The 55,464-nt window shown below is 64.5% G+C and carries 53 protein-coding genes; 32 read left to right on the top strand and 21 right to left on the bottom strand.

Translation table 11 applies throughout. The features are described 5' to 3' along the window. The 3 genes from VF34_RS15260 to VF34_RS15270 form a co-directional block, all read left to right on the top strand. On the top strand, window positions 1-333 hold a 333-nt coding region (locus VF34_RS15260), incomplete at its 5' end, for a zinc-binding dehydrogenase (RefSeq protein ID WP_045841623.1). Then, entirely contained in the window at window positions 330-962 is a 633-nt protein-coding gene (locus tag VF34_RS15265; RefSeq protein ID WP_045841624.1) for an MBL fold metallo-hydrolase, read from the top strand. The genes VF34_RS15260 and VF34_RS15265, both read left to right, overlap by 4 nt. Window positions 963-1,075: 113 nt before the next feature. After that, complete coding sequence (locus VF34_RS15270; RefSeq protein WP_032367901.1) at window positions 1,076-1,621, top strand: ribonuclease H family protein; 546 nt, start codon at window positions 1,076-1,078, stop codon at window positions 1,619-1,621. Between the two features lie 26 nt (window positions 1,622-1,647). Here VF34_RS15270 and VF34_RS15275 read toward each other — a convergent pair whose 3' ends face one another. From VF34_RS15275 to VF34_RS15290, 4 genes are all read right to left on the bottom strand, one after another. Further along, window positions 1,648-2,532, bottom strand: coding sequence for a pirin family protein (locus VF34_RS15275; RefSeq protein WP_094643620.1), 885 nt, complete (start codon window positions 2,530-2,532; stop codon window positions 1,648-1,650). Beyond that, the gene (locus VF34_RS15280; RefSeq protein ID WP_032369579.1) at window positions 2,532-2,987 is read right to left on the bottom strand and encodes a MarR family winged helix-turn-helix transcriptional regulator; all 456 of its coding nucleotides are present in this window, start codon (window positions 2,985-2,987) and stop codon (window positions 2,532-2,534) included. Before VF34_RS15280 ends, VF34_RS15275 begins: the two co-directional genes overlap by 1 nt. Then, window positions 2,977-4,086, bottom strand: coding sequence for an LLM class flavin-dependent oxidoreductase (locus VF34_RS15285; protein ID WP_045841625.1), 1,110 nt, complete (start codon window positions 4,084-4,086; stop codon window positions 2,977-2,979). The genes VF34_RS15280 and VF34_RS15285 overlap by 11 nt, the downstream gene beginning before the upstream one ends. Window positions 4,087-4,174: 88 nt before the next feature. Continuing rightward, on the bottom strand, window positions 4,175-4,549 hold the full coding sequence (locus VF34_RS15290; protein WP_145916547.1) for a hypothetical protein: 375 nt from the start codon (window positions 4,547-4,549) through the stop codon (window positions 4,175-4,177). A gap of 229 nt (window positions 4,550-4,778) precedes the next feature. Between VF34_RS15290 and VF34_RS15295 the strand changes: the two genes are divergently transcribed. Further along, window positions 4,779-5,279, top strand: a complete 501-nt coding sequence (locus tag VF34_RS15295) for a GNAT family N-acetyltransferase (protein WP_032372551.1) — start codon at window positions 4,779-4,781, stop codon at window positions 5,277-5,279. A gap of 71 nt (window positions 5,280-5,350) precedes the next feature. Here the strand turns inward: VF34_RS15295 and VF34_RS15300 are convergent, their stop codons facing one another. Beyond that, window positions 5,351-6,238: an oxidoreductase gene (locus VF34_RS15300; RefSeq protein ID WP_027495223.1), complete on the bottom strand. Its 888-nt coding sequence runs from the start codon at window positions 6,236-6,238 to the stop codon at window positions 5,351-5,353. 35 nt (window positions 6,239-6,273) lie between these two features. Between VF34_RS15300 and VF34_RS24995 the strand changes: the two genes are divergently transcribed. Beyond that, on the top strand, window positions 6,274-6,471 hold the full coding sequence (locus tag VF34_RS24995; protein ID WP_032372550.1) for a helix-hairpin-helix domain-containing protein: 198 nt from the start codon (window positions 6,274-6,276) through the stop codon (window positions 6,469-6,471). 4 nt (window positions 6,472-6,475) lie between these two features. Here the strand turns inward: VF34_RS24995 and VF34_RS15310 are convergent, their stop codons facing one another. Next, the gene (locus VF34_RS15310) at window positions 6,476-7,282 is read right to left on the bottom strand and encodes a pentapeptide repeat-containing protein (protein WP_045841626.1); all 807 of its coding nucleotides are present in this window, start codon (window positions 7,280-7,282) and stop codon (window positions 6,476-6,478) included. 46 nt (window positions 7,283-7,328) lie between these two features. Further along, window positions 7,329-7,712, bottom strand: a complete 384-nt coding sequence (locus VF34_RS15315) for an MmcQ/YjbR family DNA-binding protein (protein WP_027495226.1) — start codon at window positions 7,710-7,712, stop codon at window positions 7,329-7,331. Window positions 7,713-7,793: 81 nt separating this feature from the next. Here VF34_RS15315 and VF34_RS15320 point away from each other — a divergent pair, with 81 nt between their 5' ends. The 4 genes from VF34_RS15320 (at window position 7,794) to VF34_RS15335 (ending at window position 13,722) form a co-directional block, all read left to right on the top strand. Next, window positions 7,794-8,555, top strand: coding sequence for a putative protein N(5)-glutamine methyltransferase (locus tag VF34_RS15320; RefSeq protein WP_032372548.1), 762 nt, complete (start codon window positions 7,794-7,796; stop codon window positions 8,553-8,555). 101 nt (window positions 8,556-8,656) lie between these two features. Next, window positions 8,657-9,358 (top strand): type 1 glutamine amidotransferase domain-containing protein, encoded by a 702-nt coding sequence (locus tag VF34_RS15325; RefSeq protein ID WP_027495228.1) that lies wholly within the window; start codon window positions 8,657-8,659, stop codon window positions 9,356-9,358. Between the two features lie 108 nt (window positions 9,359-9,466). Further along, the gene (lon, locus tag VF34_RS15330) at window positions 9,467-11,782 is read left to right on the top strand and encodes an endopeptidase La (RefSeq protein ID WP_032372547.1); all 2,316 of its coding nucleotides are present in this window, start codon (window positions 9,467-9,469) and stop codon (window positions 11,780-11,782) included. A 65-nt stretch (window positions 11,783-11,847) separates the two neighbouring features. After that, window positions 11,848-13,722 (top strand): ABC transporter ATP-binding protein, encoded by a 1,875-nt coding sequence (locus VF34_RS15335; protein ID WP_032372546.1) that lies wholly within the window; start codon window positions 11,848-11,850, stop codon window positions 13,720-13,722. A gap of 137 nt (window positions 13,723-13,859) precedes the next feature. Here the strand turns inward: VF34_RS15335 and VF34_RS15340 are convergent, their stop codons facing one another. From VF34_RS15340 to VF34_RS15350, 3 genes are all read right to left on the bottom strand, one after another. Continuing rightward, the gene (locus tag VF34_RS15340; protein ID WP_032372545.1) at window positions 13,860-14,855 is read right to left on the bottom strand and encodes an iron-siderophore ABC transporter substrate-binding protein; all 996 of its coding nucleotides are present in this window, start codon (window positions 14,853-14,855) and stop codon (window positions 13,860-13,862) included. Window positions 14,856-14,938: 83 nt separating this feature from the next. Further along, window positions 14,939-16,153, bottom strand: coding sequence for a lipase family protein (locus VF34_RS15345; RefSeq protein WP_027495232.1), 1,215 nt, complete (start codon window positions 16,151-16,153; stop codon window positions 14,939-14,941). Between the two features lie 231 nt (window positions 16,154-16,384). Beyond that, entirely contained in the window at window positions 16,385-18,691 is a 2,307-nt protein-coding gene (locus VF34_RS15350) for an ATP-dependent DNA ligase (protein WP_045841627.1), read from the bottom strand. A 59-nt stretch (window positions 18,692-18,750) separates the two neighbouring features. On the opposite strand from VF34_RS15350, the gene VF34_RS15355 reads away from it, so the two are divergent. After that, window positions 18,751-19,179 (top strand): type II toxin-antitoxin system Rv0910 family toxin, encoded by a 429-nt coding sequence (locus VF34_RS15355; RefSeq protein ID WP_032372543.1) that lies wholly within the window; start codon window positions 18,751-18,753, stop codon window positions 19,177-19,179. A gap of 92 nt (window positions 19,180-19,271) precedes the next feature. Here VF34_RS15355 and VF34_RS15360 read toward each other — a convergent pair whose 3' ends face one another. The 3 genes from VF34_RS15360 to VF34_RS15370 form a co-directional block, all read right to left on the bottom strand. Then, entirely contained in the window at window positions 19,272-20,639 is a 1,368-nt protein-coding gene (locus tag VF34_RS15360; RefSeq protein ID WP_045841628.1) for an HNH endonuclease signature motif containing protein, read from the bottom strand. Window positions 20,640-20,861: 222 nt separating this feature from the next. Continuing rightward, a complete protein-coding gene (locus VF34_RS15365; RefSeq protein WP_027495236.1) occupies window positions 20,862-21,266 on the bottom strand; it encodes a hypothetical protein in 405 nt (134 codons plus the stop codon). Further along, entirely contained in the window at window positions 21,259-21,654 is a 396-nt protein-coding gene (locus tag VF34_RS15370) for a hypothetical protein (RefSeq protein WP_230074147.1), read from the bottom strand. The genes VF34_RS15365 and VF34_RS15370 overlap by 8 nt, the downstream gene beginning before the upstream one ends. Window positions 21,655-21,886: 232 nt before the next feature. Between VF34_RS15370 and VF34_RS15375 the strand changes: the two genes are divergently transcribed. The 8 genes from VF34_RS15375 to VF34_RS15410 are packed head-to-tail and all read left to right on the top strand — an operon-like array spanning window position 21,887 to window position 29,296. Then, the gene (locus VF34_RS15375) at window positions 21,887-22,411 is read left to right on the top strand and encodes an MSMEG_0572/Sll0783 family nitrogen starvation response protein (RefSeq protein WP_027495238.1); all 525 of its coding nucleotides are present in this window, start codon (window positions 21,887-21,889) and stop codon (window positions 22,409-22,411) included. Window positions 22,412-22,420: 9 nt separating this feature from the next. Beyond that, on the top strand, window positions 22,421-23,476 hold the full coding sequence (locus tag VF34_RS15380) for an MSMEG_0568 family radical SAM protein (protein WP_032372542.1): 1,056 nt from the start codon (window positions 22,421-22,423) through the stop codon (window positions 23,474-23,476). 1 nt (window position 23,477) lies between these two features. Next, window positions 23,478-24,893: an MSMEG_0567/sll0787 family protein gene (locus tag VF34_RS15385; RefSeq protein ID WP_032372541.1), complete on the top strand. Its 1,416-nt coding sequence runs from the start codon at window positions 23,478-23,480 to the stop codon at window positions 24,891-24,893. Further along, window positions 24,890-25,771: a carbon-nitrogen hydrolase family protein gene (locus VF34_RS15390; protein WP_032372540.1), complete on the top strand. Its 882-nt coding sequence runs from the start codon at window positions 24,890-24,892 to the stop codon at window positions 25,769-25,771. Before VF34_RS15385 ends, VF34_RS15390 begins: the two co-directional genes overlap by 4 nt. After that, window positions 25,764-26,054, top strand: coding sequence for an MSMEG_0570 family nitrogen starvation response protein (locus VF34_RS15395; RefSeq protein WP_027495242.1), 291 nt, complete (start codon window positions 25,764-25,766; stop codon window positions 26,052-26,054). Before VF34_RS15390 ends, VF34_RS15395 begins: the two co-directional genes overlap by 8 nt. Then, entirely contained in the window at window positions 26,051-27,379 is a 1,329-nt protein-coding gene (locus VF34_RS15400) for an MSMEG_0569 family flavin-dependent oxidoreductase (RefSeq protein ID WP_231578229.1), read from the top strand. Before VF34_RS15395 ends, VF34_RS15400 begins: the two co-directional genes overlap by 4 nt. A 7-nt stretch (window positions 27,380-27,386) precedes the next feature. Continuing rightward, the gene (locus VF34_RS15405; RefSeq protein ID WP_027495243.1) at window positions 27,387-28,238 is read left to right on the top strand and encodes a carbon-nitrogen hydrolase family protein; all 852 of its coding nucleotides are present in this window, start codon (window positions 27,387-27,389) and stop codon (window positions 28,236-28,238) included. Beyond that, on the top strand, window positions 28,235-29,296 hold the full coding sequence (locus VF34_RS15410; protein WP_032372539.1) for an MSMEG_0565 family glycosyltransferase: 1,062 nt from the start codon (window positions 28,235-28,237) through the stop codon (window positions 29,294-29,296). Before VF34_RS15405 ends, VF34_RS15410 begins: the two co-directional genes overlap by 4 nt. Here VF34_RS15410 and VF34_RS15415 read toward each other — a convergent pair. The 3 genes from VF34_RS15415 to VF34_RS15425 are packed head-to-tail and all read right to left on the bottom strand — an operon-like array spanning window position 29,278 to window position 34,023. Further along, window positions 29,278-30,309 (bottom strand): adenylate/guanylate cyclase domain-containing protein, encoded by a 1,032-nt coding sequence (locus tag VF34_RS15415; protein WP_027495245.1) that lies wholly within the window; start codon window positions 30,307-30,309, stop codon window positions 29,278-29,280. The genes VF34_RS15410 and VF34_RS15415 overlap by 19 nt on opposite strands. Next, window positions 30,302-31,729, bottom strand: coding sequence for an HAD-IB family hydrolase (locus VF34_RS15420; RefSeq protein ID WP_032372538.1), 1,428 nt, complete (start codon window positions 31,727-31,729; stop codon window positions 30,302-30,304). The genes VF34_RS15415 and VF34_RS15420 overlap by 8 nt, the downstream gene beginning before the upstream one ends. Continuing rightward, complete coding sequence (locus VF34_RS15425; protein ID WP_032372537.1) at window positions 31,726-34,023, bottom strand: glycerol-3-phosphate 1-O-acyltransferase; 2,298 nt, start codon at window positions 34,021-34,023, stop codon at window positions 31,726-31,728. The genes VF34_RS15420 and VF34_RS15425 overlap by 4 nt, the downstream gene beginning before the upstream one ends. Before the next feature lie 326 nt (window positions 34,024-34,349). Here VF34_RS15425 and VF34_RS15430 point away from each other — a divergent pair, with 326 nt between their 5' ends. Together VF34_RS15430 and VF34_RS15435 are read left to right on the top strand one after the other, a co-directional pair. Then, window positions 34,350-35,135: a DUF6319 family protein gene (locus VF34_RS15430; RefSeq protein WP_032372536.1), complete on the top strand. Its 786-nt coding sequence runs from the start codon at window positions 34,350-34,352 to the stop codon at window positions 35,133-35,135. A 66-nt stretch (window positions 35,136-35,201) separates the two neighbouring features. Next, a complete protein-coding gene (locus tag VF34_RS15435; RefSeq protein ID WP_027495249.1) occupies window positions 35,202-35,858 on the top strand; it encodes a chymotrypsin family serine protease in 657 nt (218 codons plus the stop codon). A gap of 64 nt (window positions 35,859-35,922) precedes the next feature. Here the strand turns inward: VF34_RS15435 and VF34_RS15440 are convergent, their stop codons facing one another. Beyond that, on the bottom strand, window positions 35,923-36,543 hold the full coding sequence (locus VF34_RS15440) for a TetR/AcrR family transcriptional regulator (protein WP_032372816.1): 621 nt from the start codon (window positions 36,541-36,543) through the stop codon (window positions 35,923-35,925). 183 nt (window positions 36,544-36,726) lie between these two features. Between VF34_RS15440 and VF34_RS15445 the strand changes: the two genes are divergently transcribed. After that, the gene (locus tag VF34_RS15445) at window positions 36,727-38,700 is read left to right on the top strand and encodes an MFS transporter (protein ID WP_032372535.1); all 1,974 of its coding nucleotides are present in this window, start codon (window positions 36,727-36,729) and stop codon (window positions 38,698-38,700) included. Between the two features lie 150 nt (window positions 38,701-38,850). On the opposite strand, the gene ilvD is transcribed toward VF34_RS15445, so the two are convergent. After that, on the bottom strand, window positions 38,851-40,563 hold the full coding sequence (gene ilvD / locus VF34_RS15450) for a dihydroxy-acid dehydratase (protein ID WP_027495252.1): 1,713 nt from the start codon (window positions 40,561-40,563) through the stop codon (window positions 38,851-38,853). Window positions 40,564-40,783: 220 nt separating this feature from the next. Here ilvD and VF34_RS15455 point away from each other — a divergent pair, with 220 nt between their 5' ends. The 6 genes from VF34_RS15455 to VF34_RS15480 all read left to right on the top strand — a co-directional run bounded on the left by VF34_RS15455 (window position 40,784) and on the right by VF34_RS15480 (window position 44,893). Further along, a complete protein-coding gene (locus tag VF34_RS15455; RefSeq protein ID WP_045841630.1) occupies window positions 40,784-41,785 on the top strand; it encodes an Acg family FMN-binding oxidoreductase in 1,002 nt (333 codons plus the stop codon). Continuing rightward, window positions 41,782-42,663 (top strand): universal stress protein, encoded by an 882-nt coding sequence (locus tag VF34_RS15460; RefSeq protein WP_045841631.1) that lies wholly within the window; start codon window positions 41,782-41,784, stop codon window positions 42,661-42,663. Before VF34_RS15455 ends, VF34_RS15460 begins: the two co-directional genes overlap by 4 nt. Continuing rightward, window positions 42,660-43,127 carry a pyridoxamine 5'-phosphate oxidase family protein gene (locus tag VF34_RS15465; RefSeq protein WP_045841632.1) on the top strand — a complete coding sequence of 156 codons (468 nt, stop codon included), beginning with the start codon at window positions 42,660-42,662 and terminating at the stop codon, window positions 43,125-43,127. The genes VF34_RS15460 and VF34_RS15465 overlap by 4 nt, the downstream gene beginning before the upstream one ends. 105 nt (window positions 43,128-43,232) lie before the next feature. Next, a complete protein-coding gene (locus VF34_RS15470) occupies window positions 43,233-43,505 on the top strand; it encodes a hypothetical protein (protein WP_139278565.1) in 273 nt (90 codons plus the stop codon). A gap of 83 nt (window positions 43,506-43,588) precedes the next feature. Further along, a complete protein-coding gene (locus tag VF34_RS15475) occupies window positions 43,589-43,918 on the top strand; it encodes a hypothetical protein (protein ID WP_155288740.1) in 330 nt (109 codons plus the stop codon). Between the two features lie 96 nt (window positions 43,919-44,014). Continuing rightward, window positions 44,015-44,893: a universal stress protein gene (locus tag VF34_RS15480; protein WP_045841735.1), complete on the top strand. Its 879-nt coding sequence runs from the start codon at window positions 44,015-44,017 to the stop codon at window positions 44,891-44,893. 4 nt (window positions 44,894-44,897) lie between these two features. Here the strand turns inward: VF34_RS15480 and VF34_RS15485 are convergent, their stop codons facing one another. Both VF34_RS15485 and lppU read right to left on the bottom strand, forming a co-directional pair. After that, window positions 44,898-46,250: an MFS transporter gene (locus tag VF34_RS15485; RefSeq protein ID WP_231578237.1), complete on the bottom strand. Its 1,353-nt coding sequence runs from the start codon at window positions 46,248-46,250 to the stop codon at window positions 44,898-44,900. A gap of 98 nt (window positions 46,251-46,348) precedes the next feature. Next, window positions 46,349-46,951 (bottom strand): LppU family putative lipoprotein, encoded by a 603-nt coding sequence (lppU, locus tag VF34_RS15490; RefSeq protein ID WP_032367160.1) that lies wholly within the window; start codon window positions 46,949-46,951, stop codon window positions 46,349-46,351. Window positions 46,952-47,055: 104 nt separating this feature from the next. Here lppU and VF34_RS15495 point away from each other — a divergent pair, with 104 nt between their 5' ends. Together VF34_RS15495 and VF34_RS15500 are read left to right on the top strand one after the other, a co-directional pair. Then, window positions 47,056-48,105: an ATP-dependent DNA ligase gene (locus VF34_RS15495; RefSeq protein WP_032401058.1), complete on the top strand. Its 1,050-nt coding sequence runs from the start codon at window positions 47,056-47,058 to the stop codon at window positions 48,103-48,105. 2 nt (window positions 48,106-48,107) lie between these two features. After that, the gene (locus tag VF34_RS15500; RefSeq protein ID WP_032372529.1) at window positions 48,108-49,193 is read left to right on the top strand and encodes a DNA polymerase domain-containing protein; all 1,086 of its coding nucleotides are present in this window, start codon (window positions 48,108-48,110) and stop codon (window positions 49,191-49,193) included. Between the two features lie 91 nt (window positions 49,194-49,284). Here the strand turns inward: VF34_RS15500 and nhaA are convergent, their stop codons facing one another. Then, window positions 49,285-51,141: a Na+/H+ antiporter NhaA gene (nhaA, locus tag VF34_RS15505; protein ID WP_032372528.1), complete on the bottom strand. Its 1,857-nt coding sequence runs from the start codon at window positions 51,139-51,141 to the stop codon at window positions 49,285-49,287. A gap of 333 nt (window positions 51,142-51,474) precedes the next feature. On the opposite strand from nhaA, the gene VF34_RS15510 reads away from it, so the two are divergent. The 3 genes from VF34_RS15510 to VF34_RS15520 are packed head-to-tail and all read left to right on the top strand — an operon-like array spanning window position 51,475 to window position 55,331. Beyond that, a complete protein-coding gene (locus VF34_RS15510; RefSeq protein WP_032372527.1) occupies window positions 51,475-53,154 on the top strand; it encodes a Mu transposase C-terminal domain-containing protein in 1,680 nt (559 codons plus the stop codon). Window positions 53,155-53,159: 5 nt separating this feature from the next. After that, entirely contained in the window at window positions 53,160-54,098 is a 939-nt protein-coding gene (locus VF34_RS15515) for a TniB family NTP-binding protein (RefSeq protein ID WP_045841633.1), read from the top strand. Between the two features lie 27 nt (window positions 54,099-54,125). Further along, window positions 54,126-55,331, top strand: coding sequence for a TniQ family protein (locus VF34_RS15520; protein WP_231578238.1), 1,206 nt, complete (start codon window positions 54,126-54,128; stop codon window positions 55,329-55,331). Window positions 55,332-55,464: the final 133 nt, after the last annotated feature.

The following is a 55,464-nucleotide window of genomic DNA, read 5'->3' on the forward strand; positions in this document are numbered from 1 at the left end:
GTCATCGATGCCGTCGGGCGTCCGGAAACCTGGAAGCAGGCGTTCTACGCCCGCGATCTCGCCGGGACCGTCGTCCTCGTCGGGGTGCCGACGCCGGAGATGACGGTGGAGATGCCGTTGATCGATTTCTTTTCCCGGGGTGGGTCGTTGAAGTCGTCGTGGTACGGCGATTGTCTGCCGGAGCGGGATTTTCCGATGTTGGTCGATCTGTACGAGCAGGGTCGGTTGCCGCTCGAGAAGTTCGTGACCGAACGGATCGGTCTCGGTGATATCGAGGCGGCGTTCGAGAAGATGCATCAGGGCACGGTGCTGCGTTCGGTGGTGGTCCTGTGAGCGGGCAGTTCCGGGTCGAGAAGGTTGTCACGTCGGGGACGTTCGCGCTCGATGGTGGCGAGTGGGAGGTCGACAACAACATCTGGTTGGTCGGTGACGACGACGAGGTGGTGATCGTCGATGCTGCGCATACGGCCGGTCCGATCGTCGATGCGGTCGCCGGTCGTGCTGTGCGGGCGATCGTGTGTACGCATGGTCACAACGATCATGTGACGGTCGCTCCGCAGTTGTCGGGGGAGTTGGATGCGCCGATTCTGTTGCATCCGGCCGATGATGTGTTGTGGGAGCAGACGCATCCGGGCATCGGGCATTCGGTGCTCGAGGACGGTCAGCGGATCACCGTCGCGGGGACGGAGATCGTGGCGTTGCACACTCCCGGTCATTCGCCGGGGTCGAGTTGTCTGTATCTGCCCGAGGCGGGTCAGTTGTTCTCGGGGGACACGTTGTTCTCCGGTGGGCCAGGGGCGACGGGTCGGTCGTATTCGGATTTCCCGACGATCATCGGCTCGATCCGGGATCGATTGTTCGCGTTGCCCGCCGAGACCCGGGTCAACACCGGGCACGGAGACGGAACGAGTATCGGGGACGAGTCCCCGCACCTCGAAGAATGGATCGCCCGCGGGAATTGAGGTTCGATGTTTCGCAGCACAGTGTCAGCGATGCCCAGCTTGGGAGAAGTCTCTCCCGGCTGCCGGGGCGAGTCAGCCGGGGTTTGTCGGTGGCCCGAAGTAGGGTCCTGTCCGTGATCATCGTGAGTACGGACGGCTCTTGTCTGCGTAACCCCGGCGGAGCAATCGGGTGGGCGTGGGTCAATCACACGGGTCCGAGCAACTCCGGCGGCGAGCCCTCGGGCACCAACCAGGTAGCCGAGCTCCGCGCCTTGCTCGAGGCAGTGTTGGCCCACCCCGGCCCGGAGCCGTTGCTGATCGAATCGGACTCTCAGTACGCCATCAAGTGCGCGTCGGAGTGGCTGGCAGGCTGGAAGCGCAAGGGGTGGAAGACTGCGGGCGGCACCCCCGTGCGCAACCTCGATCTGGTGCAGAGCATCGAGCGAGCCATCACCGAACGCGAAGGGCCGGTGCGATTCCGGTGGGTTCGCGGCCACGTCGGCAATCACTTCAACGAAGCAGCCGACGCGCTGGCGGGCGAAGCCGCCCGTGCCATCGCGGCCGCCGGAGCGAACGCGGTGCCTGCACCGACCGAGGCTCGCAGCGGACCCGTTGCACAGAAGGAATCCGTTCCCGCTGCGCCGCGCCCGTCCGAACCGGAGATCGCCACCCTGTTCTGACGGCCGAGCCGCGCGCATGTTCCGGATCAGCCGCGGGGTCTCATCCGCGCGTTGGGTAGTTCCGGTGCGTGCAACCTGGGCCCGGGGTAGCCCTCCACGGTGCCGAACTGACCGTTCTCGGCCTCGTACGCGGCCCGATACTCCACCACGTCCTCGTGGCTGCGGCCGACGAAGTTCCACCACATGACTATCTGTTCACCGAACGGCGGACCGCCCAACAGGAGGAATCGAACCGGTTCGCGGGCGGGATTGTGGAGCTGCATCGACCGGTGCCCGGGTTCGAGGTAGCCGAGTTCGGCTGCGGCCAGATCGGTCTCGTTCAGCGTCACCGATCCTTGGTCGACGACAACTCCGTGTTCGTAGGACTCGTCGATCTCGACGCTGACCCGCGCCCCGGCGTCGAGCACGATCTCCGCTCCGAGCAGTGGCGTGTACGTCGACACCGGCGAGGTCTCGCCCAGAAGCGATCCGAGAAACACCCGAGCGGTCAGGCCGGGCCGGGAGATCGAATCGGGAACGTAGTGCTCGAAAGTCGGTGCCACGAAACGGGATACGGCGGGCAGTGCCACCCACAGCTGCATCCCGTGCAGGATGTCGGTGTCGGGTGTCGACACCTCGGAGTGGCTGATGCCCTGCCCGGCCGTCATCAGGTTGAGCTCCCCGGGCCGCACCATCGCATGAGATCCGACGCTGTCGCGATGCTCGATCTCACCGGAGAACAGCCAGCTGACGGTCTGTAGGCCGGTGTGCGGGTGCGGTGCGACGTCCATGCGCGAGTGCTCGGGCCCGTAGTGGTCTGCGAAACACCATGCGCCGATGAGGGATCGGTCCTTGTGCGGCAGGGTGCGGCGCACCTTCATGGCACGAGGGCCGCCGAGTGGAACCTCGCGTGGGGTGAGGACCTGGATCATCAGTGCTCCCGGATGTCGGTCTGGGCGAGTCTGAGCTTGGTGCACAGACTGTCGAGTGTCCTGAGTTCGTCGGTGTCCAATGCATCGCCGACGTAGCGCCTGATGCGGGCGGCGTGTTTGCGTCCGATCGAGGCCTGCAGGTCTGATCCCGCGTCCGTCAGGCAGATCACGGTCCCGCGTTTGTCCGACGGATCATGCTCTCGGACAACGTAACCCATCGCCTCGAGTCGGTCGCACATCCGGCTCAGCGACGGTTGGCTGAGCAGGATCTCGTCGTTGAGTCGACGCAGTCGGAGTCTGCGGTCCGGGCTGGTGCTCAGGGTGAACAGCACGTCGTATTCGCGCATGCCGATCGGATCCCAGATGTCGTCGGCGGCGAACCGGCGCATCAGGGAAACCTGGGAGCGAAACAGCGACTCCCAGGCGTTCACCGCCACCTCCGTGTCAGACGGCAACTGCTGGTTCCTTCGCAGCGGCCGCGGCCTTCTCTGCCAGCATCGAGGCGTCGGTCGGAGGATTCTCCGGAACGCCGGCCGGGCGTCGGGCAGCGAATTCCTTGCGCAATACCGGTACGACGTCCTCGCCCAGGATGTCGAGTTGCTCGAGCACTGTCTTCAGCGGCAGGCCGGCGTGGTCCATCAGGAACAGCTGACGCTGGTAATCGCCGAAGTAGTCTGCGAATGCGAGCGTCTTCTCGATGACCTGCTGCGGAGATCCGACGGTCAGCGGGGTCTGCTCGGTGAACTCCTCCATCGTGGGGCCGTGGCCGTAGACGGGTGCGTTGTCGAAGTACGGTCGGAATTCGTTCACCGCGTCCTGGCTGTTCTTGCGCATGAACACCTGACCGCCGAGACCGACGATGGCCTGGTCGGCGCGGCCGTGGCCGTAGTGCTCGTAGCGCTCCCGGTAGAGATCGATGAGCTGGATGTAGTGCTCTTTCGGCCAGAAGATGTTGTTCGCGAAGAAGCCGTCACCGTGGTAGGCGGCGATTTCTGCGATCTCCGGGCTGCGGATCGACCCGTGCCAGACGAACGGCGCAATGTCGTCGAGCGGACGGGGAGTGGACGTGAACCGGTCGAGTGGCGTCCGGAAGTTTCCCTCCCACGTGACGACGTCCTCGGTCCACAGGCGTCGCAGCAGCTGGTAGTTCTCCAGAGCCAATGGGATGCCCTGACGGATGTCCTGTCCGAACCACGGGTAGACCGGGCCGGTGTTGCCGCGACCCATGATGAGGTCGACGCGTCCCTCGGACAGATGCTGGAGCATCGCGTAGTCCTCGGCGATCTTGACCGGGTCGTTCGTCGTGATCAGCGTGGTCGACGTCGACAGGATCAACTTCTCGGTGGTGGCCGCGATGTAGCCGAGCATGGTCGTCGGTGACGAGGGTACGAACGGCGGATTGTGATGCTCGCCGGTCGCGAAAACATCCAGACCAACGTCCTCGGCATGCTTGGCGATGGTGACCATCGATCGAATGCGCTCGTGCTCGGAGGGCGTCGTCCCGGTGGTGGGGTCGGTGGTGACATCTCCGACGGTGAAGATTCCGAACTGCATGGCGTGCTCCTACCCGAACGACAAGTTCATGCGTTTGCATTGACTATGCCGTACAACCGGGGTGCGGTCCGGGTTATTTCCGCGGCGGTCACTGCACGAGCGACGCGGTTCCGGTGAGCAACCGCACGTCGTACGACTCGGTCGGGCCGTGCTGCTCGGTGGTTCCGCCGTGCACGGTGTACAGCACTGCGTACGAGGTGAACGTGACGTCCTGGCCGTCGTCCGTATCGATGTTGACGCGGGGCAGAACGACGAGCAGGTGGGTCCGGTTACCGTCCGAGAGGGTCTCGACGACGGTCCGCACCTCGAATCCCAGATCGGATCGGGTGACGTCGGTGGATTCCAGCGTCTCTCCACTGAGGACGAGCTGCGCCGCCCACACTCCGGCGGAGCGATGGGCGTCGACGGTTCCGGTGAGGTCGTCACCGCTGAAGTCGTAGTGGTTCGCTGCTGTGAAAGGCATGGTCACAGGCTATGCCTCGGTCGGTGAAAAAACTTCGAAAGAATTTCCCATCCGCTACCCATCCACCCGGTGACGGGCCCCGAATGGTCAATGAGACACCCGCTACTGCTGTCGCCCCCGACCGCCGTCAGTAGTGGGTGTCTCCCTTTGTTTTGCAGTGGCTCCGTCTTGGACGCCATAGGTGGGCCGTGAGCCCGTATCGGCCTTCCGATTCCCTAGCATCGACTTCATGGCGTTTCGTATCGTTCCTGTCACGGCCGAGTCGTGGCGGTCGTTCCGTGCGCTTCGCCTCGAGATGTTGGCAGATTCGCCGAAGGCCTTCGGCGAGACTCTCGATGCTGCGTCGCGGCAATCGGACGACGACTGGCTGCGGCGAGCCGCCGAAACCAGTTCTGCGCTGTCGTGTGGATTCGCCGCGGTGGACGACGCCGGTCGATGGGTAGGGATCATGCGGGCTCGGGTCGAGGACGGCAGGACATTTCTGCTGGGCGTCTACGTGACGCCGCTCCTGCGGGGCGAAGGCTTGGCCGAAGCCTTGCTGCTCGAAATCGAGCGGTGGGCCGGCAAACGTGGGCACGACCAGCTGACGCTGGAGGTGCACGAGCACAATCAACGCGCCCAGGCGTTCTATCGGCGCATGGGATTCAACGACACCGGTGACAGAGTCCCTTACCCCCTTGCTCCCCAGGAGCACGAAGTTGTGATGACGAAACCTTCTGTCGTGACGTAGTTCTCGTCGAAGAGGAAAGATGTTGCGAAACCCCGGCTTCCGATATCGGTCTATCTCGCCGGGATTCCGTCTCAGAACGGGTAGCCGACTCCAGTGAGTTTCTCGCTGGCGTCCCACAGCTGGGCTGCGAGTGCGGGATCCTGAGCCATCTTGGTCATGCTCGCCGGGCCCGGCTTGCCGCGGGACTCGAACAGCGATGTGGGACCGCTGTAGGTACCGCCGCCTGCGACGTCGACCGCATAGAGTGTGGGAAGCGCTCCGGCACGGGCGGACTGAGAGATGAACTTCAGTCCGATCGGTGCCAGGGTCGCCAGGATCTTGTTGCTGCCCAAGCCGTCCGGGCTCGAGTAGAGCTCGGTCGACGAGATGCCGGGGTGTGCCGCATTGCTGGTGACCTTGGATCCGGCCTTGTCGATCCGACGCTGCAGTTCCAGCGCGAACAGGATGTTCGCGAGCTTGGAGTTCGCGTATCCACGTTGCGCGTTGTAGCCACGCTCGAGCTGGAGGTCGTCGAAGTCGAGCTTGGGGCGCTGACGGTGCGCGACCGAGGCGACGGTCGTGATCTTCGCGTCGGCGGCGAGCTTGGGGAACAGCAAACCGGTCAGCGCGAAGTGGCCGAGGTGGTTGGTGCCGATCTGGAGCTCGAACCCATCCTTGGTTTCGGTTCGCTTCGCCGGCATCATGACGCCAGCATTGTTGATCAGAATGTCGATCGATTCGGGAGCCGACTCGGCGTACTTGCGGACCGAACCGAGATCGGCCAGGTCGAGGGTGGCCGTGTCGACAGTTCCGTTCGGGGCCTCCGCGCGGATCTTCGCCGCTGCGGCGTCGGCCTTGTCCTGGTTGCGGCAGGCGAGCGTCACGTGATCGCCGCGCTTGGCCAGCTCCAAAGCTGTGTAGTAGCCGATACCGGTATTCGCTCCGGTGATGACAACGCGTTTCTGCTTGGTTTCGGGCACGGCAACAGGCTACCGGTCTGTTTTAGAATGCGCCGGTGAGTACAGCAGAACCCCTTTTTCCGACAGGGATCGGAAACCCCGCGATGCGGGCATTGCGAGCTGCGGGATATACCTGTCTCGACGACCTGGCCGGGGTGCCCGCTGCTGAGCTCGCGTCACTGCACGGAGTCGGACCGAAGGCAGTGAGGATCGTTCAGGAAGCGCTCGAGCGCACCGGCAGGTCACTGAGCTGAACGGTCACGTCCAATGTCCGGGACGGGTCAACGCCTCGGGTAGCTGTGTCGATCTGTCACCGAGCGCCGCATTGATCTGGAATTGCGTCGCGAAGATCGTCTCGCGCAGATTCGCACCGCGGAGATCGGCACCGCGAAAATCGGCCCCGATCAGGTCGGCCCAGCGCAAGTCGGCACCGCGCAGATTCGCCCCGATCAGGTACGTGCCCCGCAAGCTCGCACCGCGGAGGTCCGCACCGGCCAGCTTGGCCCCGATCATGTCGCGTCCGCGGTAGTTCTTCTTCTTGCCCGACACCTCTGCGCGCACCAGATCGCTTGCATCGAGCAGCGCCTCGTTGACCCGCGAGCGCACTGAGAAGACGTCGACCGACAACAGGACCTCGGGAGTCTCCGACGTGAGAGCGTCCAGCTCCTCGTACTCGTGGGTAAGCCGGCTGTGCAGGGATGCGGTCGATGTCCGGCCACGTGCATCTGCCAGGTACCAGAGCAACTCGTGCAGATCCCGCATGATCGGGAACACCGCGAACATCTCCGACGAGTTCGACGGCGTTTCTCGCCAGTCCCGTCCCGCGAACGTCGATTGCGACACTTTCTGCCCAGCACCGAAACAGTCGTACACCGTGCATCCGGGAAAGCCCTTCTCCCGAAGCGACGAGTGGATGCCGCAGCGCGAGTCCTTCTGAAGGTTGCGGCACGGTTCCCCGGCGGCTTTGTCGACGGCGAAATCCGACGACTTGGCGAAGGGCAGAGCAACGCAACAGAGTCCGAAGCAGCTGCCGCAATCGGCGAGCAGATTCTCGGGTGGGCTCATGTGTTCACTCTGTCCTTCGGGCAGCCGCAGCGTCAAACGAGAATCGTCACTCCGGACGTCGGAGGAGTGCGACGAGCTTCTTCGGGGCCCGGGTGCAGTAGCTCTCCGTGATCAGCTCGCCGAGTTCCGTTCGATCCACCGACTCGTCGAGCAGCATGCCGATGATCTCGGGTCCCCAGCCGGGGGCGAAGAAGCCGTCCTGCCTCGACAATGCGTCGAGTTCTATTCCTCGGGAACGGAATACGAGGACGTGAGCCGGTCCGTCGGTCCCCGCTGCTGTTGCGAATGCCGGAGGAGTGCCGTCGACAATGTCGAGGACGTGGGCGAAGGTGCGGCCACGTACCCGCCATCGGGTACCGACCCACGCCTGCTCCTCGTAGGTCTCGGGCAACGCCAGACACATCTGTCGGACCTCGGGTTCCCAGTTCATTCGACTCCCTGTGACACATGCCGGGCTACAGTATTTCAGCGCGGGGCAGTTGGGCGCAGGCACTTGGAGGAGGCTCCATCCATGGTGAGACCCGAGTACGACGAGGTCGTGTCCGGTCTGCGCGGGGCCGGCTGCGTGTTCGCGGAAGAAGAAGCCGACATTCTGGTCGAATCCGCATCGGACAGCGACGATCTCGCCGCCCTGCTCGCTCGCCGTATCGCCGGGGAACCGCTCGAACACATCGTCGGCTGGGTGTGGTTCTGTGGTCGACGCGTCGCCGTCGAACCGGGGGTATTCGTACCCCGTCGGAGAACTGAATTCCTGGTGAATTGCGCTGCAGCACTGCAGCCGTCGCGATTATTGGACATGTGCTGCGGATCAGGTGCGGTAGGACTGTCGGTCGGTGGCGTCACCGAATTACATGCCGCCGATCTCGACGCGGCGGCCGTGGAATGCGCCACGCGCAACCTGGCTGCCGTCGGGGGTACGGTGCACCGCGGCGATCTGTACGACGCCTTGCCGCCGGAGTTGCTCGGATCCTTCGATGCGATAGTGGTCAACGCGCCGTACGTCCCGACGGCCCACATCGAACTGATGCCGCGAGAAGCGCGATTGCACGAGCCGCGGATCGCGCTCGACGGCGGCGAAGACGGTGCCCGATTCCACCGTCTCGTGGCCGAGGGGGCACCTGCATGGTTGTCCCCCGGCGGTCACTTGCTGATCGAAAGCAGTGCTGCACTGGCTGATTCGACTCTGCGGGCAGTGCGCGACTGCGGATTCCACGCGCGGGTGAGCGCATCGGACGAATTCGACGCGGTGGTCGTGATCGCTTCGCGTACGTGACGAGACGAGTGCCACACCGCCGGTTTCGGCGGCGCGTTTCGACCGAGGCGTTTCGTGGCATACCCCAACGGATCCCGATAGAGAAAAGAGGCTGTTCGACCATGACTACTTTGCTGTTCGCGGTAACCGCTGCCGACCATTGGACCCTGAACGACGGAAGCAAGCACCCCACCGGGTACTGGGCCGAGGAGCTCGTCGAGTCCCATCGCACATTCGTCGAGGCCGGGTGGGACATCACGGTGGCGACGCCGGGTGGCAAGGCTCCGGTCGTCGACGAGGGCAGCCTGGCCGTCGACGCGAACGGTGGCGACGAGCAGAAGGTGGCGGACCAGAAGAGCTACCTGGCCTCGATCGAGTCGATCCTGTCCTCGCCCGCGAAGCTGGAAGACCAGAAGGCCTCCGACTTCGACGTCGTGTTCGTCCCCGGTGGCCACGGGCCCATGGAGGACCTCGCCGTCTCGACGAGCTTCGGTGCCCTCGTGGTCGACTTCCTCGATGCGAACAAGGTGGTCTCGGCGGTGTGCCACGCACCGGCGGCCCTGCTGCCTGCCGTCCGTACCGACGGCTCCTGGGCTTTCGACGGGTACGAGCTCACCGGCTTCACCGACGAGGAAGAGACCCAGGCCGGGCTCGCAGACAAGGCCCCATGGCTCCTCGAGACCCGGCTGCGCGAGAACGGCGCCAAGTTCGAGAACGCCGACGCCTGGTCGCCACATGTGGTCGTCGACCGCAACCTCTACACGGGCCAGAACCCCGCATCGACGCGTCCTCTCGCGGAGAAGCTGGTCAGCGCCCTGAAGTAGGACGCCGTGGACGGTCGGTGTTCTGCCCACGGAGAACATCGACCGCTCGGGGAACATCACTACTCCTTTCGAAGTTGAGCCCCTATAGCTCAACCCTTTGGAGGAGAAGTGACCGAAACCGTTCGTGTCCCCGTACTGTTCCTGACCGACCCGATCGTCCTGCCCGGAATGGTGGTGCCCGTCGAACTCGACGAGGCCGCACGCGCCGCCGTCGACGCAGCGAAGGCAAGCAACGACGGCACGCTGCTCGTCGCTCCCCGACTCGAAGATCGGTACGCCGCTTATGGCGTTCTCGCCACCATCGTGCAGATGGGACGGTTGGCCGACGGTCGCCCGGCCGCCGTCATCAAGGCAACTCGTCGTGCGCACATCGGCCACGGGGTCAGTGGCCCCGGGGCGGCCCTGTGGGTCGAGGCCGAGCCCGTCGCCGATACAACCCCGAACGACGACCTCAAAGCGCTTGCAGCCGAATACAAGCAACTCGTCGTGGCGATGCTGCAACGCCGCGACGCGTGGCAGGTGATCGACTCGGTCAACAAGCTCACCGACCCCGGCGCGATCGCCGATACCGCGGGCTACGCGTCGTACCTGACTGACGTCCAGAAGCGGGATCTGCTCGAAACACCTGACGTGGCAACGCGTCTGACATCGCTGATCGAGTGGACCAAGGCTCACTTGGCCGAGGTCGAGGTCAACGACAAGATTTCCGGTGACGTCCGAGAGGGCATGGAGAAGACACAGAAGGAGTTCCTCCTGCGTCAGCAGCTCGCCGCTATCCGAAAAGAACTGGGCGAGGACGAACCCGACGGTGCGGACGACTACCGCGGCCGCGTGGAGGCTGCGGACCTGCCAGAGAAGGTGCGCGAACAAGCGCTCCGTGAAGTGGGCAAGTTGGAGCGGGCCAGTGATCAGAGCCCCGAGTCGGGGTGGATTCGCACCTGGCTCGACACCGTGCTGGACCTGCCGTGGAACAACACCACGACCGACAACACCGACATCGATTCGGCGCGAGCCGTTCTCGATGCCGACCACCACGGCCTCGACGACGTGAAGGACCGCATCGTCGAATATCTGGCCGTTCGCGCACGGCGCTCCGAGCGGGGTATGCAGTCCGTCGGCGGACGCGGCTCCGGTGCAGTCATGGTGCTCGCCGGACCTCCCGGTGTCGGTAAGACCTCGTTGGGCGAATCGGTGGCCCGCGCTCTCGGTCGTACCTTCGTCCGTGTTGCCCTCGGTGGGGTTCGCGACGAGGCCGAGATCCGCGGCCACCGTCGCACCTACGTCGGCGCATTGCCGGGCCGCATCGTGCGGGCGATCGGCGAGGCGGGATCGATGAATCCCGTTGTGCTGCTGGACGAGATCGACAAGGTAGGTTCGGACTACCGCGGTGATCCCAGCGCCGCACTGCTCGAGGTACTGGACCCGGCGCAGAACCACACGTTCCGCGACCATTACCTCGATCTGGATCTCGACCTGTCCGACGTCGTGTTCCTTGCCACCGCCAACGTGATCGATCAGATTCCCGGCCCACTGCTCGATCGCATGGAGCTGGTGACCATCGATGGATACACCGAGGACGACAAGGTCGTCATCGCTCGGAACTACCTGCTTCCGCGTCAGATGGAGAGGGCGGCAGTCACATCCGACGAGGTGACCGTCACCGACGCCGCACTGCGCAAGATCGCTGCCGACTACACCCGAGAGCCCGGGGTGCGGCAACTCGAACGCTTGCTGGCCAAGGCTCTACGTAAGGTGGCGACGAAACTTGCGGGCACCACGGACGCGCTCGAGATCGACGAGCCGGATCTGGTGACCTACCTCGGTCGTCCGCGCTTCACCCCCGAGGCGCACGAGCGAACCGAAGTACCGGGTGTCGCAACGGGTCTGGCGGTAACCGGGCTCGGCGGCGACGTGCTGTTCATCGAGGCGGCCTCCACCGAGGGCGACGCGGGCCTCACGCTCACCGGCCAGCTCGGCGACGTGATGAAGGAGTCGGCGCAGATCGCGCTGTCCTACGTGCGAGCGCACGCAGCTCGATTCGGCGTCACTGCCGAATCACTGGATCGCAGTATCCATGTGCACGTTCCGGCCGGGGCAGTGCCCAAGGACGGTCCTTCGGCGGGCGTGACGATGGTGACGGCCCTGGTGTCGATGGCCACCGGGCGTCCGGTGCGGTCGGACGTGGGAATGACCGGAGAGGTGACGCTCAACGGACGTGTGCTGCCGATCGGTGGAGTCAAGCAGAAGCTGTTGGCGGCTCAGCGCGCCGGGCTGAAGACGGTGTTCATTCCGGCACGCAACGAACCCGATCTGGACGACGTCCCTGCGGAGGTCCTGGAGGCGTTGGACGTTCGGCCGATGACCGACGTGGCCGACATCCTGGCGCTCGCGCTGGAACCGGCGGAAGCTGCCGCGGCCGCGTGAGGTGACGGCGACCGTTCTCGGGCTCTGCTTGACCTCGAGTTCGGTCGAGGTTCTACGTTGGTGTCATGAGCATGGAGATGACCGCGTGGAACCAGATGTATCGCACGATGAACAGCTCCGGCGCGCAGTCTTCGTTCTCCAAGGAGACTGCGCGCCGGATCCTGTCGTTCGCAGCACCGCATCGACGCGCCCTCGGCGGCTTCCTGGTGCTCAGCGTCGCGCTGGCGGTGCTTGCGGTGGCAACTCCGGTATTGGCCGGGCGGGTGGTCAACGCGATCGTCGACGGGCGAGAGCTACGTGTGGTGGTGCTGCTGGCTCTGGCCATCGCGGTGATCGCCATCGTGGACGCAGGCTTCGGTCTGATCAACCGGTGGCTCTCGTCCAACATCGGTGAGAGTCTGATTCTGGATCTGCGCACCGCAGTGTTCGACCATGTACAGCGGATGCCGATCGCCTTCTTCACCCGCACCCGAACCGGCGCTCTGGTCAGTCGCCTCAACAACGATGTCATCGGTGCCCAACGCGCATTCAGCACCACGTTGTCCGGAGTCGTCAGCAACGTGGTGACGCTGGCTCTGACGCTCGTGGTGATGATCGGAATCTCCTGGCAGATCACTCTGCTCGCGCTGATCCTGTTGCCGGTGTTCGTGCTGCCGGCCCGTCGCATGGGTCGACGGCTCGCACGTCTGCAACGTGAAGCGGCAGCACACAATTCGGCGATGAGCACCCAGATGACCGAGCGTTTCTCGGCGCCGGGAGCGACACTGGTCAAACTGTTCGGGCACCCCGACCAGGAATCCGTCGAGTTCGCGGTTCGAGCCGCCCGAGTCCGCGACATCGGAGTTCGGAGCGCGATGGTGCAGACCGTGTTCGTCACGGCGCTCACCCTGGTGTCGGCTCTGGCCCTCGCCGTGGTCTACGGACTCGGCGGCTTCTACGCACTCAGTGGTCGACTGGACCCGGGTTCGGTTGTCGCACTGTCCCTTCTGCTGGCCAGGCTCTACGCGCCGCTGACCGCACTGGCGAGTGCCCGTGTCGAGGTCATGAGCGCGCTGGTCAGTTTCGAGCGAGTGTTCGAGGTGCTCGATCTCGTTCCTCTGATCGCCGACAAGCCGGACGCGACGGTGCTGCCCCCGGGGCCGGTGGCCGTCGAACTCGACGACGTCAGGTTCGCATACCCGTCGGCCGACAAAGTGTCGCTCGCGTCCCTGGAGGAGGTAGCAACTCTGGATTCCCGTGGCGGCGAAGAGGTTCTGCACGGTGTGTCGTTCCGGGCCGAACCCGGTCAGATGGTCGCCCTGGTGGGTACCTCCGGTGCGGGCAAGTCCACGATCGCGCAACTGATCGCTCGGTTGTACGACGTCGACAGCGGCGCAGTGCGGCTCGGCGATGTCGACGTGCGAGACCTGACCGCCGAATCCGTCCGCAACACAGTGGGAATGGTGACTCAGGACGGTCATCTGTTCCACGAAAGCATTCGCTCGAATCTGCTGCTGCCACGGCCCGACGCCACCGAGGACGAACTGTGGGACGCACTGTCGCGGGCCAGGCTCGCCGATCTCGTGCGTTCCTTGCCCGACGGGCTCGAGACAATCGTCGGCGAGCGCGGCTACCGCCTGTCCGGCGGGGAGCGTCAACGCCTGACGATCGCACGGCTGCTGATCGCGCAGCCACGGGTGGTGATACTCGACGAGGCCACGGCCTCACTGGATTCGACGTCCGAGGCCGCCGTGCAGGCAGCGCTGGCCGAGGCGCTCGAGGGCAAGACGTCGGTGGTGATCGCGCACCGGCTCTCGACCATCCGAGCAGCGGACGCCATCCTGGTGATCGAGAACGGACAGGTCATCGAGCGCGGAACACACGACGAGCTCCTCGCAGCGGGCGGCCGCTACGAGGAGCTGCATCGAACACAGTTCGCGCACACCGTGCCAGCGGAGTGACCTAGGAAAGCCGGGAGCGCAGCCTGCGGAGTGACCTAGGAAGGCCGGGAGCGCAGCCTGCGGAGTGAGCTATGAAGGCCGGGAGCGCAGCCTGCGGAGTGAGCTATGAAGGCCGGGAGCGCAGCCTGCGGAGTGACCTATGACATCGGATCTGGGACCACGGTGGCCGGGTCGTTGTCGGTTGCGGCGGCCAGCATCGGGGTGAATCCGTCGATTGCGTAGTCGAGGGACAGTGGGCTCGAGTAGCCGAGAGCCGACGGTAGGTCGGTGCTGAACGAGCCGATGTAGACGGTGCGGTCCTGCTTCACGACGTCGAGTGCGGCGATCAGCGGGTTTGCCTGCAGTTGTTCGCGGCTCTGTCCGGCGATGACGAGGACGTCGGTGTCGAGTCGGCTGAGGTTTTCGGGGCTGACCGTTTCGCTGGCGTCGGGGATCTCGAAGCCGAGGTCGGTGAAGAACAGCGCTCGGATGTCGTCCTTACCGAGAACGAAGTAGCTGCCGTCGTCCATGACGAACGCGAGTGTCAGTGCCTTGCCGGCGAACTGAGGGTTGTCGGTCTGGGTGGTCTCGAACTTCTGCTCGAGCTCGGCAGTTCGCTCGTCGGATTCCTGCTTCTTGCCCAGTGCCTCGCCGACCACGGCGAATTCCTGCTGCCACGTGGCCGCGGGGACGTCGTCGTATCCACCGATGTCTGCGATCGTCGGCGCCATCGCCGAAAGTTGGTCGTACTGGCCTTGATCGATGAACGAGTACGGTCCGAGGATCAGATCGGGTGACTGCGCTGCAATCTGCTCGAGGTTCAGGTCGGTGCTGCCGACCTCGGGGATCTCGGTGCCGCCCAATGCTTCCTGGGCCCACGGGCGTTGGCGGTAGTCGTAACTGAGATTTCCACGGGTGGCGACGGGCTTGACTCCGAGCGCCAGCGCGAAGTCCTGCTCGTTGAATCCGATGGTCACGACGCGGGAGGGTGCGGCGTCGATGACCGTCTCGCCGAAGTGGTGCTCGATGGTGACGGGAAAGTTGGCACCGTTCTCGGAGTTACCTGAGGCAGTGGGTTCGTCGCTCGACGAACAGCCGACCGCCAGTGCCATGACTGCGGCACCGGCGGCGACTACGTGGACGGTCTTCTTCATGGGGACTCCTCGCGCGTGTGTTTGCGAGGTTAGCCTAACCGACCCATGCGCTCATCCAGCACGCACCGGGTCGGACAATACGGTCAGCAGTTGGAAACGGCGGGCACTCCGGCGAACCGCTGATCGATCCATTCCAGAGCCTGCGGCAGGCCGAGTACGGCAGCGGTCAGGTGATCGTTGCTGGGTACCTGGACCTCGGTGACGTTGACCCCGGCCCGGCAGTACCGGGCAATCGTGTTGTCGATCGAGCTGACCGGGATGAGCGCATCGGTGGGACTGTGCCACTCGAAGTACGGAGCTTTCGGCACACCGGGGTACATCTCGACGCTGTTCTCGTTGACGGCCGCGATCATCTCCGGGCTGTTCATCAGGTCCAACGTGCCCGCGACCTCCATCGCGCTCTTACCGGCTCCGGCGGCGATGATGTCGTTGGTGCATCCGTTCTGGATCTCGCTTTCGATCTGCTTGCCCAACGGGTTCAACTGGGAGCTGATCGGAATGCGAGTGGGGTACTCACGCTCGAGGCCGAGCGCAGCGGCGAAGGCGAGACCGAACACCGGGTGGGGTGCGAAACCGAGATCGCGAGCCATGCGCTCGAGGTTCATCGGAGCACCGCCCGCGGCGCTGCCGACGATGTTCAGCTCGGGCGCGTAGTCGTTCTGCAACGCTGCTGCCCACGCCGTCGCCATGCCGCCACCGGAGTATCCGGCCAACGCAACCGGGCTCTGCCGCAGCTGCAGCGGATCGAAACGCTGGGTGGCGCGGATGCTGTCGAGCACGATCTGTCCGCCGAGCTTGGCTGCACCGTAGGCACTGTTGGGGCCGAGGTGATCGGCGATGACAACCGTCCAGCCACGCTGCAGAACGGCGTTCAGCGCGGGTGCCTCGCGGATCGCCAGATTAGGATCGTTGGACCAGAGCGCTTGTGACGGTGCACATTCGAGACCGAGTGCGTTGATGATGTGTTGGTAAGACAGCACCGGCCCGTTGGGGGCTTTGTTGCGGGGGACCAGCACGGTGTTGATCGCCGCGATGGGATTACCCGCCGAATTCGTGGAGCGGAACTTCAGCTGCCACACGTCGACGTCGAAGAAGCCGGGAGGTGGCGGCATCGGCCGGCTGGAGATCACGTCCCCCGGTGCCATAGCGGCGAGGTCGGCGGGCGGAGCGTAGAAACCGTCCGATATCGGCGTCGGAAACAAGGGCGCCGCAGCGGCCTGACCTGGGCCGACAAGCGTCGAACAGAGAACGGCAACCGCCGTTATGCTGACAGCGCCTGCCAATTTGAGAACCCGCATCTGGTAAACCCCTCCATGCCTGAATCGAAACGGCGCGCGTCTCGACGATTCGGCAAGCCCCCGTAGAGCTGGCCCGCAACTCGATATAGCTATTGATCTGTGACTCGTTACGCCCCCCGGGCGACGATGAGCGCAACGGTACGCACCCAGCGATTCTATGGCAACCGAAGAACGGTCTTTCTGCCGGTTTCTGTGACTCGGCCAAATCCGCTGCTGGGCAGTTGGCGTCGGCTACTCGGGAACGACGTCCGTCGGCGACTTGTCCGGTCGCAATCCGCGCCAGCTCGGGTGGCGAAGATGGCCGGATTCTGTCGCCTCGTAGTACCGCACTTCTCCGACGAGAACCGGTTCCACCCAAACGGCACCGCGCCTGTCGGCCGTCGGAAGCGTCGTGGAGAAAGGACTCTCCGACGTTTCCAGCGGAGCCAGCGCTGCGGCCAGTGAATCGAGCGCGCGATCGTCGAAACCGGTGCCGACGCGACCGACGTAGCGAAGGCCGTCGCCGTCGGGGATTCCCATCAACAGCGAGCCGAATCCGCCGGAGCGACGTCCTTGGCCGCGTCGCCAACCGCCGATCACGACTTCTTGCGTGCGCCAGTTCTTGTACTTGATCCAGGTGTGGGCGCGCTTGCCCGGCTGGTAGATCGAATCGGTGCGCTTGGCGACGACTCCCTCCCACCCCCGTTCCCGGCTCTCGGCGATGGCGTCGGCAGCCGAACCCGTCAGCAACGGCGGCAACAGAACCGAGTCGAGGCCGGTGGTGAGCAATTCCAACAATCGTCTCCGGTCGGAGTACTTCTTGCGCACGAGGGAAGTGCCGTCGAGATGGAGCAGGTCGAAGGCGATGAACCGGATGTCGTCGCGGGCGGCCTTCTGCAGCTTCTCGAAGCTGCTGATGCCGTTGCTGTCGAAGACGACCACTTCACCGTCGATGACGGCGTCGTGATCGGCCAGGTCCTCGGCGAGAGACCCGATGGCTCCGAACTTCTCGGTGTAGTCGTTTCCGCTTCGGGTGCGCAGGGTCATCGAACCGTGAGTCAATTCCGCGACGATGCGGAAGCCGTCCCATTTACCCTCGAACGACCACTCGTCCTCGGGTAGATCGAGTATGTCGCCCACTGTTGCAAGCATCGGTGAGATGTTCTTCAGCACCGGCTTGTCCGTCGGCGGGCTGTCCATTTTTGTCGAGTGCTCTCCGGGTTGGTCCTTCATCAGGTGCATGAGCCACTGGTTGCCCTTGGTGCGGATGAGGGCGAACCTGCCGCGTGCTTTGGCTCCGTGCAGAACGACGATGACTTCGTCGTCTCTCCACTTCTCGAGTTCGTAGGTTCCGCTGTCCCAGATCGAGACGTCTCCGCCGCCGTACTCGCCCTTGGGGATTCGTCCGGAGAACGTCGCATATTCCAGCGGGTGGTCCTCGGTGTGGACGGCCAGACGGTTCTGCCCGCTCTCGACCGGGATGTTCTTGGGGACGGCCCACGACACCAAGACTCCATCGTGCTCGAGCCTGAAGTCGTAGTGCAGGCGTCGGGCATGGTGTTCCTGAATCACGAACGTATCGTCGTTACCCTGGGGCTCGGCGGCTTTCGGGATGGGCTCCGGAGTTCGGTCCGAGCTACGCATGCTGCGGTACTTGCCGAGCTTGTCCGTGCCGGAGGTGTCGTGTTCGTCCGCTGCCGGCTTCGGATCGAGGTCAGCCAATAGGTCTCCGGTGTCGTGGAACCGTTCCAGAACTTCCTGGAATCGAAGTTGTTGCAGTCCCGGCGATTCGAGCTCCTCCCAGGTTCGGGGGGCCGCGACGGTGGGTAGGGAACGGCCCCGAAGTGAGTACGGCGCAACGGTTGTCTTCTTTCCGTTGTTCTGACTCCAGTCGACGAACACTCGACCCGTGCGCTTCGCTTTCGCCATCGTGGCGGTCACCCGATCCGGTGACCGTTCTTCGAGCAGGGTGGCGACGCGTTTGGCGACGGTGGATGCGCCGGACGTCGACAGCGGTTTGTCCAGCGGTACGTACAGGTGAATTCCCTTGCTGCCGCTGGTGACCGGGTACGCGGTCATGCCGATGTCTGCAATGAGGTCACGGATCTCGCAGGCCACCTCAGCGCATCGGGCGAGGTCGACGTCGTCGCCGGGATCTAGGTCGAAGACCATGCGGGTGGCAGGGCCGGGTTCGGTGCCGTCGAAACGCCATTGCGGCACGTGCGCTTCGATGGCCGCCTGCTGCCCGAGCCACACCAGATCCGCTGCGGTGGAGAACAACGGGTAGGTGACGACTCGGTCGGAGTGCTGCATGGATCGGCGGTCGAGCCAGTCGGGTGCGGATGCGGCGAGATTCTTCTCGAAGAACGAGGATTGTTCGACGCCGTTCGGCCACCGCTTGCGGGTCACGGCGCGTCCTGCGACGTGCGGCAGCATCGCCGGGGCGATGGCAGCGTAGTACTCGATGATGTCGCTTTTGGTGGTGCTGGTTTCTGGGAACAGCACTTTGTCGAGGTTGGTGACGGAGACCTTTCGGCCTTCGATCTCGAGCGTGGCCATCGTCTCAGGTTAGTGCTCGCCGTCTGAACCTGCGAGCAAGTTGTGACAGGCTCGAATGCATGGCAACGATCAGTGTCTCGGTACAGATGCCCGAGAACCCTCAGGGCGCGTGGGACAAGGCTTCCGCGCTCGAGCGGTTCGACGAGTGGATGACCATCCACGGTGGTTGGTGCAGTCCGCCGCCCAACAAGGTCGGCAAGGGCACGAAGGTCGAGTCGCTGGTGAAGGTGAAGGGTTTCAAGAACACGATCAACTGGGAGTTCACCGAGTACGAGGAGCCGAAGCTGATCGAGATGTCGGGCCGCGGCAAGGGTGGAGTGAGGATCTCGCTGACCGTTCACGTGCGTGAGGCCGAGGGCGGTTCGGAGCTGACACTCGACGCGAAATTCGGTGGGGGCGTGCTGTTCGGCCCGGTGGGTTCGGTGGTCGCCCGTGCACTCGATACCGATGTGAAGCAGTCGGTGGCGAACCTGGCTGCATTGAAGTGACGGCATCTCGGGATTCCTGAAGCAGCTGTCGGACAATCTCTTCCAGCCCCGCACCGTGTTCTCGGTGCGGGGCTGGTGTGCGTTCGAGGGGCCTATGCGATGTGGGGGCCTGCTCGGGCGTGGGATTGCCGGGGTTCTCGGTACGGGTCGACGGATGCCGGGGGTACGAACCAGGGGTGTTGATCGGTGCCGATGAACACTTCCCAACCGGAGTGGTGGATGAGTCGGTGGTGGAATCCGCAGAGGAGGACGAGGTTGTTCATGTCGGTGGGGCCGCCGTCGGTCCAGTGCCAGATGTGGTGGCCTTCGGTCCAGGCGGCGGGTTTTCCGCATCCCGGGAACGCGCAGCCGTGATCGCGGGCTGTCAAGGCTCGTTTCTGTTTGGCGGTGACGGTGCGGGCGGTGCGGGCGAGGTTCAACGGGTTGCCGTTCTCGTCCATGACGATCGCGGTGAGAAGACAATCGCAGGCGAGTTGGCGGGAAGTGTTGCGGGAGAGCGGGCCCATCCACGGCAGCCAGCCGACGGTGGTGCCGTCGCCGAACAGGTCCCGATATGCGCCACGATCCGCAGTCACTGAACCGGCCTCGTTGTTGGTTTCTGCTGTGGTGTCGATGTCGACCGGGTCGACCAGGTCTGAGTCGAATTCTGTTGTAGCGCGTGTGGTTTCGTCATCGGTGATGTCGTCACTGCTCTGGCTGGCCAGGCTCTGGAGGTCCTGCAACCGGATGTGCAGGTTGACGTGCGGCTTCTCACCGCCCTCGGTGGGGCGGTCACTGGAGGCGAGGTAGCGGTCGAGGATGTGCCCGAAGGCGTCGGCTCTGCGCTTGGCGGGGCTGCGGTCGTCTGGGGTGCCGTCTGCGGCGGGTCGGGGTTCGGTCAACGGCGAAAGCGCGGTGAGCAGCTTTTCTCCGGTGATCGCATCGAAATCCATCTTCGCCACGAGACGTCCGTTGAGGGTTTTCGAGGCGAAGAGTTCGTTGCGGTCGGTGTCTTCCGGTGGTGGCTTGTCGCTGCCGTAGGTGTCTTCGAGTTTGGTGATCGCTTCACGGATCTTGTCGGTGCGTGCCCCAGGCCCGGTTGCGGCGGTGATCATGGCTTTGCGGGCGATGTCGCGACCCTCTTGGGGGAGGTTCTTCGGTGGTGTTTCGGCGAAGGTGAGAATCAGGGCGGCGTGGTCGACGGACATGACGCCGGTGTTGACGGCGTCGGCGATGTCGGGGAAGTTCTTCAACCCGCGAGCGAGGGCCACGATCTTGTTCGCTTTGCTCGGGGTGAGGAGGGTGGTGGAGGTGAGCCACCCTGCGGGTCCGGGGAAGCCGAGCTTCTCCCGGCTCACGCGGGTGTCGATCTCGGCAACGAGGGCGATCCGCCGGGCCTCCAACAGTTGGATCTTGTGGGAGACATCAGCAGCGTCGGCGAGGAGTTCGCTTTCGCTCAGTTGCCAGATCTCCGTGGTCATGGACCAAGTGTATCGAACGGGTGTTCGATGCGCAATGATGGTGCAATCGAAAACTATTGCTGTGCACAAGGATTCGGGATGCGGAACCTGTCGGTGGCCCGTGATATGGCCGCAACGTCAGTCGAGTGAGGATCGCCCGGGACCGCTGAACTCGAACGGGGCGGCGCGCAGTGGCTTCGATGTAGGGGTCGGACTGCAATGCACGAGATGTAGAGCAGACCTCTACTGCTGGCGTGTCTTTCGCAACCACCACAGTCCTGCGATGGGTAGCACGACCGGGATGAAGACGTAACCGGATCCGAAGTGCGACCACACCGTCGGCTCCGGGAAGTCCTGTGGCTGGATGTAGCTGAGGGTGCCGATGCCGAGGACTCCGACGAGTTCGATGATGCAGGAGACTGTCACCACTCGTCGCGATGCCTCGGTTGCTCGTGCCAGGCCGACCGTCGCGATGATGTAGACCACGGCTGCAAATGCCGACAGCAGGTACGCGACCGGGGCGTTGTCGAATCGGGTGGTGAGTTGCACGATCGATCGCGATGTCGCGGCAACGGCGAACACGGCGTAGACGGCGATGAGGAAGCGTCCGAATCCGGTGCGCGTGGCTTGCTGAAGTTTGTCAGGCATATCCGGCCCAAATCTGGCTCAGTCGCAACACCATGGCTGCGAGGGTGAGGACGGCTACGAGGAGCACTGCGGTGCCGCCGCGGGAACGGTCGCCCAGAGACCACCACGTTCCGAGTGGGAGCAGGAACAGCAGTCCGACGAGGTACGACCCGAACGTGAGGCGGTGAATGTCGCGATCGGAGGCGAACATCATCACGAACCCGATCACGGCCTGCAGTGCAACGACGCCTTCGGTAGCCGCGATCGTCCAGAACAGCGCGCGGTCGGCCTTGTTCTTCAACAGAACGGGCCTGTTCGTGGCGAGCTTCACGAGCACCCAGATCCCCACTACCAGGGACAACACGTACAACAAGCCGGTGACGGCGCCGATCATCGAGTTCCTCGTCATGCTGCGGTGGGTGGATGGACTTCCCTTCACAGTAACCGCGTAACACCACGTCAACACTGTGAGGCCCTTGAAACACGACGTTGTTCCGAGCGTGACCAATCGGAAATCGACGAGGCCTGTACTTGTTCCATGGCCGCAGAGGATCTGCCCTCTCGTCGGACATGACGGTTTTCTCGGGTGGACATCGGTGTCCACCGCATCCAGCCCGCTCTGCGAACCTCAGGAGACGCACGTGTCAGATCTCGACCAGTCCATCGCCGAGAACATCAAGAAGTCCCTCGAGGAGATTCCGCATCCCTCACTTCCCAAGGGCAGCAACATCTACGGGTCCACCAAGATCTTCCCCGACTACAAGGCAGAGAACGGCGAAAGCTACTTCACGCTGGTGCACGGCATCGCCCACGAGTCGTCGGTATCGTTCGTCGCGGTGCTACAGGCCACCCGCGCTCTGCGGAAGGGCTTCGAGTCGGCGATGTACTTCTATGGGCCAGGCGCTATCAATTGCCTTGCCACGCGCGGCTTCCCGACGACGGGAGACTCGGGCTTCCCGGGTGAGCAGAACATCAACGACTCCCTCGCGACGTTCATCGCCGAGGGTGGCACCGTGTTCTGCTGCCGCTTCGGGCTGGCCCTGCACGGGGGTCGCGAAGAAGACCTCATCGAGGGTGTCATCCCGGCCCACCCCCTGGACGTGCAGGACGCATTGATCCATTACGCGCGCAAGGGTGCCATCATCAATTCGACCTACATGGTCTAGGGGACGGTTATGTCCATCTCTACACGTGTGGATCTGGCGTTGCTCGGGATTCGAGGAGCAACGCCGGTGTCCAGAACTGCCGGTGCCGGCCCGAGTGACGATGGACATGTCCGCATCGATGGTCTCGGCGCAGCAATCCCGCGCAACCCGCTCAGTCCGTACGTACTCGAAGAAGGGCGAGTTCTGTTCGACGGCAACGACATCGGCCTCGATGTTCAGGCCGTCGATCGCCCGAAGTTCTACGACCTCTCCACCGCCGACGGCGTCGCCTACGAGAAGATCGCCAAGCTGCACGGCACCAGTGTTCTGGCCACGACCGTGGTCCAGACGTGCATTCGCTACGACGCCGATCAACGGTGCCGCTTCTGTTCCATCGAAGCGTCTCTGGACGCGGGCGACACCATCGCTGTCAAGACGCCCGCGCAACTTGCGGAGGTGGCGGAGGCCGCTGTCCGGCTGGACGGGGTGACGCAGATGGTCATGACGACGGGCACTTCGGCCGCGAAGGATCGCGGTGCCCGTCATCTGGCCCGGTGCGTACGTGCCATCAAGGCCGTGGTCCCGGAACTGCCGATCCAGGTGCAGTGCGAACCTCCGGGTGACCTGCAGGCCATCCAGGACCTGTACGACGCCGGAGCCGAGTCCATCGGAATTCACGTCGAATCGCTCGACGACGACGTGCGCCGCCGATGGATGCCGGGCAAGGCATCGGTCTCGATGGACGAGTACCGCGCGGCATGGAAAGAAGCGGTCCGGGTTTTCGGGCGCAACCAGGTTTCGACGTACATACTGGTCGGTCTCGGCGAGGATCCCGACGAATTGGTCTCGGGTGCAGCGGAACTGATCGAGATGGGTGTGTATCCCTTCGTCGTTCCGTTTCGGCCGCTCGCAGGCACGTTGGCGGTGGATGTCGACCGGGCGACGGCTCCCGCTGCCGACGTCCTCGAAAGCGTCACCCGACGCGTCGCCAAGGAACTTCAGGCAGCGGCGATGCTCGGGTCCGATCAGAAAGCAGGCTGCGCGGCCTGCGGTGCGTGCAGCGTTCTGCAGAACGCGGGAGGGTGATATGTACGGCGTCGTGGAGGGTAACGATCTCGCCGGATTATCCGGCGCTGCAATCGCTGTCGTGCAACCGGAGTTCATCGTCCAGCCGTGCAGCGGCACAGCAGAACTGAACGCGTATCGGGCACTGCGCAGAGAGACGTTTGTCGCCGAACAGGGCTTGTTCGCCGGCACCGATCACGACGACGTCGACGACGATCCTCGCTGCGTCGTTCTCGTGGCCACCGATCGAGACGGCACCGTGCTCGGTGGGGTGCGCCTGGCACCCTGCACGGCAACGGATCTGGGGTGGTGGGCCGGCAGTCGCCTGGTGGTCACCACCTCTGCGCGCACTTCCGGTGTGGGCCCAGCGCTGGTTCGTGCGGCCTGTGCTCATGCCGAAAGTCGTGGCGTTTTGCGCTTCGACGCGACGGTGCAGAAGCGCAACGAGACACTGTTCACCCGTCTCGGCTGGATCAGGCGTGGAGACGTCGAGGTGGCGAATACTCCACACGTGGCGATGTATTGGCCGATCGACAGGATCGAACGGCTGGTGTCGTCGACCAAGGCGATGCTCGCCGGCGTCCTCGCGCCGCTGAAGGCGCAGCCACTCGGGCTCGGTGCCAAAGAATTTCGAGGTGACGACGGGGTCCCGGTTCCGGGGAGCGACATGATCGCCGCCTGCGATGCGATCATTCCCTCGATGGTCGACCGCGACCCGGAGTGGGCCGGCTGGTGCGCGGCCCTGGTCAACCTCAACGACCTCTCGGCGATGGGTGCCTACGCAGTCGGCATGCTCGACTCCGTCGGTGCACCCACGCAATCTCGACTGACCCGCATCATCCGCGGCCTCGCCAATGCGTCTGCGGCCTGGCAGGTTCCGGTACTCGGTGGCCACACCCAGGCCGGGGTGCCGTCGTCGCTGTCGGTCACTGCGCTGGGCCGCACGACGAACCCGGTACGGGCCGGCGGGGGAAGCGTCGGCGATCGGTTGACACTGACGGCGGACGTCGGGGGTGGCTGGCGTCGTGGATATCAGGGCCAGCAATGGGATTCGACGTCACGGCGCAACTCCGCCGAACTGACGACCATGGCATCGTTCGTCGCCCGCACCGCGCCCAAGGCCGCCAAGGACGTCTCGATGGCGGGACTGGCCGGGACCACCGGGATGCTGGCCGAGGCAAGCGGAACCGGTGCGGTATTGGACATCTCCTCGATTCCGAAGCCCGACTCGGCGTCGATGGGCGAATGGATCACGTGTTTTCCCGGGTTCGCGATGATCACCGCGGACCGTCCCGGTGCACCGACTGCACCGTCCGGACCTGCACTGTCCGCAGAATGCGGAGAGCTCACCGACATTCCGGGCGTCGCCTTGCGATGGCCCGATGGAATCACCACGCGCGCGGTCACTTCGACGGTGACCGGATTGGGAGAAGCATGAACGACATCACGATCTCCGTGGCCGCAGCCGAATTCGGCCGTGACATGGAACAGGGTTACGCCACCATCGCCGCCCTGCTCGAGGAATCGCGTAATCGCGGTAGCCAACTGCTGGTGCTACCGGAAGCGTGCCTGGGTGGGTACCTGCCCAGCCTCGGTGGCGGTGACGAGACCGAAGAATCGAGACAGCGTCGACTGAAGGCACTTCCACCCGCTCTGGAACTGGACGGCCCCGAGATCAAGCGGGTCATCGACATGGCGGGCGATACCGTCGTCACGTTCGGATTCTGCGAGAAGGACGGCGATACCCGCTACAACGCCGCGGTGACGGTCGACGGCAGCGGCATCCTCGGTTCGTATCGCAAGGTGCACCAGCCACTCGGCGAAAACCTCTGCTACGCAGCGGGAGAGAGCTACTCCGCCTTCGACACTCCGGTCGGCCGGATGGGCATGCAGATCTGCTACGACAAGGGGTTCCCCGAGGCGGCCCGCGAACTCGCGCTCGACGGAGCCGAGATCGTCGCGTCCATCTCCGCGTGGCCCACGGCACGTACCGCGACGACCCCGAACATGGAAGAAGATCGGTGGAAGCAACGCTTCGACATCTACGATCGCGCTCGTGCACTGGAGAATCAGATCATCTGGGTCGCGGCGAATCAGGCCGGCACGTTCGGGTCTCTGAGGTTCGTCTGCAGCGCCAAGATCGTCGGGCCCGGCGGTGAGATCCTCGCGGGCACAGGCGTCGAGCCGGGCTTGGCCACAGCCACCGTCGATGTCGAGGCGCTCATCGGCGCGGCACGTGGCGGTGGCATGTACAACCTGCGCGACCGACGGCCCTCGGTCTATCGCACCATCACCAAGGAGACCGTTCATGCCTGAGATGTCGTTCGTGGTGCGGTGGCCCGACGGACGCGAACAGTCCTGCTACTCGCCCTCTTTGGTGATGCACGACTATCTGAGCCCCGGGCAGGAATACCCGGTGGCCGAGTTCGTTCAGCGAACGTCCGAGGCATTGACCGTGGCGAGCGATCGAGTTCTCGCCAAGTTCGGGATGCGGTGCACGTCGGCCGCGCAGCAGATGGAAGAGATTCACGGTGTCAGCGCGTCGTATCAGGCCGGTGCCGTTCGCGTACTGAGTATGTCGGGAGCTGAATTGCTATGACAGAGAGCCACAGAGCAAGAGAGAACCATTCCGTAATCGTCATCGGCGGCGGGCAGGCCGGACTGTCCATCAGCTGGCATCTGACGCAGCGAGGCATCGACCACGTCGTCCTCGAACGCGACACCATCGCGCACGAATGGAAGGACTCGCGCTGGGACAACTTCACCCTCGTCACCCCCAACTGGCAGTGTGCGCTCCCCGGATACTCCTACGACGGTGACGATCCCGACGGGTTCATGCAGCGCGACGAGGTATACGCCTTCGTTCGACGCTATGCCGAGAGCTTCGATGCACCGGTCCGAGAGTATGTTTCGGTGAATCAGGCCTTGCAATCCGCGGCAGGCGGCTTCGACCTACAGACCTCCGCCGGCCCCATGCACGCCGATCAGATCGTCGTTGCCGTCGGCGGTTACCACATCCCCACCATTCCCCGCTTCGCCGAGAAGCTTCCCCGCGACATCGTCCAGATCCACTCGTCCGAATACCGCGGCTCGCACCAGTTCCCGAACGGCGACGTACTGGTCGTCGGCACCGGCCAGTCCGGAGCGCAGATCGCCGAGGATCTGCATCTCGACGGCCGCCGGGTTCACCTGGTCGCCGGCACCGCACCTCGCGTCGCACGCTTCTATCGGGGGCGTGACTGTGTCGCCTGGCTGCACGACATGGGCGTCTACGATGTCTCCATCGAAGATCAACCCGGTGGCGTCGGCAAACGCGAGAACACGAACCACTACGTCACCGGCCGTGACGGTGGTCGAGACATCGACCTGCGCGCGTTCGCGACCGAGGGCATGCAGCTGTACGGCCGTCTGCTGGGCGTGGAGGACGGCGTCCTGCAGTTCGCCCCGACCCTCGAAGCGTCGCTCGACGCTGCCGATCGGGTGGCCGAGAGCATCAAGGACAACATCGACGCGTACATCGAGCGCGAGGGCATCAGTGCGCCCACCGAGGACCGCTACGTGCCGGTGTGGCGTCCGGAGTCCGAGACGGCCGAACTCGATCTCGCCACCACCGACATCACCGCGGTCGTCTGGTCGGTCGGCTTCCGTACCGACTACCGCTGGCTGAAGGTCGGGGCGTTCGACGGCGAGGGCCACCCGACGCACAACCGCCGCGTCACATCGGTTCCCGGCCTGTACTTCCTGGGCCTGCCCTGGCAGCACACCTGGGGTTCGGGACGTTTCGCCTCGGTGGCCCGCGACGCCGCATTCCTGGCCGATCAAATTGGCCTCGAAATCAGTGCTGCGCAGTCCCGAAACTCGACGCAGTCTCACAACCCAGCGCAGTCCCGAAACCCAGCGCAACCGCAGAGCCAGATGGTCTGATTTCGACGTGGCTCCCATCAAGATCGGTGCATTGGCAGCACATTTCGGCAGAGATGTCGATCGGGCCGTACTGAAGATCACGACGATCATCTCCAGTGCGGCCCGCGAGGGCATCGACCTCCTGGTGCTGCCCGACGCATCCCTCGGGGGTTACATCAACAGCCTGAGCAATCCGGATCCGTCCGAGTTGCCGCCCACTCTCGATCCGGACGGTCCGGAGTTGGCTGCGATCATCGCAGCGGCGGGTGCGATGACGGTGTGCATCGGGTACACCGAGTTGTCGAAGGGGCTGCGGTACAACGCTGCTGCGTGCCTGACGGGCGACGGGATCCTCGGCAGTCACCGTAAGGTGCATCAGCCGCTCGGGGAATCCTTGGCCTACGCCGCCGGAGATCGGTTCGAGGCCTTCGATACTCCGGTCGGACGGATGGGCATGCTGATCGACTACGACAAGACGTTCCCGGAGTCGGCCCGCACGCTCGCATTGGACGGCGCGAGAATCATTGCGGCGCTGTCGGCGTGGCCGGCCAGCGTCACCGATCGAGCGTCGTCGCTACCCAACGATCGGCAGTCGCGACTGTTCGATCTGTACGACGCTGCGCGCGCCGCCGAGAACCAGGTGGTGCTCGTCTCGTCCAACCAGACCGGGGTGATGGGATCCCTGCGGTTCCTCGGCCAGGCGAAGATTGTCGGGCCCGGCGGAGACGTGTTGGCCAAGACGTGGTCCAAAGGCGGTTTGGCCGTGCACGAGATCGACGTCGATGCCGAGGTGGATCGGGCCCGGAGAGGTCTGCATCACCTTGCCGAGCGACGCGTCGACGCCTATCCGAACTTGTTGCAGGAGAAGCCGGATCGATGAAGATCGCGCTGTTGACCTATTCGTCCAAACCGCGCGGAGGCGTGGTGCATACGTTGGCTCTGGCCGAAGCGCTGGCACGCGCCAGCCAGGATGTGTCGGTGTGGTCGCTGGGCCGCGGGGGCGACAGTGAGTTCTTCCGCAAGGTCGACCCGGCTGTCACCGTGCGGATGGTCCCGTTTTCCCACCGCGAGAACGAGAGCGTCGGCGCGCGGATTCTGCGATCGATAGGCGTTCTGCGGCAGGCCTTCACGCCCGACGAGTACGACATCGTCCATGCTCAGGACTGTATCTCGGCCAACGCCGTCGGCCGGTGCATCAGGACCATCCATCATTTGGACGAGTTCACCACACCCGAGCTCGCGGCATGTCACGAACGAGCGATCACCGCGCCGTACGCGCGAATCTGTGTATCGACAGCGGTGGCGAGCGATGTGAATCGCGGTTGGGGACTCGAACCCACGGTCATCCCCAACGGGGTCGATGCCGAAAGGTTCTCGGCAGCTGCAGCATCGGGCAGAACGCACTGGCGGGACAAGCTCGGCAGGTACGTGCTCGCAGTCGGCGGCATCGAGCCACGCAAGGGCAGTCTCGATCTACTCGACGCCTTCGCCGGGCTGTCCGATCGCCACGTGCAACTGGTGTTCGCCGGCGGCGAGACCCTGTTCGACTACCGTGACTATCGAGCCGAATTCGACCGTCGAGCAGTAGAACTGGGCATGGAGCCGGTGATACTCGGAACCGTCGACGACGACGAGCTGCCGCATCTCGTGGCGCAGGCTGCGGCGCTGCCGTTCTTCTCCACCAAGGAAGGCTTCGGCCTGGCCGCGATGGAGGCGCTCGCCGCATCGACTCCGGTGGTGGCGCGTGATCTGCCGGTACTGCGAGAGGTGTTCGGAGACAGCGTCACCTACGCATCGTCGGTGGAGACCATGGCCAGCGAATTGGACCGTGCGTTGCACGAGCCGCAGGATCCGTCACCGGGGCTGGCGCTGGCGCACAGCCTCACCTGGGACGAGGCTGCGCGTCGACACTTGGAGTTCTACTCCTCGCTACGCTGACCGGTTCGCTTGTTGCGTTTGAGCCGGTGAGGCTTGAGCTTGTGGAACCCTTTGACCCGTAGTGAACGGACCGATTTGAGGTAGAACTCCGAGTCGTGACGCAGTTCATCCGTCATGACGGTATCGACCAGGATCGTTCCGGGATTGGCCGAACTGGTTAGGCGCGCAGCAATATTGACCACCGACCCGTACAGGTCACCGTACCGGGCCAGTACCGGGCCCCACGCCAGCCCGACCCGCAGATCCGGCATGTCCTCCTGCTCGTCGAAGGCGTCCTGGAGGTCGAGGGCGATGTGGGCGGCATCCTCGGGGGTCTGCGCGCTGAACATCACCTCGTCGCCGACGTTCTTGATCACCGAACCGCGCCCTCGCGCAATGATATTGGTGGCCAATGACTCGAATTCCTCGAGTAGCGTCGTCAACTCGCCGATATCGAGTCGACGCGTCAGGCTCGTGTAGCCGACCATGTCGGCGAACCCGACGGCCATCGTGGGACTGTCGGCGGCGTCGTCGGGAGCGGCGATGGATCGACCGGCCGCTGCTGCCAGGTGGCGTCGCCAGGTGTATCCCTGGAGCGCTTCGAGGGTGGGGACGGTTTCGGCGGCGATGGCACGGGCGTTCCGTCGAATCGCGTCGATGTCGTTCGTGTCTTCTTGGCTGTCGATGATGCGTTCGAGTATGTGAGAGTTCACAACGCCCACTTGCCATTCCGCGAGCCGGGACATCGACTGCCCGAGGGTGCGTGCGATCGCAACCTCCATCTCGGGCTTGATCACCTTCTGCGCGGTCAGTGCGGTGATCAGCTTCAGAGCTTCGAGATCGGCGTCGGTGTAGACGAGTGCGTCGGTATCGGTGTGGACGGGGAAGCCCATGCCGATCCACAGGGCGATGACCCGCTCGAGCGGAATTCCGGACTTCTCGACGATGTCGGCGCGGTTGTACTTGGGCTCGCCGCCCAATAGATTCCGCTCGATCTCCGTCTGTACTACCGAGTTGATCTGATTCTCAGGCATATCCCAACGTTCTGTCGAAATAGGAACGGACGGCGTCCACGTACTCGTCGATCTTGTCGGGATCCCAATCCGTGGTGGGTATGGGCTCGCCGACGGTGACCTTGACCGTACCGGAGTGAACGGTGAAGTCCTTCTTCCACATCACGTCACCGGCGTTGTGAATGACGATCGGAACGATCGGCACGCCGGCCTGCATCGCCAGGTGAAAACCGCCTTTCTTGAATCGGCCGAGACGGGACGTCGGCATGCGAGTGCCCTCGGGGGCGATGGCGACGGAGATGCCGCTGTGCAGCTTCTCGATCGCAGGCCGCATGGCCTCTCGCGCTTGCGCAGGATCGCCGCGGTCGACATAGGCGACGTCGAAAATTCTGCCCAGCAATGCGAAGCGCGGATCGCGTTCGAGTTCCCGCTTCGCGACGGCGGTGATGTCGCGTCGCAGGATGGAAGTGACGATGATCGAGTCGGCGGTGCTCTGATGGTTGAACATGAAGACGGCGGGCCGGGCCGACCAGGCATTTTCGGTTCCGGTGACGTCGAGCTTGACCCCGGCGAGGGTCAGCGCGATGTCCGGGGCGATGGTGCTGGTGATATTGGCACCGGTACGGCGACTGCGGGTGAGCAACCCCAGACCGAGCCCGATCGAAGCACTCGCGAGCACCGATCCGAGCGCCGCCGTGCTGCGTACGGCCGACGTGATATCCGTGCCACGCTTCGGGCTGTCCAGCGTCAGGGCCGGCCAGTTCTTCTTGGCGGCATAGCGCGCGAGATCAGGATCGGGGTTGAGGGCGATGGGACGGCCCACGGCCTCGAGCAGCGGCACGTCCTCACCGCCGTTCGAGTATGCGAAACAGCCTGCCAGAGCAATGCCTTCACGTTCGGCGTAGTCGATTGCCGCCTGTGCTTTGCGGGGTCCCCAGAGCGAATCGCCGACGAGCTCACCGGTGAGAATCCCGTCGGTGACCACCGGAGTCGTGCACAGCAACTCCTCGAACATCATGTCCTGCTGCACCGGCAGTGCCTGGTACGGCGTGGCCGAGGTAGCCATCACCAGGCGATGCCCTGCGTGCCGGTGAGCCTCGACGAGGGCCCGGGCCTGCGGGTAGATCATCGGCGCGATCTCGTTGCGGAAGAGGGTGTATGCCTGTTCCATCAGGTCCTCTTCGCGACGGCCTTCGAGGCCGCGGACGGCCTTGCCCATCAGATTGTCGACGGGGGAGTTGCGCATCCGCATCTCGACGACGGCACTGGAGATCTCCCACAGTTCCTTGACCGTGACGTCGAGGGTCTTGAGGCGTTCGAGAAACACTGCGCGAGCAGAGAATCCGTTGATGAGGGTGCCGTCGAGATCGAAGAAGGCGATGGTGTCTCGGCCGGGTGGGGCGGCGGCGATCGCTATCAGTCGATCGTCGAAGTCGGTCATGGATTGTTCTCCTCGGGGGCAGAGATCGGTTCCACCTCACGGAGCATTCGGTGCGCCATATCCCGGATGGTACGTACCTTGCGGGCCCATTCGTCGATCTCCAGCGCGAAGTCCCTGCGGCGGCGGGCGATGCCGTCCGAGCTGGAATCGATCAGGTCGCGGTTCTCGGCCAGTTGCAGTGCAGTGTCGAACAGTTCGCCCGAGATGGACTCACTGTGATCGAGCTGCTGGCGGAGCCGCCTGGCCTGGGCAGCGCCGAGGCATTCCGAGATGAACTTCGGTTTGTCGAATTCTCCGCTCTGCGGCAGCAGCATCAGCTGGTCGGCCACTACCTGGTAGGCCTCGAAGATCGGCTGCAGTACGCGGTGCGCCAGGTGCAGATCCTGCGATTCAAGCTGTCGCGCAGCATAATCGGGGTCGCTGATGCTGGTGCGCCATTCCGGGTCGATGAGATCGACCTCGGATTCGAGACGCTCCCCGAAGTCCTTCTTGTCGCCGAAGAAGAACTCGAACTTGAGTAGATCTCGCAATTGCAGGGCCGATGTCCACAACGATTCCTGAGTCAGCGGCGTCGAGTCACCCTCGGTCGGTAGCACCACCAGTTCGCCGATGGCGCGCATCACGAAGAAGTGAATGGCGTTGTTGCGGAAGAACGCTGCCACCAGATGCTTGTCCTGCGCCAGGTAGAACAGCGGTTCGGGGCCGTCGTCGAAACGCTTGACGACGTTGGCGTTGACCTGTGCGATGACGGCCGAGCGGACGACGTCGACGTCGGCGATGTCCACCCCGCCCGCAGTGGGTAGGTTTCTGCGTTTGATGTAGCCGGCCAACGGCGAGATGATGGCCCACATTTCGTTGACGTTGAGTGCGCGATCCTCGATACCCAACAGCGCCATCGTGACCAGTGCTGCCGGGGTCACCGGCGTCGCATCGTTGATCGCATGGGAGACACCGAGCGCGATCTTCTGCACCGCGACGCGCTTGTCGGTGTTCTCGGCGACGATCGCCGCCACCGACATCGGCTCTCCGAAGTTCAGATAGACGTTGCCGCGCAACGTGCCCTGAGCGCGGATGTACCCGATGGCCATGCGAATGCCCTCGGCTTGCTTCTTCGCCCCGTGCGATTCTTCGGCCATCGCGCCGACCTCGTGCAGTCGGTCGTAGGTGATGGACGTCGGGATCAAATAGACGTCCTCCGCGTCGCTCGACTCGAGGGCGTCGACGAGGTAGGTCAGCAGACCGAACCGCGGCGGTCGGAGCTTTCCGGTGCGGCTGCGTCCGCCCTCGATGTACCACTCGAGGTTGAACCGCTTGCTGAGCAGAAAACTCATGTACTGACGCAGCGTCCATTTGTAGATCGCGTCCGAGAATTTGCGCTGAATGAGCACCACGCCACTGCGTTTGGCTATCGGGCCCAACGGCCAGAAGCCGACATTGATGCCGCCCATGACGTGATTGAGCGGCAGTCCCTCGGCGAGAAGCGCGGGACGCAGCACGAGTGGGTCGAGGTAGGAACGGTGATTGGGCAGGAACACCAACGGATAGTTCTTGTTGAGTTCGCGAACCTTCTGCAGCTGATCGCGATCGACGTCGACCTTGTACGCCCGCGAGAAGTACGCGCCGAGGGTGCCCCACATCTCGACGGCGCGCCTGGTTTCGGTCGCCACCATCTCGCCGAGGATGTCCTGAACCCTCTTGTCGACGGTGTCGCGATCCTGGCCGACGTGGTCTGCGAGCTCGGTGATGCCGTCCCTGAACTTCTTCTGCTCCGTCATGTCCTCGACGACGAAGCGCGGAATCTTGTACTCCGAGCCGATGACTCCGCGTTCGGCCTTGTCCAGTGCGAGACTCGCCTGCCGCAGGATGAACGACGACAACGACGTGCCGCCGCCGCGCTCGAACCGATCCTGCAGATCGCTCAGGGTTGCGGGTTCACCGACCAACACTGCGGAGTGATCGGGATCGTCGTTGGCCACCCACCGCTGCCACACCCGTGTCGGCTTCGAGCGGCCTCTCGGGGCGAAGATGCGGTGCAGAATGCCGGTGCTTCGATCGGTCAACGTGACCCGCAGCGGAATGAGCAGCGGATCGTCGGCGTACCCGCGGACGGTGTCCGACAGTGATGTCCTGGCCTCACCGGACAGAACGACCGACGGGGGCCGACGTTCTCCGTCCGGGGTGGTGGCGTCGATCCACTGATTCAGGGCCTGAACCTCGAGAGTGCTTCTGGCATCGAGCAAGTACACGTGCGGACCGTCGCTGAGCGATTGCTGGTCCGCGTCGAGGTGGTACATCGAAGCTCCTGTTCCGTACCTGCGCAAGAAGGTACGCCGTCAGGCTACGCGGGAGAATCCCGGCGCGAGGGCGGTTCGGCGAGGTGGTCGACGGCACTCGACGGGCGCTCGGACGGCCTGTCCGTTAGAGTCGTGTCATCGGCCTTCTCTGGCCAAGCCTCTTTAGTGTTAATCGTAGTAACTGTTACTTCTGGTTACGGTTACTCGGGGTTACACATACTTGGGATCCACGTCATCCTCGCGACCGATACTCGATGCCGTGCTGCCTGCGCACGTGAATCTGTGCGACAGTATTCGCAAACACTTTCGAGAAAGGCCGGTAGTCGATGCCACCCCGTGGGCGCGCCGTGAACGATTCGCTGACTCCCGAGAACCTGACGACGCTGGCAGCAGCGCTCGCCGAGGGGCGTCGCGCCACCGTGTATCTCCGCGAGCCGAATCCGAGCCTCGGCCTGCCCGACGGTACGTCGGCCAAGGTGGTATCCATCGACGGCAACACCGTCACCATCAGCCCGAAGGGCGTCAACGACGAACTGCCCTACGAGGCCGAGGAGCTGCGCATCACCCGCAACCCGGCGACCCCACCCGCGCCTGCCAAACGCATCCCCGCGAAGAAGACGGCATCGGCCGCGCCGGTATCGAAGCCGGTCGCTGCCTCCGAGCCGGTTGCTGTCTCGAAATCGAGCCCTACTTCTACATCGGTCACGGCTTCTACATCGGTCACGGCTTCGACATCGAGCGCTGCTCCGAAGGCGGTACCGGCGACCGACGTTGCCGCCAAGCCCGCCGGTGCGGGGTCTGCGTCGACCGGCTCGGCCCCACGTCGTCCGAAGAAGGCGCCGGGCGGAGTGAGCGTGACCATTCATGCCGGTGCCGACAACGATTGGTCGGTCACCGTCACGCAGGGCGCGAAGAGGCCGACCAAGGCGCAGCCGGTGAGTCCGGAAGCGGTCGGTCGGGCCGTTCGTGAACTGGGCGATGTCACTGCACGCGATGCCGTCGAGGCTGTCATCTCCCATGCACGTGAAGAGGCGGCACGCCGCGTGGCCGAACTGAGTCGTCAACTCGACGAAGCTCGGACAACTCTTGCGGCCCTCGAGCAGGACGTATGAGCGACTAGCTCGTGTTACGACACGTTCTGTTGCTAGGGTTCTGCCGACACCGCTGAGAGGGAGTACATGTTCAAGAAATTCATGCTCGTCGTCGTGGGGGCGGCTGCAATCGTAGCCAGCGTCGGCGTGGGGACCGCATCCGCGGCCGCTCCTGCAGCTCTCGGCGGTGGGTCCGGAATCATCGTCGGAGGCCAGGCGGAGTGCACGCTGACGACGATCGGCAACGACCGCAACGGAAATCTCGTGGGCTTCACCGCCGGTCACTGTGGCCAAGCGGGTGCCTCCATCGTCCCGGAGTACGACACCTCCCTCGGTGAGGTGGGCCGCATCGCATTCTCCAACCCGGAGTACGACTACGCCCTCATCGAATTTCAGCGTGACAAGGTTGCCCCGATCAGCCGCGTGGGCAACGTGACCATCTCTCAGGTCGGCCCGCCGACGGCGTTCCCGAACATCGTCTGCAAGGAAGGCCGCACGACCGGCAACACCTGCGGCCTCGCGTACGGAGACGTTCTGCAGTCGCAGGAGACCTGGGCGCAGCTGTGCGTCGTCGAGGGTGACTCGGGTAGCCCGGTCGTCGTCGGCAACACCCTCGTCGGCATGGTCAACGCCTACCTGGGCGTCGCGTGCTTCGGCCCCGAGGTCGGCACCAACTTCGACGCGATTCTTCGCAACGTCGATCAGGGCAACGGACTCGGCGCAGGGTTCGTCCCCGCCCCCTGACCCGCACTCGTAGACCGATGCCCCGTCGGCGCAATCACATTGCGCAGGCGGGGCATTCGTCGTTTCAGGGGTGGGCTCCGGCTGGCGCGTCCGCGGCACGGACACCGCTCACGATGCGTTCGGCTTCGTCCGGTGCGATTCCGAGCAGGACCAGACTCGACGTGGTGGCCGCACCTGTGGGGTCGGTGAGCAGCCCGGCATTGGTGGCCTCGAGGATCGACAGCGCGATGGCTTCGATGTTGAGGATCAGCACCTCGGCCGGCAGATAGGTGGAGAACACACCCTCGCGCTGTCCACGTCGAATGACAGCCGCAGCCGACTCCCGCATCGGTCCCAGCAGGTCGTGAAGACCGTTGTGTCCCAGGTCGGTACGCGCAACCGCAAGTAGGAGCCGGTACTGATCGCCGACGCGTGCCAGTGCCAGCGTCTGTCGCACGAACACGGTGACGGCGGATTCGTCGACGGCCGGATCACGTTCGAGCGCGGCCGAGATGCGTTCTGCGGCTTCGAGTGCGATGCCGTCGATCAGGGCTTCGCGAGAGGCGAAGTGCGAGTAGACCGTTCGTCGGACCACCCCGGCCGCGGACGCGACGTCGTTGATGGTCGCGTCCGGATTGTTCGCCAGTACCCCCTGCGCGACATCGAGAATTCGCGCTCTGTTCGAGCGGGCGTCACTCCGCTGCACGGGCGATCGGTCTGTCCGTGCGCTCGGTCTCGACTCCGTCGTCTTCGGCACACGTCCACTTCTAGCACGATCGCGTCGACGCAGTGTGGTTGCCGCCACAAAAGATTGCCGATCCTAGCGCGAATTTCTTAAGCTGCACAGCACTGTGCAAGGTGTGTCGCACTTTGCCAACGGGGGGAACACATGACACTGCTTGCGATGACACCTGTCCAAGAAATGCACAAACCCTATGCCCGACGATGGTCGGCCTTGGTGGTGTTGTGCCTGAGCCTGCTGATCGTGGTCATGGCGAACACGTCCCTGCTCGTCGCCGCGCCGTCGATGACGATGGATCTGGGCTTGACCAGCAGTGATCTTCAATGGGTGATCGACGGATACACCGTCCCGTACGCTTCGTTGATGCTGTTGTGCGGAGTGATCGGCGACCGGTACAGCCGACGCGGCGCGCTGATCATCGGACTGATCATCTTCGTGGCGGGGTCGGTGGCGGGGGCGCTGACCGATGCCACGCTCGGCGTGATCCTGGCCCGAATCGTCATGGGTGTCGCGGCTGCGATCGTCATGCCTGCGACGTTGTCTCTGCTGGTGGCCACGTTCCCCAAGCGTGAGCGGGCCACAGCCGTCACCGTGTGGGCGGCCACGTCCGGCCTCGCCATCGCCGCCGGGCCGTTGCTGGCCGGGTGGCTTCTCGAGAGCTTCACGTGGAGTTCGACATTTCTGATCAACGTCCCGATTGCGCTGGCCGCCATAGCCGGAGCCGTCGTACTCGTCCCGCCGTCGCGAGCCGTCGATGCCGGTGCGATCGATTGGATCGGCGGGTTGCTGTCGGTTCTGGCCGTCTCGACCATCGTCTACTCCATCATCGAGGGCATGCACTTCGGCTGGACCGTCGGGCCGCTATACTTCGGCCTCGTCGGACTGCTGTCGGTGCTGGGTTTCGTGGGCTGGGAACTACGACACCCCAATCCATTGCTGGACGTGCGGATGTTCTCCTCGCGTGTTCTCGGGGGTGCCACCCTTGCGGTACTGGTGTTCTTCCTGGTGACGTTCGGGGCGATCTACCTCGTGGCGCAGTACCTCCAGTTCGCTCTCGGGTACGGCCCGGTCTCCACCGGAGTGCATCTGCTGCCGCTGGCCGGCGCAGTGTTCGTCGGGTCCGGAATCACGATGTGGCTGACCCCCAAGATGGGGCCGCGTGTCACCGTCACCGCAGGGATGATCGTGGGCACGCTGTCGGTCGTCTCCCTCGTCGGAATCGATTCGACGGCAACGTATGTCGACTTCCTGCCCGTACTGACGCTGCTCGGACTGGCCATCGGACTGTCCGTCTCGCCCTGCACCGATGCCATCATGGGTGAGTTCCCGGACGACAAGCTCGGTGTCGGCGGCGGACTGAACGACACTGCACTCGAACTGGGTGGGTCTCTCGGCATCGCTGTATTGGGTTCGGTTCTGGCGGCGTCGTATCGACAGGGAATCGAGGGGTTTCTGCAGACCTTCCCCGGTAAGCAACCCAATGGCCAGTACACCGGTCAGGCCGCAGAAGGGCTTGCGGCATCGCAAGATTCGCTGGCCGGTGCGGTGATCGTCTCGGACATCATTCGCGAGCAGAATGCATTTCTGAGCGGCTTCGCAGACAATCTCGAAGCGAATGCCATCTCTGCCTTCGGCAGTGCCGTCTTGCACACCAGTGTCGTTGCGGCCGTGGTGTTCGGCACCGGAACCGTGATCGTGGCGTTCCTCATCCCGGCCAAGAACAAGGCGCTTGCGTCGTCATCGGACATGATCGCGTTCGAGCCGATCGTGCCCTTCGTTGCGCCGCCGGCCACGAGCGCAGCGGCTGTCCGTGAGGTCGCCGAGCTCGAGCAGCTGCTCGAACGCCCGTCGGCAGCCAAGCCCGAACCGAGTACGCCGCGTGTACCGCGAACATCGAAGCCGCACAACGCTGCCGCGCCGGCACTGGTCGACGCCGAACTCGAACGCCCCAGCATCTATCAATTGGCGCTCGAACTCGGCGAACTGCCCGTCGTACCCACACCGCCGGACGTGGAGCCGACCGAACCGTTGCAGACGTTCTACCAACGAGCCAGCCGACAACACGCGACGTGCACCGAGCTGAACGAACGCTCGAGCCCTATCTGGGCCATGCCGCTGTAGACCTCCCCAGCGCGTCAATGGACCACTGCACTGCCGCCGGGTTGGGATCAATGCGCCTTTGTTGCAGTCCAACTGACTGAAACCCACATTGATCCCAACCGGGGGGGGGGGGCTAGGGCCGGGGGCTAGGGCTAGGGCTAGGGCGGGTGGCTAGATCAGCACCGCACCGTTCGATGCCGAACCGACCAGCTTCGAGTATTTGGCCAGTACTCCGCGGGTGTAGCGCGGAGGAAGCGGTGCCCAACCCTCCTGGCGTGCTTGCATTTCGGCTGCGTCGACGAGAACGTCGAGGGTGCCCTTGCCGACGTCGAGTCGGATCTGGTCGCCGTCGCGGACGAAGGCGATGGGTCCGCCGTCGACTGCCTCGGGTGCCACGTGTCCGACGCAGAGGCCGGTGGTTCCGCCGGAGAATCGGCCGTCGGTGAGCAGCAGGACGTCCTTGCCCAGGCCCGCGCCCTTGATGGCTCCGGTGATCGCGAGCATTTCGCGCATTCCGGGTCCGCCCTTGGGTCCCTCGTACCGGATGACGACGACGTCGCCTGCCGCGATGGTGCCGTCTTCGAGAGCATCCATGGCCGCGCGTTCGCGCTCGAAAACTCGTGCGGTACCGACGAATACGTCGGAATCGAAACCGGCGGACTTGACGACGGCTCCGCCCGGGGCGAGTGATCCTTCGAGAATGGTGATGCCGCCGGTCGGGTGGATCGGCTTGTCCAGTGCGCGCAGCACTTTGCCGTCGGGGTCCGGGGGAGCGATGTGTGCGAGGTTCTCCGCCACGGTCTTTCCGGTGACGGTCATGCAGTCGCCGTGCATGAGGCCGGCGTCGAGCAGCGCCTTCATGACCACGGGGACACCGCCGATGGCGTCGACGTCGGTCATGACGTGCTTGCCGAAGGGCTTGACGTCGGCGAGGTGTGGAACCTTCGCTCCGACGCGGGTGAAGTCGGCGAGGGTCAGTTCGACCTGAGCTTCGTGCGCGATGGCCAGCAGGTGCAGCACGGCGTTGGTTGATCCGCCGAAAGCCATGACGACGGCGATCGCGTTCTCGAAGGCTTCCTTGGTGAGGATGTCGCTGGTGCGGATGCCGCGTCGCAGCAATTCGACGACGGCCTCGCCGCTGGCGTGTGCGAAGCCGTCCCGGCGACGGTCCGGTGCCGGCGGAGAAGCGCTGCCGGGCAACGACATTCCCATGGCCTCGGCGGCGCTGGCCATGGTGTTCGCGGTGTACATGCCGCCGCAGGCACCTTCGCCGGGGCAGATGGCGCGTTCGATGGTGTCGACGTCGGCGCGCGACATCAGTCCACGGGAGCAGGCACCGACGGCCTCGAAGGCGTCGATGATCGTCACCTGGTGCTCGCTGCCGTCGGACAGGGTGGCGAATCCGGGCAGCGTGGATCCGGCGTAGAGGAAGACGCTGGCGAGGTCGAGACGCGCGGCAGCCATCAACATTCCGGGCAGCGACTTGTCGCAGCCGGCGAGCAGCACGGAGCCGTCGAGACGTTCGGCGCTGATGACGGTTTCGACGCTGTCGGCGATGACCTCACGCGAGACCAACGAGAAGTGCATGCCCTCGTGGCCCATCGAGATGCCGTCGGACACCGAGATGGTGCCGAATTCCAACGGATACCCGCCGGCCGCGTGGACGCCCTTCTTGACTTCCTTCGCCAGTCGTTCGAGCGAGAGGTTGCAGGGAGTGATCTCGTTCCACGACGACGCGACGCCGATCTGGGACTTGACCCAGTCGTCGTCGCCCATCCCGACGGCGCGGAGCATGCCGCGGGCGGCAGTCTTCTCCAGCCCGTCGGTGACGTCCCGGCTACGTGGCTTGACGTCGACTTCGGGTGGATTGTGCGGGGTCGTCATGACACTCCTGAACGGTCGGCGATGGTGGCTCCTCGGTCGCGTCCTCAGGTTCCGCCCCGAGTCGCATTCACCGTCAACACTAAACCTGTGGCGCTGCGCTCTTTCGGCATGCACCGGAATGCCCTCCATCGAGTGACGAACGGCCCTGTCGAGCACCGCGACCTCGGGGCGACAGTGGGGGCGGATCCACCGCATCGCGGTGGGAGGTCGAGGAGAGACGATGAACGATCAGCCGGATACGGCCGTGGTGGAAATGCTGGTGGAGCTCGCGTGTCGCGCGCCGTCGGTGCACAACAGCCAGCCGTGGAGGTGGACCTACTCCGAACACGGACTCGATTTGTACACCGACACCTCCCGCGTGCTGGGGGTGATCGACCCGACCGAACGGCAGATGGTGATGAGCTGCGGGGCTGCGTTGGACCATCTCGAGAAGGCTGCCGCGGCGTTTAGGTGGAAGACCGAGATCGACCTGTTGCCCGCCCCGGGCACGCCGGATCATCTTGCGCGTATCCGCCTCGTGCACGACGCGCATCCTCGGTCGCGTGAGTTCGACATGTTGAGTGCGATCAATCGTCGGCACTCGGATCGGCGGGCGTTCGGACCGGTGCCGACCGACCGCGTTCTGACGCGATATCTCGGTCGGCAGCACTACGGCACCGAGATGACCGTCTTGTCGGCAGAGTCGAAACAGACGTTGGCGAGGGCCTCGACGCTGAGCGCGGGCATCCGGAAGTTCGACGCGACGTACCAGGCCGAGATCAGATGGTGGGCCGGGCACTCGTTCCGTTCCGGCGGTATTCCGCCCGAGGCGCTGACGAACCGCGCGGACGCGTCGAGGGTGCAGGTGGGGCGAGCATTCCCCGAACCGCACCGCGTCGGCACGGTGGTTCCGCGGGAGCCGGTCGAAGACGAGTCCACGGTGGTGCTGCTCGGCACACCGTCGGACGAACGACTGGATTGGCTGAACTGTGGCCGTGCCATGTCGACGTTTCTGCTGGCAGCGACCGCGGACGGCTTGGCGACGTGCCCGTTGACTCATATGACGGAACAGGCCGGCAGCAGGCGACTCGTCCAGTCGTTGGCACCGCACATCGGCATGGCGCAGGTGCTGATTCGAGTCGGTACACCGATGATCGGCGCCCCGGCGCCTCGAACGCCACGACATGCGGTGGCCTCGGTGCTGTCTGCTCCCGCACGCGCAACGAACAGGAGACGATCGTGATTCTCGCAGCACATCAGAAAATCGTGGTGGGGGTGGATGGTTCGGCCGGCAGTATCGGCGCTGCGCTCTGGGCGGCGACACTGGCAGAAAGGGTGGACTCTCCCCTGCTCATCGCCACTGCAGTACAGCAGCCTGTGATCTACATGGGCGAGCCCGCAGCGGTCGTGCCGAAGGAGGTGTGGGACGAGCAGCGCCGAGCGTCCGAACACATGGTGACCGACGTCGCTGCCGCAGTGCTGGCCCGTCATCCGGACCTTGCCGTCTCCACCTCGGTGGAGGAGGTGACGGCGTGCACGATGATGGTCGAACTCTCCTCCACCGCGCGGATGCTCGTCGTCGGCAATTCGGGTTCCGGTCCGATCGTGTCCGCATTGTTCGGCAGTACGGCGCAGGAGACCTCGAATGCGGCCCTGTGCCCGGTGATCGTGTGGCGGGAGGGCGACGCCGGCTTCGACGCGCCGGTCCTCGTCGGTATCGACGGAAGTGCAACGAGTGAGGCGGCCGTCGAGCAGGCCTTCGATCTGGCCTCGTTGTTCGGTGTATCGATGATCGCCGCGCTCGCCTGGAACTCGTGGTCCCACGGTGCGGCGCTCTCCCCGCCGGGGCCGCATGACAGCATCGAGATCGAGCGTGAGCAGCAGATGCTGCTCTCCGAATGTCTGGCCGGATGGGCCGAGAAATATCCGGATGTCAGTGTCGAACATGTGGTGCGACAGGGTAACCCGGCGCATCTCCTTGTCGATCTGTCCAAGCGAGCCGGCCTCGTGATGGTCGGCAGTCACGGGCGAGGAGTGGTTGCCCGAGCACTGTTCGGATCGACCAGTAGCAACCTCACCCGCCACGCCCACTGCCCGGTGATGATCTGCAGAGACCGATGACCAACCGCACCGTACCGAATCGTGTGCGCGGGAGTGAGGATCGTCGACGAGTTCTGGACTCCGACAACGCTCATCGGCTTGCGCGACGGGCGACCGTCGCACGGCTGATCGGCCACGACCACTTCGGGCCCACCATCGACCCGGTCTCCATCGTGTGGAGCGGTAGTCGGGTGTATTTCTACGCCGAGGGGCGGTCGCGGTTGGGGTGGAGCGCGCTGGATTCCTCGGTCGTCCTGGAAGTGGACGCCGAGGACGACGCTCACCTGACCGTATCGACTGTCGTGATTCACGGAATCGCCCGTGCGGTTGTGGATGCTCGACTCGAAGTCCTCGAACAGCTACTGCCCCGGCCGCATTCGGACGGCCCGCCGATGCACCGACTCGTCGAAGTGACCCCGACGTCGGTGTCGGGGGTCGAGCTGATGCGTGGACCGACTGCGGGCGAGACGAATTCACGAGGGTGAAGGCCGGGCCTCATGGCGGCAGGATCGGGACTTTCGACCCTGCCGTCGGCATCGAGAATTCGGCAATGTCGGTTCTACCGATTCGTCGACTTCGAGGAGTTCGAGATGAAGCAGCAAGTACACGACGGACACGACGGGCAGGCCGTGTTGGCCGAGGCCGAAAATGTCCTCGCCGAAGTGCTACTGGTGTGTGCCGTCGCCGCGGTAGGTCTTTTCTTGACGTTGCTCGCGTCCGGTGTGACCGGCTGGGCTGCGGTCTGCGGAGGTGCGGCAGCAGCGATGTTCGTGATGGCCGCAGTGAGCCTTCGTGCAGGGCAGCACGCCGCGCAAAGGTCGCATGCGCCTTCGGGTTCCGATTCTGTGGCGGGGTCGATGTGACGCCGACTTCTGGCGGACGTGAGCCCGCCAGAGCAGGAACGACGAGTAGGACCGACAGTGAAAGGCCGCAGGTGACGGGCTCGATGCGGGTCGATTCCGACTCCGTAGTCGTCGAGATTCCGACGCAATCGGTACCGATGGTGTTTCCGGTGACCACTGCATCGATCGACGGTGTCGTCCATTCGGTGGTGATCGCCGAGTACGGGCCTCTCAGCGGGGTCTCGCCCGACGGACACATCCTCAGAACAGCCGTGCTCGAACGGTGGCCGGACGCACGAGTGTTCGAGCGGCGCAGCACGGGTGAGCGCGGTGCGGACCCGCGCGGCTACGAGAGTTTCTACGTCGAATTGGAGCCGAGCGGTTGCCGAACCGACATCGACCTCGACGAGGTGTCCGCGCTCTTCGGCCGCTGACCGGACGCGAGCGCGGACTGCCAATTCGACTGCAACGCAATTCATCATGTCATGGCGACTGTGCCGTGGCCGTCGACATCGAGACAGGAAGATCACATGAGTAATTCCACCGCCCGCACACTTCCCATCGTCGTGGGTATCGACGGATCGGCCGAGGCCGAGGCTGCAGCCCGATGGGCCGGCATCTACGCGGACAAGGTCCACGCGACCGTACGTCTCGTTCATGCAGTCCCCGTGGGGGATTGGTACGGGTCGGCAGCATTCGTCGACGGTGGCGCGCTGGAGAGGGATCTTCGTGCCATGGGCCGCAAACACCTCGTCCGAGCAGAGGGCGAGGTACACGCCGCCGCACCCGGAGTATCCGTGGACACCGTCAGTGTGGACGGCACCATAGCGTCGTACGTGGCCGACGTGGGAGCAGACATGGTGGTGCTGGGATCCAGGAAGTCGAGCGCGATCCGCGACCTCACCCTCGGTAGCAACACGCTGCGCGTCATGACGCACGCGAAGTGTCCGGTGTTGTTGCTCCGCAACGAAAACGACAAGGCCGACGTGGTCCGTCCGATAGTGGTCGGGATCGACGGCAGCGAACAGTCCGATCGAGCGCTGGGTGCCGCGCTCGAGATGGCCGACAACCTGGGCGCACCCGTGATCGCAGTCAACTACTGGGGGTTCGCGGCTCAGGCCGGCATCGGGATGAGCGCCGGCTACATCGACTGGCAGGCGGTGCAGGAAGACGAGAAGCGTTGGCTGGAAACGCATGTGGAGAAGATGCACGAGAAGTATCCGGCTGTGCAGTTCACGACCGTCAGTGCCCAATCGAGCCCGACACGAGGTTTGCGAGCGCTGTCTGCGTCTGCATCGATGCTCGTGGTCGGGTGCCGAGGTAGAGGTGCCCTCCGCGGTGCGATCCTGGGGTCGGTCAGTCAGAACCTCGTGCACCATGCCGAATGCTCGGTGTTGATCGTGCGGTGAGCAGTCAGTCGACGCTGCGTCTGTCGACCGGGGGTGCGCCCAGATCGCAGTGCGGTGGGCAGTCGGAGGTGTCGCCAGTGCTCTTGATCAGCGCCGCCGCGATGACGGCACCGAGTATTAAGAGCCCGGCGCACATCAGCATCGCCGAGTGGAATCCGGCCGAGAACACCTGTGGCGCGGAGTAATCGGACCCGGCAATGCCTGCCAATGCGGGCAGCGCAGCAACGGCGAGCAGTTGACTGGTTCTGGCGACAGCATTGTTGACGCCCGATGCGATTCCGGCGCGGTCGTCCGGTGCCGCGCTCAGGACGGCTCCGGTCAACGGGGCCACCAGAGCGGACAGGCCGAGGCCGAACACGACGACGGCGGGGAGAACATCGGCGACGTAGGTGGATCCGGGCCCGATGCGCAGCATCAGCAGCAGCCCCGCCGCCGACAGCAGCGGCCCGACCGTCATCGGAATGCGCGGGCCGATGCGCCCCGCGAGCCGGCCCGCGCGGGCCGACAGTACGAGCATCAGCACGGTGATCGGGATGGTGGCCAATCCGGCTGCGACAGGGGAGAACCCGACCGCGAACTGCAGCTGTAACACCAGGAGGAAGAACACCCCGCCGAGCGCGGCGTACACGGCGAAGGTCACGAGATTGGCTGCCAGGAACACGCGCGAGGCGAACAGTGACGGCGGTACCAGCGGATCGTGGGTGCGGCGCTCGATCACCACGAACATTCCGACCGCGACGATCCCCAACGCGAGCGCAAGAACGTGGGACTCGATCAGACCGTACGTCAGCAGCCCGAGGGCAGCGGCGACCGTCACCGCGCCGGGGACGTCGAGGCGACCGGCAGCGTGCGGATCACGGCTCTCCGGAACATGTTTCATCGCCACCCACACGACCACCACGGCCAGTGGAACATTGATCAGGAACACCGCGCGCCAGCCGACGGCGTCGACGAGCCAGCCGCCGAGCAGTGGACCGATCGCCGATGCCACTCCGCCCAACCCCGACCACAGCCCGATTGCGGCTCCGCGATCGTCGGATCTGATGGACGCCGAGATCAGCGCGAGCGAACCCGGGGTCAGCAATGCCGCGCCGATGCCTTGGAGCAGCCGGGCGGCGATCAACACCTCGATGCTGGGGGCAAGACCGCACAGGACCGAGGCCGCCGTGAACCAGACGGTGCCCCAGACGAACACCCGCCTGCGTCCGAGCCGGTCACCGAGCGAGCCGCCGAGCAGGATCAGCGACGCCAGCGCCAACGTGTAACCGCTGAGCGTCCACTGCAGCCCGGTGACACCCGATCCCAGATCCCGACCGATCGCCGGCAGCGCGATGTTGACCACGGTGGCGTCGAGCATCGCCAGAGACGACCCGAGCACGGTGGCCGCGACGATCCATCGGCCCCGCGCACTGGACAGGGAAATGGTTACATCGTGCCGCTCTGCAGGCTGCTCGGTCACAACTTCTCGACGCAGACGACGAAGTTGCGGGAGTCCTTCTCGAATCCGTACAACGCGGGGTCGGGGCAGTCGTCGACCGACGTGGTGCCCTGCAGGATGGTCACCACCCGGCGGGTGTCGGCACCCGGGGTGGCGCAGTCGACGCGTTGCGCGAACTCGCCCACCAGGTCCATGCAGCCACCGACGATCCAGTCGATGTCGAGGCACAGGGCCCCTTGCTCGATGTCGAAGTACGTCTCGTAGTAGTACTGGTCGGCGTCGGGCGGGCATTCGGCCGAGGTCGGAGTCTTGGCGAACACGACGTAGTTGGACTGTGGGGATCCGCAGGTCGCATTGGCGACGGTGGCGTTCTCGACCGTCCCACCGAGTTCGACGCATTGGCCGATCTCGACGTCGATGTCGACGCTGCCGCCCTCGTCGATGTCGGGGGTCGGGGAACCGGTGGTGGTGCGTGGCGGCGTCGTGGTGGTGGGAATGCTGGCACCGGAGATGGCGACGGCGGTCCCGGATACCTCCGAGGCGCATCCGCTCAGTAGCACCGCCGCGCAGGCGGACAGAGCGACGACGAAAGCGCGGACCGAACGAGTGGGTGACGCCATGGTGAGTCCTGCTCTCGACGAAAGAAGCGTGCTGGGTGCATCGACCGTATGTGTGTAGAAAATATCGGACTCGGTTGTCGGCCGCATGAGGCAGGATGAAGTGCGTGGATCTTCCTCTCGCCGTTCCGGTTGCGCCGATGCTCGCCAAAGCCGCGAAAGTGGTGCCTCCTCAGCCCGAGAACGGGCCGCCGGTGTGGTCGTACGAGCCCAAATGGGACGGTTTTCGCGCCATCGTGTTCCGCGACGGCGACGAGGTGGTGCTGGGATCGCGCGGCGGCAAGGACCTGGCTCGGTACTTTCCCGAGCTCGTCGAGGCCGTCAAGGCCGAACTACCCGAGAAGATCGTGATCGACGGAGAGATCGTGGTGCCGCGCGAGAAGAACGGTTCCACGCGCCTGGACTGGGAGTCGTTGTCCGAGCGCATCCATCCCGCGGCGAGCCGAGTGACGATGCTGGCGGAGAAGACACCGGCGCAGTTCATCGGCTTCGATCTGTTGGCCGTCGGCGACGAGGATCTGACGGGTGAGCCGTTCTCGACGCGGCGGGCGCGATTGCTCGACGCGGTGGGCACGGGCGGGCCGAGTTGCTTCGTCACCTCGGCCACCGACGATGCGGCCGTGGCCGAGGACTGGTTCGAGCGGTTCGAGGGAGCAGGCCTCGACGGCGTCGTAGCGAAGAAGCTCGACGGGCCGTACCTGCCCAACAAGCGCGAGATGATCAAGATCAAGCATGCCCGTACCGCCGACTGCGTGTTGATCGGCTATCGAATTCACAGGTCCGGCAACGGCATAGGATCACTGCTGCTCGGCCTGTACGACGGCGAGGATCTGCGCATGATCGGCGGAGCGTCGGCGTTCACCGACAAGCGGCGGCTGGACTTGCTCGAAGAACTCGAACCGCTCCGGCTCGGTGACGACGTCACCTACGACGGCGAGGCGACCCGTTGGAATTCGTCCAACGATCGCAATTGGATTCCGGTGCGCATCGAGCGAGTCATCGAAGTCGCCTACGACCAGATGGAAGGCGCGCGGCTGCGGCACGTGGCCAGGTTCCTGCGCTGGCGACCGGATCGCGATCCGCGCTCGTGCGCCTACGACCAGCTCGAAGTGCCGGTGCGCTACGACGTCGCCGATGTGATTGCTGGAGGGCGATAGACATGGCCGCGAAAACACCACCGGCGTTCGTGCAGGCGGGCGAGCGCGAAGTGCGAGTGTCGAGTCCCGACCGAGTGATCTACGAAGCGACCGAACGCACCCCGGAGATCACCAAACTCCAGGTGTGCGAATACTTCGCCGCGGTGGGCGAACCGCTGATGCGGGCGATCGGCGACCGCCCGACCGCGATGGAGCGGTGGCCCGACGGCTACCGCGAGGGAATGCGATTGGCGCTCGGCCCGCAGGACAAGGAGGGCGACGGTTTCTATCAGAAGCGGCTGCCCAAGGGTGCGCCCGAGTGGATCGAGACCGTGAAGATCGCGTTCCCGAGCAAGCGCACTGCCGAAGAACTGTGTCCCTCCGAAACTGCGTCTCTGGTGTGGGCAGCCCAGATGGGCACGCTGACATTCCATCCGTGGCCGGTACGACGACCGGACGTCGACCATCCCGACGAGCTGCGTCTCGATCTCGATCCGCAGCCCGGGACGACATTCGCCGACGCGCTTCGCGTCGCCGACGTGACACGAGAGTTGTTGGAGGAGTTGGGCTTACGCGGCTACCCCAAGACCAGCGGCAATCGCGGCATTCACATCTACGTGCGCATCGAGCCCGAGTACACGTTCGAGCAGGTGCGGCATGCGGCCATCGGCCTGGGCCGAGAACTCGAACGTCGCGACGACGGGGTGACCACCAACTGGTGGAAAGAAGAACGCGGAGAACGCATCTTCATCGATTACAACCAGAACAATCGTGACCGCACCATAGCCAGCGCGTGGAGTCTGCGAGCCCGGCCCGGAGCGACGGTGAGTACACCGATGACGTGGTCGCAGTTGGCGGACGTCACCGATCCGCGTGACTTCAACCTCGTCACCGTGCCGGACCTGGTCCAGGACGGCGACCCGTGGGCCGACATGGACACGAAGGCCTATTCACTGGAACCGCTTCTGCACCTGTGGGAAACACTGCCGGGTGGTGAGCTGAATTTCCCGCCCGACTACCCCAAGATGCCGGGCGAACCGCCCCGAGTGCAGCCGTCGAAGAAAGTCGCCGAGCACTGGGATGCGGAAGGAAATCGCACCGACAGCTAGTTCCGCTCGGCCTGGGCAGGGTTGCACACTAGGTAGCGTTGTCGACGGGATCCGGTCGATCGAGCCGTGTTCCGTGCAACCCGGCCCACCCTCACATGGATTCGAGTTCCCGGATCAGCGTCGCCGCGTCGTACGGCCCCACGTGGCGGGTGAGGTTCTTGTCACCGCGACCCAGGTAGAACGTCGGAGTGCCGCCCACATCGGAGGACGTGGCGTCGAGTTCGTCGTCCTCGACGCGCACCACGTAGTCGCCGGTGCGGATGTCGTCCTCGAATCTGTCCATGTCGAGGCCGAGTTCGCGTGCGTACCCGTCGATGTCGTCGGGTTCGAGGGCGTCGCTGTTGCGGAACAACACGTCGGCCATCTCCCAGAACTTGCCTTGCGCCGCGGCGGCTTCGCTGGCGTATGCCGCGTAGCGGGCATGGGGGTGGTAGTCGTCCAGCGGCAGGTGTCGGTAGACGTACCGGAGGTCGTCACCGAAGTGCTTGCGTACCTCGGCGACGCTGCCGGTTGCCTTGCTGCAGAACGGGCATTCGAAATCGGCGTATTCGACGATCGTCAGCGGAGCGTCGACGGGCCCGCGGATGTGATCGCGCTTGGGGCTGACCGGACGCAGAATACGCAGCGACGCTTCGGCTTTCGGCGGGTGGATCTTCGCGTCGATGCGGAAGAGGATCCAGCCGAGCAGGGCAGCGATGACCGAGGCTGCCAGCACACCGACGCGGGCCTCGTCGGCCAGCAGCGGATCGTCGAGCGCGAGGTCGATGATGAACAGCGAGATCGTGAACCCGATTCCGGACATCGCCGCACCACCCGCGATGTGCGACATGGTCAGTCCGGGAGCCAGAGCCGAGGGTCGCAACTTCGCGAAAATGGCCGAGGCCCCGGTGATTCCGACGAGCTTGCCGAGCACCAGGCCGGCGATGATGCCCCAGGTGAGCGTCGACGTGGAGGCAGCCTTCAGGGTGTCCGAGCTGAGCACCACTCCCGCATTGGCGAGCGCGAAGATCGGCACGATGATGAACGCGGTGTACGGCTGATACAGGCGCATCAGTCTCTCGTTGACCGAGACGGCTTGATCCAGGCCGAGTCTCGCGGCGCGGGCGTATTCGGGATTCGGCGATTGGCGGAAGGCGCGGGTGAGGTCCGATGCTCGTTCCACCTCGGAGCGACGCGGCGGGTACACCGGAAGAATCAGCGCGATCATCACGCCGGCCAGCGTGGGGTGAACGCCCGACTCGTACATCGCGACCCACGTGAACAGTGCGACGACGAAGTACCCGACACCGCGCCACACTTCAAGCCGACGCAACAGGAAGATCAGTCCGAGACCGATGAACGCCAACACCAACGGAACCACGTCGAGATCATCGGTGTAGAAGAACGCGATGATTGCCAGCGCGCCCACGTCGTCGGCCACGGCCAGCGTCAACAAGAAGATCCGCAGCCGCGCGGCCTTCTTCGGGCCGAGTACCGCCAGGGCACCGAGCAGGAACGCGGTATCGGTGGAGATGACCACGCCCCAGGCCTGGGCGGCCGGGCCGGAGGGGTTGAAGGCGAGGAACAGCAGCGCGGGTGCGGCCAGACCGGCGAGTGCAGCCACGATGGGAATCGCTGCGCGCGATCTGTCGGTGAGCTCACCCATCGCGAACTCGCGTTTGACCTCGAGACCGACGACGAAGAAGAACAGCGCCATCAGCCCGTCGTTGACCCAGTGGGCGAGGTCGAGGGAGATGCCGTGTTCACCCACGGTGATGGACAGCTCGGTGTGCCAGAACGACTGATAGGTGTCACCGAGTGGGGAGTTCGCCCAGATCAGGGCGATCAACGTGGCCGCCAGCAGGAAGCCCGCGGCCAAGGTTTCACTGTTCTTCTCGCCGCGAGCCCGCGAGATCCGTTCGACGAATCGTGCCATCGGCCGGTCCGTCGGCGTGATCTGATCTGCCATCTGCAGCCCGGGTCCTTCCTCGGAGGTGTTGTGAAGCAGTCTGTACCAACACGGCGGTGGACGCTTTACTTCCACGCAGGTCAGTAGCCTGGATGGTTCTCTTGCCGGGAAGCGTTGTCGAAGAGATGTGCACGACATATTCGGCGAACGGCATTAGTCCGCCGAGAATCGGGAATACAATCCCGACTCACCCCTGCCACTATGTCAGTTTCAAAAGACGGCTGCACTCTTTGCAGGCGTTTTGAGGATGAGTGCACGTGTCTTCTGACATTCTGATGTCGGAAGTGCGGTGCACGGTCGCGCGTTCAGCTCTCGGTGACAGGGAGGCTTGTGATGGACCCCGACAAGCTCGACGTCGTGGAGACCGGTGTGCTGACGGCGTCGGGGGAGCGGTGGGCGCAGGCAGAGACCCGATTCGCTGTCTTGGCTCCCTTGCTGGAGATGCATCCGGTGCGTTTGGCAGCGGTCGATGATGCGGCCGAACGACTGGGGTTGTCGCGCCGTCGGGTCTATGCGTTGCTTGGCAAACTCAGGGACGGGACAGGTACGGTCACCGATCTTCTGACGAAGGTCTCGCCGGGTGGGCGTGGCCGCAGCCGAGTAGCGGCTGAGGTCGAAGAGGTGATCGGCGATCATCTCACCCGATATTTTCTTCACCGCCAGAAGCTGAGTGTCGCTGCGCTGCATCGACGTATCGCGTTGGCGTGTCACCGCGCGGGTCTGCCAGTGCCGGCCAGAAACACCGTCACCGCACGAGTCGCCGCGCTCCATCCGGCATCGGTGGCCAGGTCACGCGGAGGACCCGATGCCGCCCGCCCACGTCAGTCCGCCGGCGACGATCCACCGACAGTTGCGGGGATTCTCGATCAGGTCCAGATCGACCACACCGTCGTCGATCTGATGGTCGTCGACGAGTACGAGCGTCAACCGATCGGTCGCCCCTACCTGACGATCGCCATCGATGTCCTCAGCCGTTCCGTACTCGGGTTCGTCGTCACTTTGGAGCCGCCGTCGTCGATATCGGTCGGGTTGTGCCTGGGCCGCGTGTGCTGCGAGAAGCAGACATGGCTGGAGGCATGCGAGCTCGCGGAACAGGTGCAGTGGCCGATGGCAGGGAAACCGAAACAGTTGTATCTCGACAACGCCTCCGAGTTCAAAAGCGAAGCGCTGCGCCGCGGATGCGCCCAGCACGCCATCACACTCGAATACCGTCCTCCGGGCCGACCGCACTACGGCGGGATCGTCGAACGCATCATCGGAACGGCGATGACGGCGGTGCACGAGCTGCCTGGGACCACCTTCTCGAACCCAGCGGACCGAGGAAGTTACGACTCGGACAAGCATGCGGCGTTGACATTGCGTGAGTTGGAGCGCTGGCTGGTCCTGGCCATAGCCTCATATCACGCGAGTGTTCACAAAGGGATCGGGAACACTCCGGCCGCCGTGTGGGCCGGCGGGGTCGCCGCAGTTGGTCATGCCCCTCGTGTGGTACTTGGCGAAACCGCGTTCCTGGTGGACTTTCTTCCCGTCATCCGGCGACGTCTGACGCGTACGGGCTTCGTTCTCGATCACGTGCACTACTTCTCGAACGCGCTCAAACCGTGGGTTGCGCGGCGAGAGGATTTGGGGCGGTTCCTGATACGACGTGACCCACGAGATTTGAGCAGAATCTGGGTCCTCGAACCAGACGGTGCCGGCTATGTCGAGGTGCCGTACCGGACGATGTCACATCCCGCGGTGACATTGTGGGAGCACAGAGCTGCTATCACTCGTCTCCGCGAACAAGGTCGGTCGAACGTCGATGAGAGCGCACTGTTTTCGATGATCGAGCAGATGCGCGAGGTCACCGACCGCTCGCAGAAAGCCACCCGCAAAGCCCGGCGCAACCGTGCCCGCCGCACGCATCTCACCGGCGCCGCGTCTGCACCGATCCCGGCGATCCACCCGCCGGTGGAGCCTCGAGCGGACGGCGGCACCGCAACGCCGGTCTTCAGCGACATCGAGGAATGGTGAGCCGGATGACCCCATCGACAGGACGCAGCGACGAAGCCACCGAGTCGTCCAGCGAGGGTTTGGGGCACCTGCGGGAGTCGGTTCGACCGCTCACCGCACTCGACGACGCGGACCGGATCCGGTTGATCCGGTCGGAGAGGTGGATCGGGTATCCGCAGGCCCGTATGGTCATCGACCATCTGGAGACGTTGTTGTCGTGGCCTGACCGACAGCGTATGCCGAACCTACTGTTGCTCGGTCCGACGAACAACGGCAAGTCGATGATCATCGTAAAGTTCCGGCGTACTCATCCGCCGATCAGCTTGTCCGACCGCGAGCAGCTACCGGTGTTGTGCGTGCAGATGCCCCCGGACCCGTCACCCGGCCGGTTCTACCTCGCACTGCTCACAGCGTTGGGAACACCGACCCGACCACGCAATCGGGTCCACGAACTCGAACAGCAAGCATTGATGCTGCTCCGCGCCACCGGCGTACGGATGTTGATCATCGACGAGCTCCACAATGTTCTCGCCGGCCGCGACAACGTCCGCCGCGAATTCTTGAACGTGCTGCGGTTTTTGGGCAACGAACTACGCATTCCTCTTGTCGCTGTCGGAACCCGCGACGCCTACCTCGCCATCCGAACCGATCCCCAGCTGGAGAACCGATTCCACCCCATGACTTTGCCTGTCTGGACCAACACTGCCGACACCAGATCACTGCTGGCCAGCTTCACCACGAGCTTCCCCCTCCGCAAACCCTCGCACCTGACATCACCGGAGATGACCGACTACCTCCTCACTCGCTCCGAGGGCACCATCGGTGAACTGACAACGCTGCTCACTGCCGCCGCAGTGACCGCCGTCGACAGCGGAGAGGAAGCGATCACCTCATCGGTGCTCACACGCACTCCGTACCTCGGCCCCACGGAGCGACGCCGCCAGTTCGAACGCCACCTCGCATGAACGCGCGGCTCGCACCGATGCCCGATGATGCGTACGTTCGCCCGTGGCCGCTGCACCCGCCGCCACTGCCAGGGGAGGTCCTCTCGTCCTGGTTGGCCCGGATATGCGAGCTGTATCCGCACATCAGGCCCTCTGACCCTGCTAGCAGACCTCGATATCGATTGTGCTGTCGAGGATCTCGACCGCTACACACCGGAGCCGATCCTTGCCGAGCTGGCCGGTCGCGGCGCAGTCCCGGTAGAGAGGGTGCGGATGATGACGTTGGCGGGGTGGACACCGTGGCTGCTCGACAGCACCGACCCCGCCGACTGCGACTTCGACACCTACGTCCACCAATTCTCGATCCTGCTACCGGCCGACCTCGCGAGGGAGGATCGACGACGCCGCACACCCACGAGCGAAGCATGGTTGCCGTGGGCGAGCACTCCGCGCAGTCGGGCATGCCCGGCATGTATCGACAGCCTCGAATCCACTGCTGATATCAACATGACTCTGCTGCACCAATATCCGGTGCTGAGCAGCTGCCTCGACCACCGTTGTCGACTCGAACCCTGCTCTGCTTTCCCTGGTCATGCAATCTTCTGGGATCAGGTCCGGTTCGGTTCGGACGAACGGGTCTCGCCCGTTCCGGTTCCCTCAGCGGTCACGGACCTCGATCGGCGCAGCACCGAGGCTCTGACGACGGGATGGGTGGAACTCGGCCCAGGCCGGGTACATGCCGCAGTTTGGTTCCGGCTTCTGCGCACCGTCGTCGACGAAGTGTCCTCGCCACTGGTTCGCACCGGACGGTGGGCGACGAGGCTCGTTGCGATCTGGAAGGCCGCCGGTCGTTCTCGCCCGTTGCGGACCGCGTGGGTTCCGTTCGAGGACCTGCACTGGGACGAGCAGGCGAAAGTTCTCGAGGCCGCGGCGATCGCCATTGCGATGGTCGAGAGCGGTGAGATCGATGCCGGCGGTGCGCACGCATCTCTGCTGCGCCCACGACCCTACGAGCCGGTCGATCCCGGGACAGCTCCGACGCGCTCGTCTTATCCCGCACCCGAGCGCGATCTGTGGGCTGACGCGCACGCTGCGGCCGAGGCCGCCATCGCGGCGGCGCGCGTCGATCCCGCATCCGCCAGTTCGTTGTACAACTTCCTGCGCTGGGGGTGGTGCCGCACCGCGGCGGAGCTGGATGAGACGGTGCAACTGTTCCTCGACCACGGGATCCCGCTGCACCATCCGCCGACATAGCTCTCGCCCGATGGAGCGGGGTCGTCCGCGATGCACGCGCGGCGACAGCCGAGAAGCGCCGTTTTCGCGGCGGGGGCATAGTCACCAACGTTATTTGTGCGGTGACCGACGAGAATTTTCCTTCCCGCACCGT

Origin of the sequence: Rhodococcus sp. PML026, from assembly GCF_000963615.1 — a bacterium.
Lineage (GTDB): Bacteria > Actinomycetota > Actinomycetes > Mycobacteriales > Mycobacteriaceae > Rhodococcoides > Rhodococcoides fascians.

What these genes read in the sequence shown, in the direction of transcription:
- VF34_RS15275 (WP_094643620.1), bottom strand. Translation starts at nt 2,532, where the DNA reads ATGATCCAGGTCCTCACCCCACGCGAGGTTCCACTCGGCGGCCCTCGT.
- VF34_RS15285 (WP_045841625.1), bottom strand. Translation starts at nt 4,086, where the DNA reads ATGCAGTTCGGAATCTTCACCGTCGGAGATGTCACCACCGACCCCACC.
- VF34_RS15290 (WP_145916547.1), bottom strand. Translation starts at nt 4,549, where the DNA reads ATGCCTTTCACAGCAGCGAACCACTACGACTTCAGCGGTGACGACCTC.
- VF34_RS15295 (WP_032372551.1), top strand. Translation starts at nt 4,779, where the DNA reads ATGGCGTTTCGTATCGTTCCTGTCACGGCCGAGTCGTGGCGGTCGTTC.
- VF34_RS15310 (WP_045841626.1), bottom strand. Translation starts at nt 7,282, where the DNA reads ATGAGCCCACCCGAGAATCTGCTCGCCGATTGCGGCAGCTGCTTCGGA.
- VF34_RS15315 (WP_027495226.1), bottom strand. Translation starts at nt 7,712, where the DNA reads ATGAACTGGGAACCCGAGGTCCGACAGATGTGTCTGGCGTTGCCCGAG.
- VF34_RS15320 (WP_032372548.1), top strand. Translation starts at nt 7,794, where the DNA reads ATGGTGAGACCCGAGTACGACGAGGTCGTGTCCGGTCTGCGCGGGGCC.
- VF34_RS15325 (WP_027495228.1), top strand. Translation starts at nt 8,657, where the DNA reads ATGACTACTTTGCTGTTCGCGGTAACCGCTGCCGACCATTGGACCCTG.
- VF34_RS15335 (WP_032372546.1), top strand. Translation starts at nt 11,848, where the DNA reads ATGAGCATGGAGATGACCGCGTGGAACCAGATGTATCGCACGATGAAC.
- VF34_RS15340 (WP_032372545.1), bottom strand. Translation starts at nt 14,855, where the DNA reads ATGAAGAAGACCGTCCACGTAGTCGCCGCCGGTGCCGCAGTCATGGCA.
- VF34_RS15345 (WP_027495232.1), bottom strand. Translation starts at nt 16,153, where the DNA reads ATGCGGGTTCTCAAATTGGCAGGCGCTGTCAGCATAACGGCGGTTGCC.
- VF34_RS15350 (WP_045841627.1), bottom strand. Translation starts at nt 18,691, where the DNA reads ATGGCCACGCTCGAGATCGAAGGCCGAAAGGTCTCCGTCACCAACCTC.
- VF34_RS15355 (WP_032372543.1), top strand. Translation starts at nt 18,751, where the DNA reads ATGGCAACGATCAGTGTCTCGGTACAGATGCCCGAGAACCCTCAGGGC.
- VF34_RS15360 (WP_045841628.1), bottom strand. Translation starts at nt 20,639, where the DNA reads ATGACCACGGAGATCTGGCAACTGAGCGAAAGCGAACTCCTCGCCGAC.
- VF34_RS15365 (WP_027495236.1), bottom strand. Translation starts at nt 21,266, where the DNA reads ATGCCTGACAAACTTCAGCAAGCCACGCGCACCGGATTCGGACGCTTC.
- VF34_RS15370 (WP_230074147.1), bottom strand. Translation starts at nt 21,654, where the DNA reads ATGACGAGGAACTCGATGATCGGCGCCGTCACCGGCTTGTTGTACGTG.
- VF34_RS15380 (WP_032372542.1), top strand. Translation starts at nt 22,421, where the DNA reads ATGTCCATCTCTACACGTGTGGATCTGGCGTTGCTCGGGATTCGAGGA.
- VF34_RS15385 (WP_032372541.1), top strand. Translation starts at nt 23,478, where the DNA reads ATGTACGGCGTCGTGGAGGGTAACGATCTCGCCGGATTATCCGGCGCT.
- VF34_RS15390 (WP_032372540.1), top strand. Translation starts at nt 24,890, where the DNA reads ATGAACGACATCACGATCTCCGTGGCCGCAGCCGAATTCGGCCGTGAC.
- VF34_RS15395 (WP_027495242.1), top strand. Translation starts at nt 25,764, where the DNA reads ATGCCTGAGATGTCGTTCGTGGTGCGGTGGCCCGACGGACGCGAACAG.
- VF34_RS15400 (WP_231578229.1), top strand. Translation starts at nt 26,051, where the DNA reads ATGACAGAGAGCCACAGAGCAAGAGAGAACCATTCCGTAATCGTCATC.
- VF34_RS15410 (WP_032372539.1), top strand. Translation starts at nt 28,235, where the DNA reads ATGAAGATCGCGCTGTTGACCTATTCGTCCAAACCGCGCGGAGGCGTG.
- VF34_RS15415 (WP_027495245.1), bottom strand. Translation starts at nt 30,309, where the DNA reads ATGCCTGAGAATCAGATCAACTCGGTAGTACAGACGGAGATCGAGCGG.
- VF34_RS15420 (WP_032372538.1), bottom strand. Translation starts at nt 31,729, where the DNA reads ATGACCGACTTCGACGATCGACTGATAGCGATCGCCGCCGCCCCACCC.
- VF34_RS15425 (WP_032372537.1), bottom strand. Translation starts at nt 34,023, where the DNA reads ATGTACCACCTCGACGCGGACCAGCAATCGCTCAGCGACGGTCCGCAC.
- VF34_RS15430 (WP_032372536.1), top strand. Translation starts at nt 34,350, where the DNA reads ATGCCACCCCGTGGGCGCGCCGTGAACGATTCGCTGACTCCCGAGAAC.
- VF34_RS15435 (WP_027495249.1), top strand. Translation starts at nt 35,202, where the DNA reads ATGTTCAAGAAATTCATGCTCGTCGTCGTGGGGGCGGCTGCAATCGTA.
- VF34_RS15445 (WP_032372535.1), top strand. Translation starts at nt 36,727, where the DNA reads ATGACACTGCTTGCGATGACACCTGTCCAAGAAATGCACAAACCCTAT.
- ilvD (WP_027495252.1), bottom strand. Translation starts at nt 40,563, where the DNA reads ATGACGACCCCGCACAATCCACCCGAAGTCGACGTCAAGCCACGTAGC.
- VF34_RS15455 (WP_045841630.1), top strand. Translation starts at nt 40,784, where the DNA reads ATGAACGATCAGCCGGATACGGCCGTGGTGGAAATGCTGGTGGAGCTC.
- VF34_RS15465 (WP_045841632.1), top strand. Translation starts at nt 42,660, where the DNA reads ATGACCAACCGCACCGTACCGAATCGTGTGCGCGGGAGTGAGGATCGT.
- VF34_RS15470 (WP_139278565.1), top strand. Translation starts at nt 43,233, where the DNA reads ATGAAGCAGCAAGTACACGACGGACACGACGGGCAGGCCGTGTTGGCC.
- VF34_RS15475 (WP_155288740.1), top strand. Translation starts at nt 43,589, where the DNA reads ATGCGGGTCGATTCCGACTCCGTAGTCGTCGAGATTCCGACGCAATCG.
- VF34_RS15480 (WP_045841735.1), top strand. Translation starts at nt 44,015, where the DNA reads ATGAGTAATTCCACCGCCCGCACACTTCCCATCGTCGTGGGTATCGAC.
- VF34_RS15485 (WP_231578237.1), bottom strand. Translation starts at nt 46,250, where the DNA reads ATGCTCGACGCCACCGTGGTCAACATCGCGCTGCCGGCGATCGGTCGG.
- lppU (WP_032367160.1), bottom strand. Translation starts at nt 46,951, where the DNA reads ATGGCGTCACCCACTCGTTCGGTCCGCGCTTTCGTCGTCGCTCTGTCC.
- VF34_RS15500 (WP_032372529.1), top strand. Translation starts at nt 48,108, where the DNA reads ATGGCCGCGAAAACACCACCGGCGTTCGTGCAGGCGGGCGAGCGCGAA.
- nhaA (WP_032372528.1), bottom strand. Translation starts at nt 51,141, where the DNA reads ATGGCAGATCAGATCACGCCGACGGACCGGCCGATGGCACGATTCGTC.
- VF34_RS15510 (WP_032372527.1), top strand. Translation starts at nt 51,475, where the DNA reads ATGGACCCCGACAAGCTCGACGTCGTGGAGACCGGTGTGCTGACGGCG.
- VF34_RS15515 (WP_045841633.1), top strand. Translation starts at nt 53,160, where the DNA reads ATGACCCCATCGACAGGACGCAGCGACGAAGCCACCGAGTCGTCCAGC.
- VF34_RS15520 (WP_231578238.1), top strand. Translation starts at nt 54,126, where the DNA reads ATGCGTACGTTCGCCCGTGGCCGCTGCACCCGCCGCCACTGCCAGGGG.